Below are 56621 nucleotides of genomic sequence, written 5' to 3' on the forward strand. Positions count from 1 at the left end.
AGTAGGTGTCGTTGACGAAGCCCTCGGCCACGGTGACCCGCGCGGCCCTGGGCGCGCACAGCCAGGCCGCCGCCCCCACGACGGCGAACGAGGAGCGGTCGGGGAAGACCAGGTCGCGGGCGTGCGGGGCGAGCGGGTGCCGCCGCATCTCCTGCACGGTGCGGTCGCCGCCCCACACCACCCGCAGGTCGCAGGCCGCCGAGAGCGCGGCGGTGACGCTGTCGCTGCGGCCGTAGGAGACGATGCGCTGGGTCGCCGCTATGACGGGGTCGGCGTCGGTCAGCGCGTCGTGCAGCGTCTCCAGGATGACCTCGGCGACCGCGCCGGAGCGCGGCGAGAGACGCACGATGTTGCGGTTTCCCATCAGCGCCGACAGGGCCCAGGAGTAGACGAAGACGGTGTCGACGTTGGCCGGCGGGATGTGGAAGACCATGCCGCGCGGGACGCGTACGTGCTCGTTGGCCAGGCCGTCGACGGTGCGGGCCAGCTCGCTGGGGCGCAGGAAGAAGCCGAGCGAGCCCAGCTCGGGGTGGCGCCGCGCCAGCGCGGGCCGCAGCAGCAGCTTGCCGAAGGCCGACAGGAACTCGCGCACCCGCTCGTCGCCCACGTCGAGCCCGCCGCGCAGCTCACCGAGCAGGTCCTCGGCGGGCGCCGGCGGGGCGGCGGGGAAGCGCACGTCGAGCTTCGGGTCGTCCAGCATCAGGACCGCCCCATCGTGTCGCTGCAGCCGCGCGCCTCGGCCCTGGGCAGCCTGCCCAGCACCTCGAACCGCTTGCCCGGCCAGCACCCGTCGTCGACGCCGCGCACCACGCCCAGGTCCTCGGTCAGCAGGACGTGGCCCGGGTAGGACGTGGGCAGCGTGCTGACGACCTCGATCAGCCCCGGCTCGCCGACGGGGACCTCCTGCCAGGTCTCCGGATCGCGGACCACGACATCGGCGAAGTCGGGGCAGTAGAGCCCGTCGCCGTCGGGCCCCTCCAGGAAGACGGTCCCGATCTGCTCGACCATCCCGTAGAAGTTGTGCACCCGGGTCAGCCCGCACTCGGCCGCCAGCCGCCGCCGGAACTCGGCGTTGTCGACCGCCTGCTCGGCCAGCCGTTTCCAGCCGCCGGAGTGGACCAGCGTCCCCTGCGACAGGTCAGCGCCGAGGTCGCGCAGGTAGAGCCAGACCATGAAGGTGAACCCGAAGATCAGGAACCGCTCGCCGCCGTGGCGGGCCAGGAACCCCTTGACCGCCTCGGCGTCCACCCGGCCCCGCTCGTCGAGCACGAACGTGTGGTCCCTGCCGAAGTTCATCATCCCGAGCACCCCGGCCCCGCGGGCGCTCAGCGTGGGGTCGCGGACGACCGAGCGGCTGTCCACGACCAGCATCGGCAGCCGCCGCCCGCCCAGCACCTCCCTGAGCGTGGCCGCCAGCATCCGCGGCTGCGCCGCGGCGGCCTCGCGGTCGAGGTAGACCCGGCTGGGCCGCTGCCCGGTGGTCCCGCTGGAGGTCAGCACCCTGAACACCTGGTCCTCGGGCACGCTGCGCAGCTCGTGCGTCTTGAACAGCCGCACCGGCAGCCAGGGCAGGTCCGCGAGCCGCTCGTACGGGGGGCCGGCCTGAATGGCGTCGAGCACCCGCCGGTAGGGGGCGCACGCCCGCCGATGCCGCTCGGTCAGCGCCGCCAGCTCGCTCACCAGCGCCACCTCCCGCTGGGGCTCCGCCAGAGTGAAAACCCGCATCCGCTCGGGCTCGGCCGGACTGAAGACGCTCATCCGCCACCCTCCGCCGGACTGAGAACGCTCATGTGCGTGACTCCAGGGCGCGGTAGTCGATCTTGCCGGTGGCCAGGAGCGGGAGGCTGTCGACGGCCCGCACGTCGAACCCGCTCCAATGGACCCGCAGCTCGGCGCCGAGCCTGCGGGCCAGGCCCGCGCGGCCGGCCGCGTCGAGGCCCTCGGCCCACACGGTCACGCGGTCGTCGCCGCTGGTCGCCGCCACCGGGACGGAGCCGCGCAGCAGGCGCTCGACGTCGTCGAGGTTGACCCGCACGCCGAAGATCTTGGCGATGCGCTTGAGCCGCCCGGTGAGGTAGAGGAAGCCCTCGGAGTCGAGCCGGCCCAGGTCGCCGGTGCGCAGCACCCCGCCCAGGTCGTCGCCCCTGGCCAGGTCGGCGGCCGTCTCGGCGTAGCCCATCATGACGTTGGGCCCGTGGTAGACGACCTCGCCCTCGTCGATGCTCAGCCGCCCGCCGGGGATGGCCGGCCCGGCGGATCCCGGTTTGTCGGCCAGCCGGTCGGGCGGCAGGACGGCGATCCGGGCCGTGGCCTCGGTCTGCCCGTACATCACGAAGAACCGGTCGGCCTGGCCCGCGAACTCCTGGACCAGGTCCTGGCCGAGCCGCCCGCCGGCCTGCGTCAGGGTGGCGAGCGCGGGGTGCTCGGAGCGGTCGTAACGCAGCCGCCGCAGCATCTCGTACTGGTAGGGGACGGCGGCCAGCGACGTGCACCGGTGGGCGTCCAGATGGGTCCAGAACGAGCGCTCCAGCAGCCCCGCCTCCGTCAGTATCACCGTCGCCCCGGCGACCAGATGGCTGTTGAGCACGGACAGCCCGTAGCTGTAGTGGAGCGGCAGGCTGGTGGGCGCGATCTCGTCGGGGACGATGGCCAGGGCCGTGGCGATGGCGGTGGCGTTGGCCAGCACGGCCTGGCGCGACAGGCGTACGAGCTTGGGGTTGCCGGTCGAGCCCGAGGTGGCGAGGAGCACGGCGAGGTCGGGGTGCGGCTCGGGCGCGTCGCGGCGCGGCGGCGGCGAGCCGTCGGCCGCGTGCGTGAACCCGAGCAGCGCCGCCGGCCGGAACCGGGCCACCAGCTCGGCCAGCGCCCCGGGAGTCAGGTCGGGGTCGAGCAGCGCGATCGGCCGGCCCGACCGCCAGGCGGCGAGGTAGCGCAGGACGGACGTGAGGTTGTTGCGCATGCCGCAGAACAGCGGGCCGGGCCGCAGCCGGGTCAGGGCCTCCGCGGTGCGCGCGACATGGCCGGCCAGCTCGTCGCCGCCGAGGCCCGCCGCCTCTCCCGCGACGACGAGCCGGGCCTGTGGGTGGGGGAACATCACAGCACCAGCCCGCCGTCGACGCCGATGATCTGGCCGGTGACGAAACCCGCCTCGGGCGAGAGCAGGAACGCGGTCACGCGGGCGACGTCGGCGGGCGTGCCGAGCCGCCCGAGCGGGGTCGCGGCGACCGTGGCCGCCCGGCTCTCCTTGTCGAGCGTGGCGAGCATGTCGGTCTGGATGTAGCCGGGGGCCACGGCGTTGATCCGGATCCCGGCGGGCCCCAGCTCCTTGGCGGCGGCCTTGGTGAGGCCGATCACGGACGCCTTGGTGGCGGAGTAGACCGCCTGACCCGCGCCGCCCATGCGGCCCATCATCGAGGAGACCAGGACCACCGCGGGGGAGCCGCCCCGCCGCAGCAGCCTGAGCGCTGACTGCAGCGTGTACGTCGCGCCGACCGCGTTGACCTGGAAGAGCCGCTCGACCGTGTCGTGGTGGGCCATGCCGAGCGGGCCGGCCGCGTGGATGCCGGCATTGATCACGAGGGCGTCGAGGCGGCCGTGGCGCTGGTAGATCTGCCGCATCACGGCCGAGACGGCGGCGGGGTCGCCGACGTCGCAGGCGACCGAGGCGGTCACCCCGCCGGTCTCCTCCGCGACCTCGGCGGCGGCCTTCGCGGCGCGCTCCTCGTCGCGGCCGTGGAGCACCACGTCGTGGCCCGCCCCGGCCAGCGTGAGCGCGACGGCCCGGCCGATGCCCGCCGTCGAGCCCGTGACGAGGACGACCCTGGCCTCAGAGGGCGGCGGCGCCGATGCCATGCTTCTCCAGCAGCCCGGCCGCCTCGGCGAACGAGCTCATGTCGATCATCTCGTCGGTGTCGATCATGACGGAGAACTCGTCCTCCATCGCGGCGATCAACGCCATGTGGGCCAGTGAGTCCCACTGGGGGATGGCGCGGTATTCGAGCCCGTCGACGTCGGCGTCGGCCGGAAGGTTGAGCGCACTGCGGAAGACGGCCCGCAGGCGGTCGAGATGACTCATGATCACTCACTCTCTGTCCTCAAGCCACGACGTAGTGTAGCGGGAATTGCGAGCCAGGAGAAAACCAAGGCCCCCTCTCGGGTAATGGAACCGTATAACGAGGCGTGGCACCCGTTGAGGGCTGGGAATGTCGGACGGGACACGGTCCACCGTACGGGGGAAATGATGGACGAATCCAATCACTGGTACGGGCACTCTCGCATAATCGGCCGATACTGTGGCCTGCCGGATGAGACGCCTAAACGCATCCAGGGCTTCCTCCAGCACGGATGGAACTATCTCCACGGATTTCCGCCCAACGACCACTGGTGCAGCCCCGGATATCCCCGTTTCATCTGGTCTGACGTGCTACGTCGCCGAGGCTGGTCGATGGGCCGCAGGGGGCACTACCTCATCGGCGCGCCGTGGATCTACCTTCTTCATCTGGAGCCTGAGCTGGGCGTGGTCCCTGAACGCAAGGGTACGATCTGGTATCCCTTTCATGGCTGGGAAAAGCATTCCGTCAGTGGTGACCATGCCCGGTTGGCCGACGAAATCCGAAATGTCGAGACCGGTCCGGTCACGGTCTGCCTTTATTGGCTGGAATTCGCGAATCCGGACATTCGGCGAGCGTACGAATCGAGGGGATTCCGGGTCATCTGCCATGGCGAGCGCGGCTCCCGGTGGGAGGGAAAGGGACGCGACTTCCTGCGCAAGCAGCTGGTCCAGTTGCGACGCCACCGCAGGGTGGCCTCCAACCGGCTCGGCAGCGCGCTGTTCTACGGCGCCTCGGTGGGATGCGAGGTGGCGGTGTACGGGGATCCGATGCAGTTCGAGGACGAGCGTCCCGAGTACGGGGGGACGGCGCGCCGCATGCGGCTCTGGCCGGAGCTGCACGGCACGCGCGTCGACCCCGAGCTGGCGTCGGAGGTGGCGCGGCGCGAGCTGGGATTCGACTATCAGGCGACACCGGAGGAGCTACGGCGAATGTTCGGATGGAAACGGGGGGCGCGCACGTGATCACCGGGGAGGCGCCCGAGAACGTTCGGTTGATCGGCGGGGAGATGCTGCTGTGGTCCGACATGTCCAACATGGGCGGCATAACGGACTGGCGGGGCGCGGCGCTGGAGCTGGTCGGCCGGCTCGTCCCCGACAGCGGCCGGGTGCTGCTGGTCGGCCCGCATCCGCAGGTGCTGGTGGACGACGTGGTCGCGCGGGCCCCGTCGGCGGCCGTGCTGCTGCGCTCCTACCCTGACGCCTGCGCCCTGGGCGAACGGCACCCGGGGCTGGCGGTGTTCTGCGGGCGGCTGGAGGTGTTCGCCGCGGAGCGGCCGTACGACCTGGTGCTCGCGCTCGACGGGCTGCTGCGCACGCACTCCGCCGAGGCCCCGGCGGCGGCGTGGAGCGAGTCGCTGGCGGCGCTGGCCGGGCTGGTCGCGCCCGGGGGGCGGCTGGTGCTCGGCGTACGCAACGACCTGGGCGTCGATCGGTTCCTGGAGGCCAGGCCCGCGGACCGGGAGGGCGGCGACGACCAGTGGGCGCCGCACGGCTTCGACCCGAGCTACCCCAGCGGCCCGGAGGCGCTCGACCGCGGGCTGGAGTCGGCGGGGCTGCGCGTGCGGCGGTGCTACGCGGCGTATCCGGGCAGGCAGGCGCCCCGGGCGCTGCTGTCCCGCGAGGCGCTGGCCGCCGACCTGCCGGACGCCCTCACGTTCCCGCTGAGCGCGCGTGGCGGCGACCGCATGCTGGTGGCCGACCCGCTCCGGCTGACCCGCCTGGTGTTCCGGCACGGCCTGGGTGAGGAGCTCGCGCCGCTCTGGCTGGCCGTGGCCACCGCCGCTTCGGACGATGATGATCCCGTGGAGCTGCCGCTGGGGCTGGTCGAGGAGGGCTCCGCCCTGTACGAGCTCACCGGCGGCGGCGCCAGGCGGCTGCCGGACGGCGAGGAGCTGCCGATCCCGGCCGGCCGGGTCGTCGAGGAGATCCTCGTCGAGGCGTGCGCCCGCGAGGACGTCAGGACCGTGCGCGAGCTGCTGGCCCGGCTGGCCGAATGGCTGGAGGCGGGCGGCGACGTGACGGCCGCGACCGACAGCCTGGTGTACGACGGCGAGCGGTTCGCGGCCATCAGCCCTGCCGCCGGCCCGTCCACCCCGCCCGGCCCGAAAGTCGTCCTGTGCCGGATCCTGTGGCGGTTCGCGGTCAGGCTGCTGGCGGCCGGTCACCACCATCCGTGGCCGTGGCCGCTGGAGGCCGACCAGCTCGCGCTGACCCTGTGCGGCATGGCCGAGCGCCCCTGCGACCAGGGCGACCTCGACCGCGCCCGCAAGCTGGACGCCGAGCTGGGCTGCCCCGCCGAGGTGGCGGAGCACGCGCCCACCTACCGGGACCTGCTGGGCGCCCGTGACCGCCTGGCCGACCAGCTCACCGCGGCGCTGGCCAGGATCTCGCGCCTGGAGACCAAGCTCTCCTACCGCGAACGCGAGCTGGTCAGGGCGAAGGCCAAGCTGCGCAGGACCCAGCGCAAGGCCAGCGCCTTCCGCAGGACGCTCGGATATCGCCTCTCCCGCCGCCTGGCGCGCCCCCGCAGGGTCGCCCGCAAGGTCATCCGCCTCCTGTCCGGCTGACACGTGCAGCAAGAAGGACGTAGGACGAAAGGAAGAGGAATAGGTGTGCCGGTTCTTTCGGTGATCGTTCCGTTCTACAACGTCGAGAAGTACATCGGACCCTGCCTGGACTCCATCGCCGCCCAGACGCTGGGCGACCTGGAGGTGATCTGCGTCGACGACGGCAGCCTCGACGACGGCCCTGCGGTCGTCGAGGCCAGGCAGGCGGACGACGGCCGGGTCAGCCTCATCAGACAGCGCAACATGGGCGTGGGCCGCGCCCGCAACGTGGGCGTACGCCGGGCGACCGGCCGCTACCTGGCCTTCGTGGACGGTGACGACACCGTGCCGCGCGACGCGTTCAAACGCCTGGTGACCTCGCTCGAGTCCACCGGCTCCGACCTGGCCTGCGGCAACGTCATGCGGCTCTACCGCAACCAGCTCATCCCGTCATGGGCCCACCGGGAGGCGTTCGCCAAGCCCCTGAAGAGCACCCACATCACCCGACACCCGCTGCTGATCCGCGACCGCATGTTGTGGAACAAGGTCTACCGCCGCTCCTTCTGGGAGCGGCTCGGCCTGAGCTTCCCTGAGCGCATGTACGAGGACCAGCCCGTCGCGATGGCGGCCCACGTGGGAGCGCGGTCGGTGGACGTGCTGGCCTCGATCGTCTACCACTGGCGGCAGCGCGACGAGCCGGGCAGCTCGATCACCCAGCGCTGCCTGGAGCCCGACAACCTGCGCGACCGGCTCCTGTCGGTGCTGCAGACCGCCTCCCTGCTGGGCCGCGGGGCGCCGGCGCTCAAGCCGGACTTCGACCGCGACACGCTGGACATCGACATGGCCGTGGCCGTGGAGGCCATGGCCGCCATGGGCACGACGGCGGACCCGGCCCTGCTCGACATGATCGTCCGCTATCTCGACGGCGTGTCGCGCGAGGCCTGGCACAGCATCCCGTTCGCCCAGCGCCTCCAGGTCCACCTGCTGCACCAGCGGCGCCTGGGCGAGCTGGCGTACGTGTTCACCCAGGACCGCTGCGGGCAGCTGCAGCCGCGCGTCGGCGCGGCCGGGCTGCTGCGCAGGCGCTGGTACGCCAGGCACCCGTCGATGCCGCCGCACCTGTCGGAGGTCTCCGGCGAGCTGGCCCTGGTAGCCCGGCTGGTCGACCTCGACTGGCGCGACAGCGTGCTCTGCGGCGCGGGCCGGGTGGCGGTGGGCCGGTTCGACGTGGGGGAGCTGCGCCGCATGCGGGTGCGGGTCTGGCTGGAGGAGCGCAGGACCGGCGCGACCATCCCGCTGTCCGACGAGGAGAGCGCGCCCACCTGGGAGAACGTGGTGCAGGAAGACGGCGGCGCGCTGCCGGAGCACGCGTTCCCGTTCCGCTTCGCGTTCGACCCGGCCGTGCTGACGCCCGCGCACCTCGCCCGGCGCGGCCGATGGGACCTGCGCGTGCAGCTCAGGGGGCATGGGCTGCGGCTCGACGGCCGGGTGGCCGGGCCGCGCTGGTCGCCGCCCCTGATTCCGGCGCCGAGGCGCAGGTCGGGGGTGTGGCTGGTGCCGATCCGCAGCGCCAAGGGCGCCTGGGGCCTGCGCCTGCGCAAGGCGCGGGCGACCATCGGGGAGTGCCGGGTGGACGGCGGCGACCTGGTGTTCTCGGGGGAGATCAGCGACATCGGCGACGGCGAGCCGGTGCTGCGGCTGCGGCGCAGGAGCGACGGCGAGGAGATGTACTTCCCGGTGGCGCTGGCGGGGCGCGACTTCCACGCGCGGGTGCCGCTGGCCGACATCGACGAGAGCATCGGCCACGAGTCGTGGTGGGAGGTCGTCATCGACCAGGGCACACCCATCCGCCCGCTGGTGCGCACCGGGCAGCGGCCGATCGCGACCGTCGCGGCCAGGCGCTTCCTCGTCGACCGGGGCGAGGACGGCTGCCTGCTGCTGGCGGAGCGCTAGCGCAGGACGGCCGCCAGGGTCTCCGCGACCCGGTCCTGCTGGTCGTCGGTCAGGTCGGGGAACAGCGGCAGCGACAGCTCCTCGGCGTAGTACGCCTCCGCCCGCGGGCAGAGCCCACGCCGGTAGCCGAGGTCCTCGAACACCGGGTGCCAGTACGCCGGCAGGTAGTTGACCTGCACGCCGATGCCGGCAGCGCGCATGCGTTCGTAGACCTCGCGCCGCCGGCCGTCGCGGACCCGGACCGGGTAGAGGTGCCAGCTCGGCCGCACGTACGCGCGCTGCGCCGGCAGGGTCAGCCCCGGCACGTCGCGCAGCAGCGCGTTGTAGCGCGCGACGAGCTCGCGGCGCCGCTCGCGGAAGCGCTCCAGCCGCCGGAGCTGGCTGACGCCCAGCGCGCACAGCACGTCGGGCAGCCGGTAGTTCAGCCCGAACTCGTGCACCTCCTGGTGCCACCCGCCCACGTCCGGCTCACGCTGGTCGGCGGGCTCCCTGACCAGGCCGTGGTTCCTGAAGCGGGCGGCCCGCCGGAACCGCTCGGGGTCGGCCGCCGCCACCGCCCCGCCCTCCGCCGTGGTCACGGTCTTGGTCGGGAAGAACGAGAAGGTCGTCAGGTCGGCCGCCGCCCCCACGGGCCGGTCCTTGTACGCGCCCCCGATCGAGTGCGCCGAGTCGGCCATCAGCACCGCCCCGGCCCGGTCGGCGACCGCCCGCAGCTCGTCGTAGTCGGCGGGATGGCCCGCGTAGTCCACGGCCGTGACGACCCGCGTCCTCGGGGTGACCAGGGCGGCGACGGCGTCGGGGTCGAGGTTGCCCGTGTCGGGCTGCACGTCGGCGAAGACCACCCGCGCGCCCAGCAGCGCGGCCGTGGCGGCCGTCGCCACGAACGTCAGGGGCGAGGTGACCACCTCGTCACCTGCCCGCACCTCGGCCGCCACGTAGGCGACGTGCAGCGCGGCGGTCCCCGACGTGACCGCGACGCACGGCACGCCGCCGGTCCAGCGGGCCAGCTCCGCCTCGAACCTGCCGACCGCGGGCCCGGTGGTCAGCCAGTCGCCGCGCAGCACCTCGGCGACCGCCTCGATGTCGGACTCGATGATCGACTGCCGTCCGTAGGGGAGCATCAGCGGGCCACCATGGCGCGCAGGTCGTCCACCGAGAGCCATTCGTCGTTGGTGTCGGAGCGGTAGGAGAAGCCCTCGGGCAGCGGCTCGCCGGTCTGCGGCGGCGTGTAGCCCCAGGTCGCGATCGTCGGCTGGACGATGTAGCGGTCGGCCAGGCGCAGCGTCCTGCGGCCGTCGTCCGGCCCGATCATCTCCTCGTGCAGCTTCTCGCCGGGCCTGATGCCGATCTCGTAGATCGGGCTGCTCGGCGCCAGCGCCTCGGCCAGGTCGGTGATGCGCATGCTCGGCAGGCGCGGCACGTAGAGCTCGCCGCCCCGCATCAGGTCGAACGAGTCCACCACGAACTGGACGGCCCGCTCGAGTGTGATCCAGAACCTGGTCATGCGCTTGTCGGTGATCGGCAGGCTGGCGCCCTGCTCGGCCAGGCGCAGGAAGAGCGGCACCACCGAGCCCCGGCTGCCGACGACGTTGCCGTAGCGGACGACGGAGAAGCGGGTCTCGTGGGCGGCGGCGTAGTGGTTGGCGGAGACGAAGAGCTTGTCGGCGACCAGCTTCGTGGCCCCGTACAGGTTGATCGGGCTGGAGGCCTTGTCGGTGGAGAGCGCGACCACCTTGCGCACGCCGCTGTCGATCGCGGCCTCCACCACGTTCTGTGACCCCGCGACGTTGGTGCGGACGTACTCGAACGGGTTGTACTCGGCCGTGTCCACCTGCTTGAGCGCGGCCGCGTGGACCACGTAGTCGACGCCGTGCATGGCGCGGGACAGCCGGTCGCGGTCCCTGACGTCGCCGATGAACCAGCGCAGGCGCTCGTCGTCGCCGAAGAGCTGCCTGGTCTCGTACTGCTTGAGCTCGTCGCGGGAGAAGACCACCAGGCGCCGCACCCCCAGCGAGTCGAGTGCGTTGCGGATGAACGCCTTGCCGAAGGACCCCGTGCCTCCGGTGATCAGAATCGACGATCCACTGAGAATGCTCACGTGGCCCCCTGGGTTCGCGCTTACGCGCAGTAGTCGTTCGAGCAGGGCGGTAGCATAGCGCGATCGATCAGCGACACACTGTCACACGGGGGATTGGGGCATCGGTGCGCATTGTCGGGATTGTTCAGGCACGGATGGGCTCGACACGCCTGCCGGGCAAGGTGCTCCGGGAGCTGGGCGGCCGGTCGGTGCTGGAATGGGTGGTCCGCGCCGCCCGCGAGGCGGGCGCGCTCGACGAGCTCGTGGTGGCCACCACGACGGAGCAGGCCGACGACGCGGTCGTGGCCGAGTGCCGCCGGCTCGGCGTGGCCTGGCACCGGGGCCCGGTGGACGACGTGCTGACGAGGTTCGTGGAGGCGCTGGCGGGGCGGCGGTGGGACGCGATGATGAGGTTCACGGCGGACTGCCCGCTGCTGGACCCGGCCGTGATCAGGGAGGCGGCGCTGGTGTTCCGCGCGGTGCGCGGGCTCGACTACCTGAGCACCGCTCTGACGCGGACGCTGCCGCGCGGGCTCGACGTGGAGATCGTGGGCAGGGGCGCGCTGGAGCGGGCCGACGCCGAGGCCGCCGATTTCCACCGCACCCACGTGACCTCCTACGTCTACTCGCATCCGGACGACGCGCGGCTGCTCGGGCTGGCCTACCAGCCGGTCGCCGGCGACCTGCGGGTGACGCTCGACACCGAGGACGACTGGCGGCTAATCTCCCGGGTGGTGGACGGTCTCGGCGACCGGTGCGTGCCGTTCGGGACGCTGGTGAGCTGGCTGCGGGAGCGCCCCGAGGTCTGCGGGCTCAACGCCCATGTCCAGCAGAAGGAGCTCCAGGACGCGTGATCCGGGTCGGCTTCCGGTGTGACGCCGGGGTGCGTAGCGGGGTCGGCCACCTGGTGCGGTGCGTGGCGCTGGCCGAGGAGCTGCGCGCGCGGGGCGTCGAGGTGACCTTCCTGGGCGAGGTGCGCGGGTCCGCCTGGGCGCGGGCCCAGCTGCGCGAGCGCGGGCTACCGCTGGTGCCCGCCCCCGAGGAGCCGGCCCGGCTGGCGGCGCTGGCCCGGGAGCTCCGGCTGAACGCCGCGGTCCTCGACTCGTACGAGCTGCCGGAGGGGACGGGGGCGGCGCTGCGGAAAGCGGGCCTGGCGGTGCTCGCGATCGTGGACGGCGACCCGCTGGGCCAGGAGGCCGATCTCTACCTGGACCAGAACCTCGGCGCGGAGCGCCGCCCCTTCCCCGTGCCCGACCGGCGCCTGGCCGGGGCGCGTTACGTGCTCCTGCGCGACAGCGTCCGCGGGCGCGGGCGGGCGCGGCCGTCGGGGCCGGTGCCGCGCGTGCTGTGCTTCTTCGGCGGCACCGACAGCGCCGGCGTCGCCCCCGCCTGGGCCGGGGCGCTCCTGGCGACCGGGGTGCCGTTCGAGGCGACGGTGATCAGCCCCACGCTGTTCGGGAGCCCCATGCCCTTCGAGGCGGGCGGGCCGATCACCGTGGTCCCGCCGACGGATCGGCTGCCCGAGCTCATGGCCGGGGCCGACCTGGTGGTCACCGCCGCCGGCTCGGCCGTCTGGGAGCTGCTCCACCTCGGCGTCCCCACCGCCCTGACCTGGGTGGCGGACAACCAGCTCATCGGCTACGAGGAGCTCGTCGGCCGGGGCGTCGCGGCCGGGCTCGGGCGCGCGGCCGACGCCGCGGCGGTCGGCGTGCTCGCCCGCCTGCTCGCCGACCCCGCCGCCCGCGAGGAGCACGGGCGGCGGGGCCGCGGCCTCGTGGACGGCAAGGGCAGGGAACGCGTCGCCGACGCGCTCCTTAGATCAGATCCCAGGTGAGCGGCGTGCCGTAGGCTGCGTCCTTGGTGAACTGGCGCCCCATGACCACCGTGGCCGCGTCTGGGGGCAGGCCGCCCGCCGGCCGGATCGACCGTACGTTCTCCGGGGTCACCACGTCGCCCTTGCGCACGTCCCGCACCACGTAGAGCGACCGGCGGAAGCGCAGCCCTTCGAGCTCGGACGGCCGGGGCCCGATCATCACCTCTCCCAGCGCCAGCCATGCCCGCCGGCTCTCCACCACCAGCGCCGCCAGCTCGTCCGGCTCCAGCGAGAAGGCCGAGTCCACCCCGCCGTCGGCGCGCGACAGGGTGACGTGCTTCTCGATCAGGCACGCCCCCAGCGCCACCGCGGCCAGCGGCACCCCGATCCCGGGCGTGTGGTCGGAGAGCCCGACCTCCACGCCGGTGAGCGCGGCCAGCGCCATCAGCGACCGCAGGTTGCTCTCGTCGGGGGGAGCGGGATAGCTGGCCGTGCAGGACAGCAGGGCCAGCTGCGTGCAGCCCGACTCCCGGGCGGCGGCCAGCGCGGCGTCGATCTCGCCGAGCGACGCCATCCCGGTGGAGATGATCACCGGCTTGCCGGTGGCGGCCACGAGCCTGATCAGCGGCAGGTCCACGATCTCCGACGAGGCGATCTTGTACGCCGGCACCTCCAGCTTCTCCAGGAACTCGACCGCCGTGGGATCGAAGGGTGTGGAGAACGCGGTGAGCCCGTGCTCGCGCGCCCGCTCGAAGATCGGCTGGTGCCACTCCCACGGCGTGTGGGCGCGCTGGAAGAGCCGGTAGAGGCTCTCGCCGCCCCACAGGCCGTGCCCGTCGCCCACGCGGAAGGAGGGCCCGTCGCAGTCGATGGTCAGCGTGTCGGGCCGGTAGGTCTGCAGCTTCACCGCGTGCGCCCCGGCCGCCGCCGCCGCGTCCACGATGGCCAGGGCCCGCTCCAGGCTCCCGTTGTGGTTGCCGGACAGCTCGGCGACGACGAACGGCGGGTCGTTCCGCCCGATCGGCCGCCCCTCGATGGAGATCATGACCGCTCCTTCACGAGCCGGATGGCCACGACGTCGCGGGACTCGCCGTCGACGTCCCGCAGGTAGGCCCCCACCTCCAGGAAGCCGAACCGCCGGTGCAGCCGCCTGACCGCCTCGTTGCAGGCCAGCACCTCCCCGCGCAACGTCGTCAGGCCGAGCGTCCCGAAGGCGTGGTCGATCGCCGCCCGCTCCAGGCCGATCCAGGCCCGCAGCAGCTCCCCCGACTGCTCCAGCCCCTCCAGGTCCAGGTAGAAGCCCCACGAGGCGCTCTCGGACGACAGGCCGAAGAAGGTCACCACGCCCGCGGGGTTTCCTTCGTGCTCGTAGATCAGCACGCGCTTGCGCGCGTCGGCCCGGGTGGCCTCCCACCACTGGGCGTGCTCGTCCTCCGCGATCTCGTGCGTGGCGAAGCTGGCCGCTCGTACGCGTGGGTGGTTGCGCCATCGCCGCATGGACGGCAGATCTTTGTCCTCGACGCTTCTCAGCACCGCTCCCCCTACTTTTGGTGTCCAATCAATTGCTCAACGTAGCCGATTATGCGTCCGGTAAAGAGCTGATCAGGGACACGGAATCCACGGAGTGGTCAAGGCATGCTGCCCTCGAACCCACATCCCGAGAGCCAAGGAGCAAATCGGATGATCCCCCTGCTCAGCGTGGTCGTCCCGATCTACAACGTCGAGCCGTACATCACGGAATGCCTGAAGTCGCTGGCCGCCCAGACCCTGGACGACATCGAGGTCATCCTGGTCAACGACGGCTCCGGCGACGGCAGCCGGCGCGTCGCCGCCGACTTCGTCGCGCGCGACGGCCGCTTCGCCCTCATCGACCAGCGCGACAACCTGGGCCCGGGTCCCGCGCGCAACGTGGGGATCCGCCAGGCCCGCGGCACCTATCTCGCCTTCGCCGACAGCGACGACGTCGTGCCGCCGGAGGCGTACGAGCGGCTCGTCGGCACGCTCGCGGAGACCGGCTCCGACCTGGCGTGCGGCGCGGTGGCCCGGCTCGTGGACGGCGTGCTGGAGGAGTCGATCCTGCACGAGAGGGCGTTCAGGCGGCCGGAGCTGTGCACGCACATCACCGACAAGCAGGTGCTGGTCAGGGATCGCACGGTGTGGAACAAGGTCTACCGGCGCGACTTCTGGGAGCGCAACGCGCTGGCCTTCCCCGCCGGAATCTACGAGGATGTGCCCGTCGCCATGCAGGCGCACGTCCTGGCGGGCAGCGTCGACATGGTCGGCGACGTGGTCTACCACTGGCGCAAGCGGGACGCGGGGGAGACCTCGATCACGCAGCGCCGGGCCGAGCTGCCCAACCTGTGGGACCGGCTGGCCGCCATCCGCTCGGTCCGCTCCTTCCTCGACGAGCGGGCGCCCGAGCTGCTCGCCGGCTTCGACGCGCTGGTGCTGGAGAAGGACATCGTGTTCCTGTTCCAGGCGCTGGAGGGCAGCGACGAGGCGGGGGCGCTGCTGGAGCTGGCCGACGCGTGGCTGGCCACGCTGAGCCCGAAGGCGCTGGCCACCGCGCCCTCGCTGCGCCGCCTGGAGCTGCACCTGCTCAGGCGCGGCCTGGTGGCCGAGCTGCGCAAGGTGCGCGAGTTCCGGCGCACCTGCGAGGACGGCACCCGCATCGTGCCGCGGGGGCTGCGCGTCACCAACTGGTACGGCGACTATCCCTTCTTCCGCAAGCGCCGCCGGCTCCGGATCCCCGACGAGGTGTTCGACGCCCGCGACGAGCTCAAGCTGGTCGCCAGGGTCGAGGAGTGCGCGTGGACCGGGTCCGAATACCGCCTTCGCGGGCAGGTGGCGATCCACCGGGTGGACCGCAAGGTCGGCAAGGTCAACCTGTGGCTCAGCGACGGCCGCCGCCGGGTGCCGCTGGAGGTGCGGCGCGCCGGCCGCCACGGCGTCTCTGTGGCCTTCGACCCCAAGCGGCTCGAAGGCGGGGGGCCGACCTGGCGGCTCATGGTGCGCGCCGAGACCCGCGGCCTCGTGCTCAAGAGCTGGTTCAGGGATGGGGACGCGAACTCCGCGTGGCGGTTTTCCGTGCCGGGTTGGTCAAGAAGCGGCATGGACATCACCCAGTAGTTCCAGAGAGTAATCGATCGGGCGCGTCGCGTGGTCATGCTGGAGTCCATGAGGACCTATTCGCTCGATGACGTCTTCGAGACACGCAAGCGGAGAGATTCCTGGTGGACCGTCTATTTCGTGGATCCGGTCGCCTGCCGGGTCGCCCTTCCCATCGCCAACCACACCCACCTGACACCCAACGCCCTCACCGTGATCTCGCTGGTCCTCGGTGCGGTGTCGGCCACCTGTTTCGCCCTGAACCACCACGTAGCGGGCGCCGTGGTCTTCTATCTCAGCTTCATGATCGACTGCGTGGACGGCAAAATCGCCCGCCTGAAGGGCACGGGCACGCCGTTCGGCCTCTGGCTCGACTACGTGGGGGACCGGGTCAGGGTGGTCCTGTGTGCCGGGGGGCTGGCATACGGGCAGTACGCCCTCACCTCGGATGTGCGCTACGTCGTGCTCGGGGCGGCGGTGGCCGTACTGGACCTCTTCCGGTACGTCAACGCGCCGCAGATGAAGCGCGTCCGCGAGGCCGTCAGGGAGGAGCGGGGGGAGCGCGAGCCGGAGCCCGAGTCCGATGAGGATATCGACTCGCTCGAGCGGGTGGCGCTCGTCCCGAGGGCACGCCGGCCGCGCAGCTTCCCCAGGCGGTTCAACAGGTTCCTGGCCCGGCACCGGGTCCGCTCGCACCTGATCAGCGGCATCGAGTTTCACGCCGCGGTGTTCGTGGTCGCGCCCCTTGCGGGGGCATGGGCGCTGATCCCGCTCGCCGCGGTGGCCGGGGTGCTGCTGCTGGTCAACGAGGTCTTCCTTGTCTACCGGTTGTGGCGCTTCACGCGCAGGCACGGCGTGCCCTCCTCTCAGGAGAGCCGAGAGCACGTTCTCGTCTAGTTTTCGGGGGTTACTACGAAATGTCCGACCGGCCAGTCTTCGTCATTGGATGTCCGCGGTCCGGCACCACGATGCTCCAGCTCATGCTCCACTCGCACCCCCGCATGGCGGTGCCGCCGGAGACGCGGTTCCTCATTCCCGCCTACTTCCGCCGCAGGACGTGGGGCGACCTTCGGATCGTCTCCCGCCGCCGCGCGCTGGCGCAGTGGATCGCGACCGACCGCAGCACGAAGTTCCGCGAGCTCAAGATCGACAAGGACGACTTCGTCAGGCAGGCCGTGGAGGGCCCCGGCTCGCTGGGATCGGTGATCGGGACGGCCTTCCGCATGTACGCCGACCGGTTCGACAAGGTCCGCTGGGGCGACAAGCGGCCCAGCTACGTCAAGCAGGTCGACCTGCTGCTCAGGCTCTTCCCCGACGCCCAGTTCATCCACCTCATCAGGGACGGCCGCGACTGCGTGGCCTCGCTGAAGGAGATGCCCTGGTACACGCTGGACTCCTTCCACGCGGTCGCCACCTGGGCCGAGGCCATCGACGCGGGCGGCCGGCTCAAGCGCACGCTGGGCGAGGACACGTACTACGAGCTGCGGTACGAGGACCTCACCGACGACCCGATGACCGAGCTGAAGAAGCTCTGCCACTTCCTCGACGAGGAGTTCTCGGTCTCGATGGTCTCCCCGCGCGAGGCGGCCAGCGTGGCGGTGCCGCAGCACAAGGTCTGGCACAGCAACACGCACGGCGAGGTCATCCGCACCCGCGTCGGGAGCTGGGCGAACCGGCTGGACGACTGGGAGATCGCGCTGTGCGAGCACATGCTCGGCGACCGCCTGGAGTCCATGGGGTACGAGCTGACCGGCGCGCCCAAGCCGGCCAAGGAGCACGTGACCGCCTGCCAGAAGACCATGCAGAAGCGCAAGGCCAGCCGCATGCGCAAGCAGATGCGCGACCGGTTCAACCGGCTGCGCGAGCCGAGCCCGGTGGCCGCGATGCTGACCGCGCGCCAGCGGTCCCTGGCAGGCATCCCACAGCAGCGCGCGGAGCTGGCCGAGCCGGTCTGAAAACGCCGTCCGGCGCCGTCTAGCGCCGGATGTGGGCGAACAGCCGCTCCCAGCCGTCGAGCACGTGGTCGAGGCGGAACGCCTCGGCCCGTGCGCGGGCGTCGGCCCCCAGCCGCCGCCGCTCCTCCCGGGAGGCGACCAGCCCGCCCAGCGCGGCCGCGAACGCGTCCACGTCCCCCGGCGGCACCAGCAGGGACCCGGCGGTGCGCACGCCGCCCGACACGTCGAACGCCACCGACGGCACCCCGTGCGCGGCCGACTCCAGCAGCACGACGGGCAGCCCCTCGTGCCCGCTGGTCAGGCCCAGGACGGAGGCGTTCAGGTATTCGGCGGGCATCCGGTCGCCCGGCACCAGCCCCTTGAAGACCACGCGGTCGCCGACGCCCTCCCCGCGCGCGTGCTCGCGCAGCCGGTCCAGCTCGCTGCCGTCGCCGATCAGGTGCAGCTCCCACGGGCGCGGCGCGCCCGAGCGGGCGAACGCGCTGATCAGCCGGTCGAACCGCTTGACCCCTTCCAGCCGGCCCACGCCGAGGACGCGGGGCGCGTCGAGCGTGGCGAGCTCCTCCGGCCAGTGGGCCAGGGGGTTCGGCAGGGCCCAGGCGTTGGGCAGCAGCGCGTGCTCGGAGAAGAGGCGGGCGTCGTCCTCGCTGAGGAAGACCGCCTGGTCGAGCCCGGGGTAGTGCCGCTTGATGGAGCCGAGGTGCCAGCAGCCGCGGGCGTGGTCGTACGAGCCGTGATACTGCCCGATCGGCCGGAACGCCGCGGGCAGCAGCCCCGACACCCGGGTCACCGCGGCCGGCGAGGTCATGACGGCGTAGCCGGGCCTGATCTGCCTGAGCAGCTCCTTCAGCCGCCGGCCGGCTCTCCTGCGGGCCAGGAGGCCCTGCGACCGCATCGGCCGCCGGCTGATCACGTGGTGGTGGTAGAGCGGGCGCTCCACGTACCGGAACGGTGCCGCCGCCCGGTGCAGCCCGATGACGTGCACCTCGTGGCCGCGCCCGGCCAGCCCCTGGGCGAGGGTGTGCGTCACCCGCTGGACGCCGCCGAGCGTGTCGGCGTCCACGCAGGCGAAGACGACGCTCATCGCGCACCTTTCCGGAAGAAGTCGTCCACGATCCGGGCGGCCGCGTCGCCGCGCTCGTCGGCGCACCATAGGTCGCGGAAGGCCGCGTACCGGCCGGCGTAGGCGGCGTGCAGGTCGGGCAGCCGCCTGATCGCCTCCACCAGCTCGGCGGTGGTCGACACGCACGGGCCCGGCGCGATGGCGGGCAGGTCGTGGTACACGCCGCGCTCGGCCAGCCGGTAGTCGTCCCAGTCGTCGATGTAGAACAGCATCGGCTTGCCGGTGAGCGCGTAGTCGCACATCACCGAGGAGTAGTCCGTCAGCAGCGCGTCCGAGGCCAGCATCAGGTCGTTGATCTCGGGGTACGACCCGGCGTCACGGACGAAGTGCCTGAGGTGCTCGGGCGGGGTGTAGCGCTCGACCGGGTGCGTACGCAGGATCACCACCCACTCCCGGGCCAGCTCGTCGGCCAGCAGCTCCAGATCCACCCGTACGGACTGGCCGCTGCCTTTGGCGCTGTCCCTGTACGTAGGCGCATAAAGCAGGATTTTTCGGCCGGGTGGGATCTCCAGCCGCTCCAGCACGTCACCGGCCGGCTCGGCCCGCACCAGCGCGTCGCACCGCGGCGTCCCGCACCGGTAGACCTTGCCCGCGTAGCCGTTGGACGGCAGGAACACCCGCGAGAACTCGGCGCTCGGCGAGATCAGCGCGTCCCACCGCGCGACCGCGGCCCGCCACTGCGCCCGCGGACCGTCGAAGTCGGTACGCAGGTCGGGCGCGTCGAACCCGATCGACTTGATCCCCTGCCCGTGCCAGGTCTGCAGGTAACGGGTGCCGTGCGGCTTGGGGTAGTCCAGCGGGAAGCCGTGGCTGTCCACCCAGATCCCGGCCCTGGCCATCGTCCAGACGTAGGCCCAGCTTCCGCGCCGGACGAGCCGCGCGTCGGGCGGGAAGTTCCGGCGGCCCCTGGCCACCGACCAGACCACGTCGATCGGCAGGTTGCGGCGGCGCAGCTCCTCGTAGATGGCCCGGGGGCTGCCGCTGTAGCCCTTGCCGACGTCGGACTCGAACAGGGCGAGGTTCTGCCGGGGCGGCACCACCTTGATGAGCAGCTTGTAGGCCCGCAGCTTGTTCGCCGGCGTGCTGAGCCGGCTCATCAGCGCCTGCTTGACCCGCCGCGCCACCGAGCGGGTGACGGAGTCGGGGCGCACGCACAGGTACGCGGCGCACCCCTCGGCCTTCACCGTGCACCCCGGCAGCTCGACGGGCCGCAGCCCCGGGTCGGCGAGGATGCGGTCGGCCGTGGTGTGCCCGTCGGAGGTCCTGGTGAAGACGATGCGCGGCTCGCACCTGCCCGTGGGCTTGCAGACGACGTCGGTGACGTACCCTCCGCCGCCGGACGGCTGCGGCTTTATCGTGATTTTTTGGGATCCGAGCTCCAGGGCCGCCGTCCAGTCCAGCGGCAGCGCCCCGAACGGGTCGTACGTGCGCACGGTCATCCGCACCCGCTCGCCGTCCGAGATGATCTCCGTCAGCTCGTGCCGCAGCCTGGACTCGGAGAAGGGCAGCTCGGCCAGCCGCAGCTTCGTGATGTCCAGGCCGGGCGAGACCGTCGTCCCCCAGTACGTGCGCCCGTTCAACCGCACCGCCGACCTCGGGGCGGCCCTCGGCCCGGTCAGCGAGGCCGCGGCCACCCGCAGGTCCTCGGCCCGGTCGTCGAGGATGAGCTGGCAGCAGACCCGCTCCAGCGGCTCCAGCTCCTCCAGCACCCAGCGGGGCATCTCCTCCATGTACGGCCGGACCATCGCGGCGAACTCCTTGACCCACACCAGGTCCCGCGCCGGCAGCGGGTTGAGGTAGACCCGCAGGTCCTGGCGCACGAACCGGCGCTGCCGCTGGGGCACCAGGTCCCCGGCCCCGTGGGCGCGCAGGACGTCGTCGCTCAGCCGGGCCGCGATGACCCGCTGCCGCACGTTCTCCAGATCGTCGACGCTCAGCGAGATCGAGTCGTTCGTCGCCGCCCGGTGCCAGAGGTAGACCGTCCACGGCACGATCGCGAACCTGCGCGAGAGCGCGTACAGCCCGGTCGAGAAGACGTGGTCCTCGTAGTGGATGTCCTCGGGGAAGCGCAGCGCGTGGTCCCGCAGCCGGCCCACGTCGTAGAGCTTGTTCGTGCTGAAGCAGTCGAGGAACAGGTCGGGCTCCTGGCGGATGCCCTCCACCACCCTCCGCCTGGCGAACAGCTCGGGATAGTAGGGTCTCAGCCGCCCGGTCGACTCGAACAGCCGCGAGATCTGCCCCGACACGAAGTCGGCCCCGGTCCGCTCGATCTCGGTGAGCAGGCTCTTGCAGGCGTGCCTGGGCAGCTCGTCGTCGCTGTCGAGGAACATGACGTACGGCGCGGCCGCGGCGTCGAGCCCGTCGTTCCTGGGCGCGCCGCAGCCCCCGCTGTTGACCTGCCTGCGCAGGTAGAGCACCCGCGGATCGCTGTCCATGAGCCGGGCGGCCACCTCCGGCGTGCCGTCCGTGCTCGCGTCGTCCACGATGATCACTTCGAGGTCGCGCAGGGACTGCCCGAGCACCGAACGCACGGCCCTGGGCAGGCGGGCCGCGTCGTTGTAGGAGATCACGACCACGGTGCAGTCCGGCATCCCACGTCCCCCCGCTGGTACGACCACCTGCGGAAATGGGACTTCCCCCAGCTAGGGCGAAGTGTCCGGACTTGATGGAGTATTTGCTGAAAATCAGCCCTTCAGGCGATCAGCGCCGCAGCCGGCGGATCACCCACACGATGGCCAGCAGCGCCACGAGCGCGCCCGCGACGGGCGCCAGGCGCTTCAGCAGCGGCTGCCCGGCGATCTCCAGCAGGTCCAGCGCCTCCTCGTCGGCCGTGCGCGACGTGCGGGTGGTGCCCGCGGGCCGCGCCTCCGGCTCTGGCGGCGCCGGCACCGCGGTCAGGTGCCGCTCCTCCTCGTGCCGTTTCTCCTCTGGGCCCGGCGCGGCGGCGACCTGCTCCACCGTGGGCTCGGACAGCAGCTCGGCCAGGTTGGCCGCGAACTTCTCGACGAGCCTGCCGCCGACCTCGGCCATCACGCCGCGCCCGAACTGGGCGGGCCGGCCGGTCACGTTGAACGACGTCTCGACGCTCACCTTCGTGGCCTCCTCGGCCGGCGCCAACCGCGCCTTGACCGTGGCCGAGGCCGTGCCGGAGCCCCGGGCCTCCTTGCCGGACGCCTGGATGGTGAGCGTGTAGGTGTCCTTGTCGACGTCCTCGAACCTGGCCGAGCCCTTGTAGGTCACCACGATCGGGCCGACCTTGACCTTCATCCTGCCGGTGAACTCGTCACCCTCGAAGATGTCCAGCGTCGCCCCCGGCAGGCACGGCGCGACCCGCTCGACGTCGAGCAGCACCGCCCACGCCTGCTCGATCGGAACTGGAACAGTGAATTCGTGCTCGAACCGCATCGCCATCGATCCGCTCCTTTTCCCGCTGGTTGCGACACTACGTCGGGGCGGGGGCGCCCCGGAAGAGGCGCCCCCTCCCACCTCCGTGGTCAGGGAGCTCCGGCCGCCGTGCGTACCGCGCGGTGGGTCAGGACCCTGGCCAGATGCCGCCGATAGTCCGGCTGCGCGTGCAGGTCGGACGGCGGCGAGGTGCCGGCCGCCGCCTCCTCGCACGCCTGGCGCAGCTGGTCGCCCAGCTCCACGCCCTCCAGGGCGGACTCGGCGGCGCGGGCGCGCAGCGGCGTCGAGCCCATGTTCGTCAGCCCGATCCTGGCCTCGGCGATCGAGCCGTTGGAGCGCCTGACGGCGGCGGCCACGCCGACGATCGCCCACGCCTGGGCGGTCCGGTGGAACTTCTCGTAGTGGAAGCCCCAGCCGGCGCCCAGCTTCGGGAGCCGCACCCCGACCAGGATCTCGCCCGGCCCCAGCGACGACTCCCAGTAGTCGACGAAGAACTCGGCGGCCGGGATCTCCCGCTCGCCCTCCTGTGACCTGGCCACGAACACGCCCTCCAGCGCCAGCACCACGGCGGGCAGGTCGCCCGCCGGGTCCGCGTGGGCCAGCGAGCCGCCGAACGTGCCGCGGTGCCTGATCGCCGGATCCGCCACCTGCGCCGTGGCCAGCGCGAGCAGCGGGCAGTCGGCCCGGACGACGCCGGAGTGCAGGACCTCGTCGTGCGTGGTCATCGCGCCGATGAAGACGTGGTCGCCGCGGTCGTGCACGCCCTTCAGGTCGGGCAGCCGGCCGATGTCGACCAGCTTCGACGGGTACGCCATCCGCAGCCGCATCAGCGGCAGCAGCGACTGCCCGCCCGCCAGGACCTTGGCGTCCTCGTCGGAGGCGAGCTCCTGGCAGGCCTCCGCCAGCGAACCCGGCCGCACGTAGTCGAACTGCGCGGGGATCATCGCCGAACTCCTTCCAGCGCCCCATCCTGCAGGGCTCTCCAGACGCGCTCGGGCGTGCACGGCATCCGCACGTCGTGGATGCCGCGCGGGCGCAGGGCGTCCACGATGGCGTTCACGACGGCCGGGGTCGAGGCGATCGTGCCCGCCTCGCCCACGCCCTTGACGCCCAGCGGGTTGCTGGTCGCCGGGGACTCGGTCCGGTCGAGCTGGAACGCCGGCAGGTCCGCCGCCGACGGCAGCAGGTAGTCGGCCATCGTCGTGGTCAGCAGGTTGCCCTCGGCGTCGTAGACGGCCTCCTCGAACAGCGCCTGCGCGATCCCCTGGGCGATGCCGCCGTGTACCTGGCCCTCGACGATCAGCGGGTTGACGACCTTGCCGACGTCGTCGACCGCCACGTACGAGCGGATCTTCACCATGCCCGTCTCGGTGTCCACCTCCACCGCGCACAGGTGGGTGCCGTGCGGGAAGGAGTAGTTCTCCGGGTCGAACGTGGCGTCGGAGTCGAGCCGCGCCTCCACGCCCTCCGGCAGGTCGTGCGCCGTGAACGCGGCGTAGGCCAGCTCCTGGATGGTCTTCTGCGTGTCCGTGCCCCGCACCTTGAACGCCCCGGCCGCGTACTCCAGGTCCTCGGGCGAGCATTCGAGCACGTGCGCGGCGAGCTTGCGGGCCTTGTCCTTGACCTTCTCGCACGCCTTCAGCACGGCGATGCCGCCGACGACGAGCGAGCGCGAGCCGTAGGTGTCCATGCCCTTGTGCGCGATGGCCGTGTCGCCGTGCAGCACCGTGACGTCGTCGAACGGCACGCCGAGCGCGTCCGCCGCGATCTGGCTCCACGACGTCACGTGGCCCTGCCCGTGCGGCGAGGTGCCGGTGATGACCTCGACCTTGCCCGTGGGCAGCATGCGCACCGAGCCGTGCTCCCAGCCGCCGGCGCCGTAGTTGGCCTCGCCGAGCATCCTGGACGGGGCCAGGCCGCACATCTCCGTGTACGTGCTGACGCCGATGCCGAGCTGCACCGGGTCGCCCCGGTCGCGCCGGTCGGCCTGCTCCGCGCGCAGCTTGTCGTAGCCGAACAGGGCCAGCGCCCTGTCCGTGGCCGCCTCGTAGTTGCCCGAGTCGTACGTCAGGCCGGAAATGGTGGTGTACGGGAACTCGTCGTGCTTGATCCAGTTGCGCCGGCGCACCTCCACCGGGTCCATCTTGAGCTCGGCGGCCAGCTCGTCCATCACCCGCTCGATGCCGAACGTGGCCTCCGGCCGCCCCGCGCCCCGGTAGGCGTCCGTGGGCATCTTGGTGGTGAACACGCCCGTGCAGCCGAACTCGTACGCGTCCATCTTGTAGATCGCGTTGAACATCGACGCGCCGAGCAGCGGGATGCCCGGCGTGACCAGCATCAGGTACGCGCCCATGTCGGCCAGCAGGTCGACCTGCAGCCCGCGGATGCGCCCGTCGGCCTCGGCGGCCAGCCGGATGTGCTGGATCTGGTCGCGGCCGTGGTGCACGGTCAGGTTGCCCTCGGAGCGGGACTCGGTCCACTTGACCGGCCTGCCGAGCTTGCGGGCCAGCAGCAGGCAGAGCACCTCTTCCGCGGTGACCTGCAGCTTCGAGCCGAACCCGCCGCCCACGTCGGGGGCGATCACGCGGAGCTTGTGCTCGGGGATGCCGGTCACCACGGCCAGCATGACCCGCAGGACGTGCGGGATCTGCGTGGACGACGAGATCGTGAACGCGTCGCCGTCGGTGTCGGCCAGGACCGCCCGCGGCTCCATCGCGCTCGGGATGAGCCGCTGCTGGATGTAGGTCCGGTCGATGACGACGGGGGCGTCCCTGAACGCGGCGTCGATGTCACCGGAGTTGATCTTGACGCTGAACGCCTTGTTGCCCGCCTCGTGGACCTTCGGGCTGCCGTCCGCCAGCGCCTCGTTCATGTCGAGGACCGCGGGCAGCGGCTCGTACTCGATGTCGATGGCCTCGAGCGCGTCGGCGGCGCGGTAGCGGTCGGTCGCGATCACGCAGGCCACGGCCTCGCCGACGTACCTGACCTCGGACACCGCCATCGGCGGGTGGTCGGGGATGACGATGTCCTCGCTTACCGGCCACGCGCACGGCAGGCTGCCCTGCTCGGCGGCGAAGTCCTGGCCGCTGAAGGCCGCCACGACCCCGGGCAGCTCACGCGCCCCCGAGACGTCGACCCTGGTGATCCGCGCGTGTGCCATCGGGCTGCGCAGGAACATCACCTGCAGCATCCCCGGGCGGGAGAGGTTGTCCGTCCACTGCGTGCGCCCCGTCAGGAGCCGTGCGTCCTCCTTGCGCCGACGCGGCCTGCCGACCTCTGACGTGCCCGCGGGCTCGTTGATCTGATCGCTCTGCTCTATCTGCTCGGCGACCATGCCGGTGTCGATCTCGCTCATGGCGTCGTCACCGCCCGCCCCATCTCCTGCGCGCCCCGGCGCACGGCCTTGACGATGTTGCAGTAGCCGGTGCAGCGGCAGAGATTGCCCTCCAGGCCCTGCCTGATCGCCTCCTCCGACGGCTCGGGATCCTCCCTGAGGAGGTCTATCGCGGCCATGACCATGCCGGGCGTGCAGTAACCGCACTGCAGCGCGTGTTCTTCGTGGAAGGCCCGCTGCATCGGGTGCATCGACCCGTTGACGCCCAGGCCCTCGATCGTGACGACCTCGCAGCCGTCGGCCTGCACGGCGAGCACGGAACAGCTCTTCACGCTCGTGCCGTCGAGCATGACCGTGCAGGCGCCGCAGTTGCTGGTGTCGCACCCGACGGGGGTGCCGGTCTTGCCCAGCCGCTCTCGTAGCAGATGTACGAGCAGGAGTCGCGGCTCCACGTCCTCCTCGTACTTGATCCCGTCGACGGTGACGGTGATTCGGGGCATACGTCCTCCCTCAGGAGCAGGGGATTGGCGGACACACCCGAACCTACGCCGGTGTTTTTCCCGGTCAAGGGTTACTTACCGCGAACCACCCTGGCGATGATCGCCACCAGCCCCGCGAACGCCAATCCCAGCACCAATACCCCGATCAGGACCAGCGGATCCGTGATCGCGCGTGTCACTATGAGAATGCCCAGAACCACGAAGAGCACACCGCTGAGCAGGGCCATCCAGTCGGTCCGGTGCCTGCTCATTGCCTCACTCCGTTCGGCGGCTCGGTCGCTTCAAGCCGTCGCCTTCCCTCGTCGCTCTGGTCGCTACGCTCCCGCCGCTCCTCAGTCCAGGCGACGGCGCTCCCTCGCAGGCGTCGCGGCCGTTCGACCTCACGCGGCACGCCGCACCTCCATGTCCCCGAGCCCGCCCCGCAGGTTGAGGACGATGGTCGAGACCTTGCCGTCGGGCTTCACCTCGGGCTCCAGCACCTTGTCGTACCGCACGTCCACGCCGCCCCTGACCGAATGATCGAGCTTGATGTCGCCGACCTTGTTGGCGGCGTGCACCTCGATCCTGGCCGTCGGCGGCACGATCACCATCAGCTCGCCCATCGTCACCGCCGCGTTGAACGTCACCTCGGCGCCCGGCTCCAGCTTCAGCTCCGACAGGTCCAGCCGCCCGTCGCCGACTCCGACGTCGTACAGCATGCTCGACTGACTCACGCTGGTCGGCACCCAGTTCGACTCGCCGATGTTCCTGGGGATGCCCCCGAGCACGAAGCCCAGGGCCACGATGACCGCCACCAGCGTCCCCGTGGCCACCAGCCCGGCCCCGCGGCCCCACCAGGCGGCGACCAGCAGCCCGGCGCCGATCGTGATGAGCACGGCGCCGCCGACGATGGTCGGGCTCACTCCTGCGGCCGACCTGGCTTGGACCGCCACGACGATCCCTCCAATGATGATTGCCAGCAGGATGGTGATGGCGCCGATGAACGACTTGGGGCGCGGCTTCCGCTCCTTCTTGGGGACCGGTTGGCCGTACAGGACGGGGTCGTACGGGGAGTAGCCCGCTGCCCGCTTGGCGGGGTCGAGCGGCTGGTAGGGGCCCTTCGGCGCGAACGGCTCGCCGTAGGGGGTGTAGTCGAGGCGGGTTCTGGGCTGCGGCTGGTACGACGGGACCCGGTGCTCGGCGGTGACCTTGGTGTCCTCGCCGGCGGACGCGGGCTCACGGGCGGACGGGGGCTCATCGGCGGGCACGGGTCGACCGGCGGGGGCGGGCGGCGCGGCCTCGTTCGCCCGCGTCGGCGGCTCCGGCCCCCGTTCCTCGGCGACGTCCCTGGCCGTCTCCTGAACAGCTTCCTGGATCGGCTCCGGGACGACCGTCTCCCGCACCGGCTCGGAGGCGGCGGGCTCCTGGACCGGCGGTGGCGCCGCTGAGGGCGTGGCGACCGGCGGCGGGGCCGCTGCGGGTGTGGCGACCGGCGACGGTCCCGCTGCGGGCGTGGGCCTGACCGGCGGCGGTCCCGTGGGGGGCGTGGGCCTGACCGGCGGGGCCTCGGGAGCCGCGGTCGTCTGCCTCCTGCTCAGCCGTTCGGGCATCGAGCGGGCCAGCCCCAGCAGGTCCACCCCGCTGGAGTGGGCCGCGAGCAGCGAGACGGCGAGCAGGACGCACACCACCAGGGTGCCGGTGTCGAGCCACACCGTCGCCAGGTTGAGCGCCAGCCCGAACGCCATCACCGCCGTCAGCAACGCCATCACGGTCTCGGCGTCGAAGTCGCGGCGCGTCCACTGCTCGATGATCCCCGGCCTGCCGTTCGGCTCCTTCATCAGCAGGAACGCCGCGAGATAGAGGAACAGGCCGATGCCGGAGCCGAGCAGAAGCATGGCGAAACCCACGCGGAACACCACGGGGTCGACGCCGGTGTGCCGCCCGAGACCGGAACAGACGCCCATGAGGAAGCGCCCCTCGCTGCTGCGTCGCAGCGACCGGGGCGGGGCGGCCGGTTCCTTGGGCGGAGCTTCTGTCATGTCACCATCGTGGACCTACATGTGATGTGCTCGCATCCGGGAGACCCCTGACCCGACCCGGGGGTTGTTCCCTGATGCCCGAAGTGCCCCCGACATGTGACTATGGCGATGTTATGGCTGACCAGAAGACTCTCGCCGAGCCGACCGGCGACGCGCCCTATCGGCGCCTGATGCGCCCCATGGAGGGCCGCCTGCTGGGCGGCGTCGCCCAGGGGCTCGCGGCACAGCTCTCGCTCGATCCCGTGGTGATCAGGCTGATGTTCGTGCTGCTCAGCGTGGTGGACGGGGTCGGCATGGTGGCGTACGCCGTGTTGTGGATGGTCACACCACGGCAACCGTACGAGGGCCAGCCGCCGCAGCGGGACTGGAGCCAGCTGGCCGCGTTCAGCGCGATCGGGGTGGCGCTGTTCGCGTTCGGCTGGCTCACGGGGGCGTCCCAGGGCGGGATCGGCATGCTTCCGTTCGCCGTGGGCGGGATCGGAGCGCTGATCCTCTGGCAGCAGGCCGATCCGGAGCGCCGCAAGAGCTGGGTCCAGGGCGCCACCACGAGCATCAGGAAGAACCGGGTTCGCACGCTGCTCGGCGTGACGCTCGTGGTGATCGGCGCGGCGGGCTTCCTGTACGCCGAGGGCGAGCTGAACCAGGCCAAACCCGGTCTGATGTTCACCGTCGTGGTGGTCGGCGGCCTGGCCGTCATCTGCGCGCCCTGGCTCGCCGGCCTGTGGAAAGAGCTGCAGTTGGAGCGGCGCGAGCGCATCAGGCAGGAGGAACGCGCCGAGGTGGCCGCCATGGTGCACGACTCGGTGCTGCACACGCTCACCCTCATCCAGCGCGTCGCGCACGATCCGCGCGAGGTCACCCGGCTGGCCCGCTCCCAGGAGCGCGACCTGCGCAACTGGCTCTACCAGCCCGCCCAGGACGCCGACGCCACCGTGGCGGCCGCCGTACGCAGGATCGCGGCCGAGGAGGAGGACGCCCACGGGGTGCCCATCGAGGTCGTCTGCGTGGGGGACATCGCCCTGGACCCGGTGGGTAAGCTGGCCGCCCAGCTCAAGGCGGCCCGGCAGGCGATGGTCAACGCGGCCAAATACTCTGAGAGCCCGGCCATTTCCGTCTATGCCGAAGTAGAGGGTGAAGAGGTCACGATTTTCGTGAAGGATCGTGGCAAGGGGTTCGACCTCGATGCCGTGCCACTCGACAGGATGGGCATCAGGGAGTCCATCATCGGGAGAATGGAACGCCACGGAGGCACGGCCCGGGTACGCACCTCCGTCGGTGAGGGCACGGAAGTGATGTTGACCATGAAGGTGGAGAAGGCATGACGCGCGTGTTGATCGTCGACGATCACCGGCTGTTCCGCTCCGGCGTACGCGCCGAGCTGGGCGACTCGATCGAGGTGGTGGGCGAGGCCGAGGACGTGGAGACGGCCGTCAAGGCGATCGCGGAGCACCAGCCCGACGTGGTCCTGCTGGACGTGCACATGCCGGGCGGCGGGGGCCAGGAGGTGCTGCGCCGGGTCCTGGGCGCGGGCTCCCAGGTGCGTTTCCTCGCCCTGTCGGTCTCGGACGCCGCCGAGGACGTCATCGGCGTGATCCGGGGCGGGGCGCGGGGCTACGTGACCAAGAACATCAGCGGCAAGGAGCTGACGGACGCCATCCGCCGGGTGGCCGAAGGGGACGCGGTCTTCTCGCCACGGCTGGCCGGGTTCGTCCTGGACGCCTTCGCCTCGTCGGAAGCGCCGTCCATCGATCCGGAGCTGGATTCTCTGACGCAGCGCGAGCGCGAGGTGCTGCGCTTGATCGCGCGGGGGTACGCGTACAAGGAGATCGCCAAGGAGCTCTTCATCTCCGTCAAGACCGTGGAAACCCACGTCTCGTCGGTCCTGCGCAAGCTCCAGCTCTCCAATCGCCACGAACTATCCCGCTGGGCCACCGCCCGCCGCCTCGTCTGACGCCCCGCGCTCGCTAAGTCGTCCGGCACGGCACGAGCCCGCACCCGGCCGGCACTTCCTCGACTCCTCACCAGGGCCGCCCTTCACCTTCTCCACCCCTCACCCCCTCCACCCAGCGCGGCCCGCCTCCTCCCGCCACGGCCCCCCACCACGGCCTCCCACCACGGTCGGTCTCACGCGGCCAGCCTCATCCGGCGACCTTCTCACCGCAGCGCCCCTCACCGCAGCGCCCCTCACCGTGGCGCCCCTCACCTGGCACCCTGACGGCGGCCCCTCATCACGGCGGTTCCTCATCACGGCGGTTCCTCAACGGCGCTCCCACAGCCATCCCCAGCACCTCAACGTCCCGCCAGCCATCCCCATCCGCCAGCCCCGCGCACTCCGCCGCCCGTGCCCCCCGGCGGCCCGTGCCTCCCGTGCACCCCGCTGTGCCTGACGCCGCCCCGGGCACCCTCCCCATACTCCTAAATCCGGCAGCGCTGGCGGAAGCGGGGGCGTGGTTTCCCCCTGGGATGGGGGTTCATCCGTGCCGGTTTGGAACGTTACGGGATAGTTATCACTGGTACGCCCACAAAACTCCCGCCTCAGTTGTCACACATAAAGGAGAAAAAGCACATAGCCCAGGAGTAGCCCCCTTGAATCGCGTCCCCCGGATGCTGCCGGCCCTGGTCGCATTGGCCGCCATGACGGCCTGTGCGGCGGAGAGCGTCCACGTTCCCCAAACGCAGCAAGCCTCGGTGGTCCGGGCCGCCGGCGCGGCGAGCGTCACGGCCCCGGTGCAGGTCACCGACCCGGCTAAGCCGGAAAAGAAGGTCAAGCTCGATATAGCCGACATAACCCCGATGGGGGAGAAGACGGAGAAGGTAGGCGTCGGCTTCCCGATCATCGTCACGTTCGACCGCGACGTGAAGGACCGGGCGGCCGTGGAGGCGCTGCTGGAGGTGGAGGCGGAGAAGCCGGTCGACGGCGCCTGGCGCTGGGTGTCGGCGCGCAAGGTCATCTACCGGACGAAGACGTACTGGAAGCCTCACCAGAAGGTCCTCTTCACCGCCCGCCTGTCGCAGCTCCCCGGCAACACCGGTGCCAAGGACGTCTCCCGCCGCTTCGCCGTCGGCACGTCGCAGATCTCCGTGGTCAACACCCGGAACCACCAGATGAAGGTCTACCGCGACGGCAAGCTGGCCAAGAAGATCCCGATCAGCGCAGGCAGGGGCGGGCTGATCAGGAACGGCGTGGACGTCTACCTCACCACCAGCGGCGTTCACCTCACCATGGGCAAGAAGGCCGTGGAGACCATGACCTCCTCCTGGATGGGCGTGACGGATCCCAAGGACCCGCGCTACTACAAGGAGGAGATCCCGTGGGCGGTCCGCATCTCCGACAGCGGTGAGTACGTCCACCAGAGCGCCGGCTACTACCAGTTCCTCGGCCGCTCCAACCAGAGCCACGGCTGCGTGCGGGCCACCCCCGCCGGGGCCAAGTGGTTCTACGGCATCGCCCAGCGCGGCGACGTCGTCAAGATCACCGGTACGAAGCGCAAGCTGCAGTGGAACAACGGCTGGAGCTACTGGCAGCTGAACTGGACCCAGTGGAAGAAGGGCAGCGCCCTGAAGGGCTGACCCCGTAATAACGCCATCAGGGCCGCTCTCCCCAGACCAGGGAGAGCGGCCCTCAGTCCGTCAGGGGCCGGTCAGAGCTTGTCGATGGGCGCGTACGCCAGCAGCAGCGTCTTCTCCCCGCCGCTGCCGAAGTCGATCTTGACCTTGGTCTTCTCCGCCACCCCGTCCACGGACACCACCGTGCCCAGCCCGAACGCGTCATGCGTCACCCGGTCGCCGGGCGCCAGCGAAGGCACCTTCCGCCCGCCGCTCTTGGCGGGCGCGGGGCGGGCGGCGGGCTCCTTGCGGGTGGCCGCGCTCCAGGCGGACTTCTCCGGATCCGTACGCCAGTCGATGAGCTGCCCCGGCACCTCGTTCACGAACCGCGAGGCCGGGTTGAACGACGGCGCCCCCCAGGAGCTGCGCACGGCCGCCCGCGTGATGTAGAGCCGCTGCTGCGCCCTGGTGATCCCCACGTACGCCAGCCGCCGCTCCTCCTCCAGCTCCTTGGGCTCCCCGAGCGAGCGGATGTGCGGGAACACCCCGTCCTCCATGGCCGTCAGGAAGACGACGGGGAACTCCAGCCCCTTGGCCGTGTGCAGGGTCATCAGCGTGACGACCCCCTGCCCGCCGTCGGCCTCGGGGATCTGGTCGGCGTCGGCCACGAGCGACACCTGCTCCAGGAACTCCACCAGCGTCCCCTCCGGATTTGCCTCCTCGAACTCGGAGGCGACGGAGATGAGCTCGTTGAGGTTTTCCAGGCGCGACTCGTCCTGCGGGTCCTCCGACGCCTCCAGCTCGGCGCGGTAGCCGGTGGCCACCAGCACCTCCTCGGCCAGCGCCGACGGCGGCATGCCCTCGGCCTTGGCGATCAGCTCCTCGACCAGCGCGACGAACTCGCGTACGGCGTTGAGCGAGCGCGTGGCCATCCCGTACGCCTCGTCGGCCCTGCGCAGCGCGTCCCAGAACGAGATGCGCTCGCGCGACGACAGCGCCTCGACCATCGCCTCGGCGCGGTCGCCGATGCCGCGCTTGGGCACGTTGAGGATGCGGCGCAGCGAGACCACGTCGGCCGGGTTGGCCAGCACCCGCAGGTAGGCCAGCAGGTCCTTGACCTCCTTGCGCTCGTAGAAGCGCACGCCCCCGACCACCTTGTACGGCAGCCCGGTGCGGATGAAGATCTCCTCGAACACGCGGGAGGCCGCGTTGGTGCGGTAGAAGACGGCCACCTCGCCCGGCTTGACGCCTTCCTCGTCGCTGAGCCGGTCGACCTCCTGGGCCACGAACATGGCCTCGTCGTGCTCGTTGTCGGCGACATATCCCACGATCTTGGGCCCGTCGCCCTGGTCGGACCAGAGGTTCTTGGGCTTGCGCGACTCGTTGCGCGCGATGACCGCGTTGGCGGCGGCCAAAATGTTCTGGGTGGAGCGGTAGTTCTGCTCCAGCAGGATGGTGCGCGCGTCGGGGTAGTCGCGCTCGAACTCCAGGATGTTGCGGATCGTCGCGCCGCGGAAGGCGTAGATGGACTGGTCGGCGTCGCCCACCACGCACAGCTCGGACATGTCGGCGCCCGTCCGGACCAGCTCGCCGTCGGTCGTGCGCAGCTCGGGATGCCCGACCAGCTCCCTGATCAGGATGTATTGGGCGTGGTTGGTGTCCTGGTATTCGTCGACCAGCACGTGCCTGAACCGCATCCGGTAGTGCTCGGCCACGTCGGGGAAGAGCTGGAACAACGTCACCGTGTTCATGATGATGTCGTCGAAGTCCATCGCGCCGGCCTCGGTCAGCTTGAGCTGATAGGCCTTGTACGCCTCCGCCAGCGTCTTCTCCAGATGCGAGCCCGCCTTGTCGAGCGCGGTCTCGTAGTCGATCAGCTCGTTCTTGAAGTTGCTGACCTGGGCCGAGAAGGAGCGCGGCGGGTAACGCTTGGGATCGAGCTCCATCTCCCTGCAGACCATGGCCATGAGCCGCTGCGAGTCGGCCTGGTCATAGATCGAGAAGCTCGACGGGAACCCCAGCCGCTTGGCCTCCCGCCGCAGGATGCGCATGCAGGCGCTGTGGAACGTCATCACCCACATCGCCCTGGACCGCGGGCCGACCAGCTTGTCGATGCGCTCCTTCATCTCGCGGGCGGCCTTGTTGGTGAAGGTGATCGCCAGGATCTCGCCCGGGTGCACCTCCCGCTCGGCCAGCAGGTACGCGATGCGATGCGTGAGCACCCGCGTCTTGCCGGAGCCCGCCCCCGCCACGATGAGCAGCGGACTGCCATGATGGATCACGGCCTCGCGCTGCTGAGGGTTGAGGCCGTCGAGCAGAGGGTGGTCAACAGAGACTTGGGTCGGCACCTACCTAGGTTAAGACGCCCCACCGACAATCGGCGCCCGGAATGCCTTCGGCGGGGGGCCGGTTGTCTTTTCGTAGAACATCAGAAAGGGGAGCCATGCTGCCGGAAGCCGAGATCAACCGGGTCCTCGTGGTGACCGCCCATCCGGACGACGTCGACTTCGGCGCGGCGGGGAGCGTGGCGCTGTTCGTCGACAAGGGCGTCGAGGTCACGTACCTGCTGGTGACGGATGGCGACGCGGGCGGCAACGAACGTACGCTGGACAACTCCGGCATGGCCGAGCTCCGCAGGACCGAGCAGCGGGCCGCCGCCAAGGCGGTCGGCGTCACCGACGTGCGGTTCCTCGGCTACAAAGACGGGCTCGTGGTGCCCTCGATCGAGCTGAGGCGCGACATCTCCCGCGTGATCCGCCAGGTCCGGCCGGACCTGGTCATCACCCACCACCCCGATCGCAACTACCTCAACGTCGCCCCCAGCCACCCCGACCACCGCGCGGTGGGCGGTTCCGCCCTGGACGCCGTCTACCCGGACGCCCGCAACCCCTACGCCTTCCCCGAGCTGGTGCTGGAGGAGGGCCTGGAGGCGTGGACCGTGCGCGAGGTCTGGCTGACGGGTGGCTCGACCCCCAACCACTGGGTGGACGTCACCGAGGCCATGGACCGCAAGCTCGCGGCCTTGCAGTCACATGTGAGCCAGGTCGCCCACGTGGAAGGCTTCGTCGACTTCATCAAGACCCGCTTCGCCGCCTGGGCCGACCAGGCCGGCTTCCCCTCGGGCCACTACGCGGAGGCCTTCCAGGTCGTCCCCACGGGCTGACCCTTCCTAGGACACGGACCCAGGGGACACGACCCAGAGCGAGGGCTGGCCGGTGACCTCGGAGATGACGTCGAAGTCCCGGTCGTAATGCAGGATCGTGGCTCCGTGCACCTCAGCACAGGCGGCGATCAGCAGATCGCTCGGTCCGACGGCCCGGTGGTGCGATTTGCGCGCGAGGATCGCCTGGACGTCCAGCGCCCGGGCGGCCACCTCCTTCTCGTGGATCGACAGGAGGCGGAAGCCCTCGCGCAGGTAGTGGGCGTCGCGCTCGTAGCCCGCCGGGTCACGCGCGCTGAAGAGGACCTCGAGCTGCGTGACCTCACAGATGGCCAGCATCTTGTCGAGCATGAGCGGCTCGAGTGCGCGGTGGACCGCCGGGTGCGGCATGCGTGCCAGCGCGCTCTTGTCGATGAGGTAGACCACGCCGGTGGCTACCACGCATGCTTCATGATCTCCGGGTCCAGAAGATCGGAATTGTCCCGGGTGCGCCAGTATTCGAACGCTTCGCGACGCTTTGCCCTTTCGGCGATCTCCTCCAGGGCTGCGTTGACCGTCTCCTTCATGGTCGAAGTCCCCAACTCGTGCTGGGCTACTTCCAGTAGCTCCTTGTCGATGTCGATTACCGTACGCATGCAACACCACCTCCGTGCCTCCATCGTATATCAGAACTCCTGATCTTGATATACGCATTTCCCGCCCTAGGGAAGCGCGCCTTGGAGACGTTAAAGCACCGAGGTGGGGTGTGTGTGGAACGATCCATCCGAAGGTGAAGGATCTTACCCTCCGGGTCAGGAATCCTCATCCCCGGCTGATCAGAGATCCACCAGCACGCCGGGAATTCTCACGTTCAGTCACTTTCGCTTGGCGGCGAGGCGGGCGAAGAGGTAGCCGAAGGAATTGGTGGCCAGGTGCAGCATGGCCGGGGTCAGGAGGCCGCCGCGGCGCCGTAGCTCGCAGAACAGCACCCCGGCCGCCGCCGTGGACACCACGCTCCCCGCCACCACCCGCGCCGTGTCCAGGCGGCCCGGGGAATCGGCCGACGTCAGGGCGCCGAGGGCCGGGTTGGCGTGGGCCATGTCGATGGCCGGGAGGATGTGCCAGAGGCCGAACAGGGACGACGAGATCGCCGTGGCGGCCACCGTGCCGTGATCCTTGCGCAGCATCGCGTACAGGGCGCCCCGGAAACCCACCTCCTCCAGCAGGACCGTGCCCAGCGGGACCTGGAGCAGGGCCTCCTCCAGGACGCGGGCGCGCGACAGCGACAGGGCGCGCTCGTCGCGGAAGAGCTGCCTGGTGCGGGGGTTGGCGATGCCGACGGCGTAAACGGCCGCCACCGCGGCCGCCAGCGCGCCTCCCGCCACGGCGCCGCGCCGGCCGTGCTCGAACCCGAGCTCCTTCCACGACAGGCCGGACCCGCGGGCCGTCGCCACCAGGGCGGCGGTCGCGGCGGCCGAGGTCAGGGGGGCTAGGCGGGGGGCCACCTTGTTGTTCAGGAGGTTGGCTGCGGCGAGGATCGCGATCGAGCGGAGCAACACCTTGCCAGGCTACGTCGCTCACCCCATCTTCGCCCCCCGCCGCCGACTTCCCCATGCGCCGCCAGCGCCGCCTGCTTCGCCCGTGCCGCCGGCTTCGGCTGCACCGCCTGCTTCGGCTGCGCCTGCCGCTCCGCTTGCGCCGCCAGCGCCGCCTGCTCCGTTTGCCCCCTCCGCTCCGCTAGCGCCGCTGGTTTCGTCCGCTCCGCTTGCGCCGCCCGCGCCGCCCGCCCGCTTCGCCCCGCACCGCTTGCGCCGCCCGCGCCGCCTGCTTCGGCTGCGCCTGCCGCTCCGCTTGCGCCGCCCGCGCCGCCTGCTTTCCCGGCGCCGCCTGCACCGCTTGCGCCGCCAGTACCGCCCGCTTCGCCCCGCTCCGCTTGCGCCGCCAGTACCGCCCGCTTCGCCCCGCTCCGCTCGTGCTGGCCGCTCCGCTTGCGTCGCCAGTGCTGCGCTTCGCTCGGGCTGCTTGCGCCGTCCGTGTCGCCTACTTCGCCCGCTCCGCTTGCGCCGTCCGCTTGGCCCGTGCCGCTTGCTTGGCCCGTGCCGCTTGCTTCGCCCGTGCCGCTTGCTTGGCCCGTGCCGCTTGCGCTGTCCGCTTCGTCGGCTTCGCGTGCGCCGCTGGGTTCGCCCGTGCGGTCGGTCGGTTGGTGTCAGGAGGCGGCTGGGCGGCGCCAGCCTGTGGGGAAGCGACTGCGGCGGCGCTCCTCCGGGGTGAGGCCGCCCCAGATGCCCTCCGACTCGCCCGAACGTAACGCGTACGCGCGGCACTCCTCGATGACCTGGCAGCGCGCGCAGACCGCTTTGGCGCGGGCCTCCTGCAAGGGCGTGGGGGCGAGGGGGAAGAAGAGGTCAGGGTCGCTGGATCTGCACGCACCCCTTCGCAGCCAGCCGATCTCCTCCAATGGCATGGGTCAACGGTAGAACGAGACCATGATCGGTTACATCATCCTCTCGGTTGACCCGCGTATACATCCTGGAGTCCTACTCCGCGTCCTCGCGTACACCCACGGTCAGCACGCGTTCACGCCGTCCCTGTAGCCGGTCGCGAACGACGTCTGGCGCTGCTCGGCCGTCCCGTGAGCCGACGGGTTCAGCCAGTCGTCCGTCGGGTCGCCCGCCGCCTCCAGGCTCATGAGCAGCTCGTCCTCGTCGCCCGGCTCCGCGTCGAGCGCGCCCGAGCGTACGAGCGCCGAGAGGGTCCCGCCCGCGTAACAGTCGGCCTGGAGCTCCATTTGTACGTTGAGCTGGAAGTCCGTCTGGAGCTGGGCCTGGATCGCGTGCCCGAACTCGTGGGGGATGATCACATAGACCGACCCGTCGCCCATCTCGTTCCAGAGCGATTCCATCCAGGTCTGGTCAAAGGCGATGAAGTGGCCGATGGGGCAGTAGAAGGCGTTGTTCGGTACGGCGGGCTCGTTGCCGCAGCTGGGTCCGGAGTTCCCGGAGTAGGGGACGAAGCCGGCGATAGGCCGATAAGTCCGCCCGCTCTGCTGGAACTGCTGCGTCCAGAACGCCTCCGTCAGCGTACGGGCGGCCCGCACATCGTCCTCGAACGAGTCGGCCCCCTGGGTGTCCATGGACGGCCGCCCGCCGAGGCCGCAGGCGCCGAGCAGGAGGATGAGGGCGAGGACCAGGATGCGCTTCACGGGCTTCATACGTCCCAAGTGTGCACGGGCTCATTGGAGTGCATCCGCTCGATGTAGTCGAGCGTCATGGACCGCAGCGCCTCGTGCCGGTCCCCGGAGCTCCTTTCATGCGCGCGTACGCGTTCCACCTGCCAGCTCGCCCCCGTACGGCCGGTCAGGCAGCGCCCCTCGATGATGCCGAGCAGCCGGTCGGCCACGGGACCGTCCACGCCCCACCTGGCCAGCCCCTCGCGCGCCATGGGCAGCAGGCGGCGCAGGATCAGCTCCGCCGCCGGCACCTCACCCATGCCCGGCCAGTACAGCCGCGCCTCCAGCCCGTGCCGGGCCGCCGCGCCGAGGTTGTCCTCCGCCGCCTGGAACGACATCTGACTCCAGATCGGCCGCTCGGCGTACGGCAGCATGCGCATCAACCCGTAGTAGAACGCCGCGTTCGCCGCGATGTCGGCCACGGTGGGCCCGGCGGGCAGCACGCGGTTCTCCACGCGCAGGTGCGGCACCCCGTCCACCACCGCGTACACCGGCCGGTTCCACCGGTAGATCGTGCCGTTGTGCAGGGTCAGCTCGTGCAGGTGGGGGATGCGGCCCTGTTCGAGCTCGGTACGGGGGTCCTCGTCCTCGCACAGGGGCAGCAGGGCCGGGTAATAGCTGACGTTCTCCTCGAACAGGTCGAAGACACTCGTGATCCACCGCTCTCCGAACCACACCCTCGGCCGCACGCCCTGCGCCTTCAACTCGGCCGGCCGCGTGTCCGTGGCCTGCTCGAACAGGGTGATCCTGGTCTCGCGGTGCAGTTCCTTGCCGAACAGGTACGGGGAGTTGGCCGCCACCGCGACCTGAGGGCCGGCGATGGCCTGGGCCGCGTTCCAGTGCGAGGCGAACGCGTCGGGGCTGACCTGCAGATGCAACTGCACGCTCGTGCACGCGGCCTCGGGGGCGACGCTGTCCGCGTGGGTGTCCAGGCGCTCGACGCCCTCGATGGCCAGGTGCAGGTCCTCGCCCCTGGCCGCGAAGATCTGCTCGTTGAGCAGGCGGTAGCGGGGGTTCGCGGAGAGAGTGCCCTCGCCGATGTCCTGCTCGCGCAGGGTGGGCAGGATGCCGATGAGTACGAGGTGGCCGTCCTGGGAGCGGGCGCGTTCCTCGGCGTGGTTGAGCCGTGCCCTGACGTCGTCCTCCAGGCGGAGCGCGCCGTCGCCGCCCAGTTCCTGCGGCTCGATGTTGATCTCGATGTTGAACTGCCCGAGCTCCGTCGCCCAGTCCGGCTGCTCGATCGCGGCGAGGACCTGGGCGTTGCGCATGGCCGCCTCGCCGTACGCGTCCACGATGTTGAGCTCGATCTCCAGGCCGGCAAGGGGACGTTCGAACTCAAAGCGGGACTCGCGCAACATCTGGGCGAAGACGTCGAGGCATCGATACACCTTTTCCCGATATTTGCGTCGGTCGTCCCGGCTGAAGATGACGCTTGGCACGTCTCTGCCCATATCAGGAAATGTCGCACGCCAACGCCAAACCCAACAAGCCCAGAAGATGTGGCCGGGGTGCGGTGGCGGATGTGGCGCGGTGGCGAGTTCGGCTGTGGCACCGGGGCGTGCCTGTGCTGATGACTGTGGGACTCCTGCGCCGCGCTGTGGACGTTCGTTATAGGAGCGGTCTGAGGGCTCGGGGCGCAGTTTTGGCATGGGTGTGAGCGGCAGGGCCGTGGAGATGCGCTGCGCATCTGCCGGCCCGTATCGCGCACATGTTCCATCCGGCAATGTCAACGATTGGTATCGTTGTGGCCACGCAACGTGAAAATCTGGAGGGGGCGAGTGCCAGTCATGCCGGCGTGCCCGTTCGACTGCGATCCACAGGCGTCGGCCGTGTGGTGCCCTCGGCGGCCGGCCGTGGATCACGTCGGCATCATGGCGGAGGTCGGCGAGCATGGCTGAGCTGTGTCCGATCGCTCCCGCATTCGTGGTGCCCGGCCCGTCCGGTGTCGCCGTCCGCGATCGGCTCAAGCACCTCACCCCCGCAGGCGAGCAGGTGCTGCGCCTGGTCGGCGCGCATCTGGGTGCACTGGCATCCGCCGACCTGAAAAGCCGATGCGCCGACGGGTTGGCCCACTGCGTCGTCACCTGGGCGGCCCGCAAACGCGAGTTGACCGCCCACTCGTCGGCGCGCTGGGCCGGGGCCATCACCAAAGCGTCGCACGATCAGTGGGCGCTGGCGCGCCGCTGCCAGGCCGGCCACATCCGCGACCTCCATGCCGCCATCGCTGTGATAACCCGCCGGCTGTCCCTGCCCGTCGGAAAGAAGGGCACTCGCAAGGAGCCGGCCGGCTACCGTTCGGCGCAGGAGTGGTTCGTCAAGTCCCGCCGTCTGGGCGTGCTGACCGACCGGCTCGCCCGTCGGAAGGCTGATCAACAGGCCGGGCGGGTGCGCGTGGTGCGGGGCGGCAAACGCCTCGCACGTGCCCGGCACCATCTGGAGGCCGCCGGGCTCACCGAGGCCGAGTGGCGGCAGTGGTGGCAGGCCGAGCGCTGGTTCCTGGCCGCCGATGGCGAGTCCGGCAAACGCTACGGAAACGAGACCATCCGCATCACCCCCGACGGCCGGGTGTCGATCAGACTGCCCACACCGCTGACACCACGCAAACGCGCCGCACGGCCGCTACGTGCTCGCCTGCCGGGTGGCCTTCACCCACCGCGGCACCGAGTGGGCCGATCGCATCGAGGCCAACCGGGCCGTGGCCTACCGCATCCACCTGGACACACAACGAGGACGCTGGTACATCACCGCCTCTTGGCAGATCCCTGCGCCGCCGGCCGTGCCCCTCTCGGCTGCGCTCGCCGCAGGGGTGATCGGGGTGGACACCAATGCCGACCACCTGGCCGCCTGGCGCCTGGATGTCCACGGCAACCCGATCGGCAACCCCCGACGCTTCTGCTACGACCTGTCCAGCAACGCCATGCATCGTGACGCGCAGGTCCGCCACGCGCTGACCCGGCTGCTGCACTGGGCACGCACGTGCGGCGTGAAAGCCATCGCCATCGAAGACCTCGACTTCGCCGCGGAGAAGACCCGGGAGAAGCACGGCCGCCGCAAACGCTTCCGCCGGCTCATCTCCGGCCTGCCCACGAGCAAGCTTCGGGCCCGGCTGACCTCGATGGCCGACGCCACCGGGATCGCGGTGGCGATCGGCAGACGCGCCCAAGGGCACCCGATCCGGCGTCGGACGGCACCGCCCCCTGTTCACCGGAGCGATGAGCAGGGGCATCGGACCATCCAGGCCGAACCGGAAACCCGTGGGCGTGAGGGACCCCCCCGCATCCCCGGACCACGGACACGATCCGTGCCGCCCGGACACGGCGCGTACGCGGGCGACCAGAACGCTCAACACCGTTCGGAGCGTTCGGCTGAGCACGTGCCACTTGTGCTCAGTCCATAGGTACGGTGCTGGGATGCGAGTATTGATTACTGGCGGGGCGGGATATATCGGGAGCACGGTCGCGTCGGCGTGCCTCGATGCCGGGATCGAGCCCGTCATTCTCGACAACCTCATCACGGGCAGGCGCGAGTTCGCGAAGGGGCGGGCGTTCTATGAAGGGGATATCAGCGACGGCCCACTGATTGACAAGATATTTGCCGAATATCCGGATATTGAGGCCGTAGTCCACTGTGCCGCGTTCATCGTGGTCCCCGACTCCGTCGCCGACCCCATTGGCTACTACCGTGCGAACGTCACCAAGAGCCTCGAGTTCGTCGATCATCTGATCCGCAACGGCTGCACCCGGATGATCTTCAGCTCCTCCGCGTCCATCTACCGCACGGGCGACGACCACACGGTGACCGAGGACTCCCCCCTCGACCCCCAGAGCCCGTACGCGCGGACCAAGGCGGTCTGCGAGGCCATGTTCGCCGACATCGCCGCAGGCCGCCCGATCAAGATCCTCTCCCTGCGCTACTTCAACCCGATCGGCGCCGACCCCGAGATGCGCACCGGTCTGCAGTTGCGGCGGCCCAGCCACGCCCTCGGCAAGATGATCGAGGCGTACGAGGAAGGCGTCCCCTTCCGGATCACCGGCACCGGCTACCCGACCAGGGACGGCACGGGCATCCGCGACTACGTTCACGTCTGGGACCTGGCGACGGCGCACGTGGCGGCGCTGCGGCGGTTCGACGGGCTGGACGTCGACGTGATCAACCTGGGCACCGGCGCCGGCACCACCGTCCGGGAGTTGGCCGAGGCGTTCAACCGGGTCGTCGACCGCCCGATCGAGGTCGTCGAGACCGACCCGCGCCCCGGCGACGTGGCCGGCGCCTACACCCGCAGCGACCGCGCCCGCAGCCTGCTGGACTGGCAGGCCCGCTACTCCGTCGAGGAGGGCATCAGGCATTCGCTCGAATGGGCGGGCCTGCGGGAGTCCCGGCTCGGGTAGACCTGCGTCCTGGTGGTCCCGGGTCGCGCGGTTCTAGACGTCCACGAGCCCGATCGCGGCCGGGCTGACCACCAGGACGCACGCCGCGCTCGGGCCGAGGACCGCCTACCGGGAGGCGAGCGCCTCGTTCGGAATGAGCTGGAATTCCTGCAGTTCCTGCAGCATCTCGTCGAGGGCCTGCCGATTGAGCTCTTCGGAGCTGATCACCAGCTCCTCGGGCGGAGCCTTGATCGTCACCTTGTGACCCCAGTCGCTGTAGCGGGTGTCAACCGTTTCCGAACTTGAAGAGCTTTTCACGCCGGTGAAGAAGCGGCTGGGCAGGCCGGTGGAGTCGACGCTCAGCCGATAGTCCACCGAAGGGCCGAAATAGAGCCCTCTGAGCTTGGCCGTCTGTTTGGTGGTGAGTGTGCCTCTGTAGAGGCGACCCGTGCTGGACTTCGCGTGAGAGAGCAGGCCCTTCAACTGGGCAGGCTGGAAGATGTCGAGGGGGTGAAAGGTGCCGCTCGCCCTACTCGCATCGCCCATAAGCAGCCAGGTCTTGCCCTCGGGCAGAGTCTTCGTCAAAGCCTCGCTCTGGACGTAAGCCTGGTTCCCGACGGTCACCGCGCGGAAGTCGATCTTCTCTGAGGGCTTCAGGAAGCTCCCGCGCAGGATCACATCGGAGGCGACGACCCCTGACGCGCCGAACTCGAAGGTGCCGGTCACACGGAGGGCGGTCGGCTTCTTCCCCTTGCCCATCGATCGGGACAATTCGGAGACCTTCACGCCGTGCCCGGGCACGAGCTGCTTCTTCAGCGCCTTCACCGGATCAGGGGTTGCCGCCTGTGCCGGTGCGGCGGTGAGCAGGGCCGCGGCGGCCACCGCCGCCGCCAGAACTCGCTTCATGCGCATCCTTGAAGAGGAGAAAGCCTCCTCCCGCCCCGCGGGCGGAAGGAGGCAGAGAAAGAACTAGTGCTAGTTGGCGAGCGAGTTCAGGGAGTTGTTCGGGATCTCCTGCGGAACGTCGCTGTCCTCACCGAGGTCGTCCACGTCGACCCACAGGTCCTCGGCCGGAGCCTTGATCTTGACCTTGGATCCCCACCCAAGGTACCGGGTCTCGGTCTCGGAGCGGGTCTTGCCCAGGACGCCGAAGTCCAGGCTCCAGCCCGAGTTGAGCGTGGTGACCAGACCCTTGGAGTTGACCTTCAGCGCGTAGTCGATCTTGATCTTGCCGATCGTGCCGGACAGCTTCTGCCCGTAGACCTTGGCCAGTTCGCTGTAGGTGAGGGCGCCCTTGTAGGTGCCGCCCTTGAAGCTCTTGGCACGCGACACCAGCGTCTTGAGCACCTTCGGCTCGAAGACGTCGAGGATCTGGTTGAAGGTGCCGCCGGTCGCCTCGCCACCGCCGTAACGAATCCACTTCTTGCCCTCGGGCAGGTCCTCGGTGAACAGCCCGCCCTGGACGTAGCTGTAGCCACCGACGGTGATGATGCGCGGCGGGGCGAACGCGGCCGCGAGGCTCTTGTCGCTGCCGGACCTGCGGGTCCGGACATCGCTGGCGACGATTCCCGACTTGCCGAACTCGAAAGAGCCGAGCGTCGTGCTGACGCCCATGCTCTTGCCGTCCACGGACATCCGGGTCTTCTCCGAGATCCGTACCCCGTGCCCCGCGACGAACTGCTTCTTGAGCGCCTTCACCGGGTCCACCGGCGCGGCCTGCGCGGCAGGTGTGGCGGTAACGAGCGCGGCAGCGGTGGTTAACGCCAAGCCCGCGAGAATTCGCTTCATACGATTTCCCCGTTCGATTCAAAAGGAGAGGGAGCAGAATCCTGCCAATAGAAGATCACGACCATATATCGACAACCCGGTCACGCGATGCCGAAACGGTGCATTTTCGTGCAGGGTCCGTCCTGGAGAAGTGAGATGACCGTCACAGAGCGGAAGAACCATGCCCCCATGACCTGGGCAGGTCAAGCTTCGGGCTAGGCTTTACCGGCGGAAACGCCCGGCACGCACCCCTGAGCGTAGGAGCTCGCCGTGAGAGAGCGAGGCACGATGCCAACGAGCGGTGAGCGGACGCGACCGTCAGCGCAGTTGCCCGGGCCGTCGAACATCAGTCGGAAAAGCAGGGCGCGAACCCGACAGAGGGCGAGCGACCAAACGGAAGAGGACGGACCCTCGTGGACCTGTTCGAACATCAGGCGAAGGAGCTCTTCGCCGACTACGGCATCCCGGTGCCACGCGGCATCGTCGCACACAACGTGGAGGAGGTGCGGTCGGCCGCCGAGGAGCTGACCGGCCGCGTTGTCGTCAAGGCCCAGGTCAAGACCGGTGGCCGAGGCAAAGCCGGAGGCGTCAAGGTGGCCGACGACGCGGCCGACGCCGTGACCAAGGCCGAAGCCATCCTCGGCATGGACATCAAGGGCCACACGGTCCACAAGGTCCTCGTCGAGGAGGCCAGTGCGATCGCGGAGGAGTATTACTTCTCCTTCCTGCTCGACCGCGCCAACCGTACCTTCCTCGCCATCTGCTCCGCCGCGGGCGGCATGGACATCGAAGAGGTCGCCCACACCGCGCCCGAGAAGGTCGCCAAGGTGCCGGTCTCGGCGCTGACCGGCATCGACCGCGCGAAGGCCCGCGAGATCGCGGTGGCCGGTGGCCTGCCGGAGAAGGCGCTCGACGGCGCCGCCGACCTCATCGAGAAGCTCTGGTGCTGCTTCGTCGACGAGGACGCCACGCTCGTCGAGGTCAACCCGATGATCCTGTCGGCCGACGGCCAGGTCAAGGCCCTCGACGGCAAGGTCACGCTCGACGACAACGCCGGCTTCCGCCAGGCCGACCACGAGGCGCTCGCCGACAAGGCGGCCGAGGACCCCCTCGAGGCCAAGGCCAAGGAGAAGGACCTCAACTACGTCAAGCTCGACGGCGACGTCGGCATCATCGGCAACGGCGCGGGCCTGGTCATGTCCACGCTCGACGTGGTGGCCTACGCGGGCGAGCAGTTCCCCGGCAAGCCGTCCCCCGCGAACTTCCTCGACATCGGCGGCGGCGCCTCGGCCGAGGTCATGGCCGCGGGCCTGGAGATCATCCTCTCCGACCCGAGCGTCAAGTCCATCTTCGTGAACGTCTTCGGCGGCATCACCGCCTGCGACGCCGTCGCCAACGGCATCGTCTCGGCGTTCAAGCTGCTGGAGAGCCGCGGCGAGACCGTGACCCACCCGCTCGTGGTCCGCCTCGACGGCAACAACGCCCAGCTCGGGCGGCAGATCCTGGCCGACGCCGCGCTCCCGCGGGTCGAGCTGGTAGACACGATGGACGACGCGGCCAAGCGTGCCGCCGAGCTCGCTGCGGTAGGTGCGTGACCCATGGCCATCTGGTTGACTGAGAACAGCAAGATCATCGTTCAGGGCATGACCGGTGGCGAGGGCACCAAGCACACTCGCCGCATGCTCGCCTCCGGCGCCCGCGTCGTCGGCGGCGTGAACGCCCGCAAGGCCGGCATCACGCACGAGGGCCTGCCGGTGTTCGGGACGGTCAAGGACGCCATGGAGAAGACCGGCGCCGACGTGTCGGTCGTGTTCGTGCCGCCGGCGTTCACCAAGGACGCGGTCATCGAGGCCATCGACGCCGAGATCCCGCTGTGCGTGGTGATCACCGAGGGCGTCCCGGTCCACGACAGCACCGCCTTCTGGGCGTACGCCGTCTCCAAGGGCAACAAGACCCGCATCATCGGCCCCAACTGCCCCGGCATCGCCTCTCCCGGTGCCTCCAACGCGGGCATCATCCCGGCCGACATCACCACCGCGGGCCGCATCGGCCTGGTCTCGAAGTCGGGCACGCTGACGTACCAGCTGATGTACGAGCTGCGTGACTTCGGCTTCTCGACCGCTGTGGGCATCGGTGGCGACCCTGTCATCGGCACGACCCACATCGACGCGCTCCAGGCGTTCCAGGACGACCCGGGCACCGACGCGATCGTCATGATCGGCGAGATCGGCGGCGACGCCGAGGAGCGGGCCGCCGCCTACATCGAGCAGCACGTCACCAAGCCGGTCGTGGCCTACGTCGCGGGCTTCACCGCGCCCGAGGGCAAGACCATGGGCCACGCCGGCGCCATCGTGTCGGGCTCCGCGGGCACCGCCCAGGCCAAGAAGGAGGCCCTGGAGAAGGTCGGCGTCCGCGTCGGCAAGACCCCCTCCGAGACCGCCCGCCTCATGCGCGAGATCATGCAGGCGCGCTGACCAGCGGGTTTCCGTTTTCCGAAAGCCCCGTGCGGTTCTCCCCGCACGGGGCTTTCCCTTCCCCACCCTTTACGCTTACGGCGGGCGACCCACCCGCCGCACGTGGCCGGCCCCCGTCCAGGGAGACGGTCACGAGGTGCGCGGGGCCGGCCGCCGTTACGCCGCCCCGTGGGCCGTCTCCGTGGCCGACCCGGGGCCAGGAGGACAAATCAGGTGTAATTCGACGTCACAAAGTGGATGGGCGGCGGCGCGTCAACCAAGCGCCGGTCGGGAAACCTTGAGAAAATCGCCTACTGTGACGGCGATTCTCGACCAGTTGCGTGCTGCCCCCCGGTCGATGCTGGGCAAGCTCCCCGGGAGCTCAGGCGACGACGACGAGACGAGGCGGCCGCTCCCCGTGTCCGGGATGCTGGCCGCCGCCGCCACGCTGGGCGTCGGCCTGGCCGCGCTCACCACCCTCACCCTCGTCGGCTGGATCGCCGCGCCGCGCGGCACGCTGGGCACGGGGCTGCCGGGCGTGTTCCGCACGGCGGCGCAGCTCTGGCTGGCCGCGCACCACGCCGGGTTCGCGATCCAGGGCGGGCGGGTCGGGCTGCTGCCGCTGGGGCTGATCGTGCTGCCCGCCGTGCTCCTCTACCGCGCCGGGCGGTGGATGGCCCGCGACGCCGACCTGCGGCTGCGGCTGCCCGCCCGGCTGCCGAAGAACAGCCCCAAGGAGCAGGCCGGGGCCCGTCGCCGCGCCCAGCTCGCCGTGGTCGTCCAGGCCGGGGTGTCGCTGGCGGCGCCGTACGCGCTGCTCGCGGGGTTGATCGCGCTCGCGGCGAGCAACGAGATCACGCAGCCGTTCATCGGCGAGGCGCTGCTCAGCCACTTCGTGCTGGCGTTCCTGGCGGGGTCGCTGGCCACGGCGCGGATGATCGGGCCCTGGCGGGTGATGCTGCGGCTGCTGCCCGAGCGGGTGCGCGCGCTCACCGTCGCCACGGCGGTCGCCACGGCGGTGCTGCTCGTGGCCGGGCTCGCGCTGGTGCTGGTCGCCGTCGTGGTGAACTTCGGGCAGGTCAAGGAGCTGTCCGACGTGCTCTCGCCGGGGCTCGTCGGCGGCGTGCTGCTGTTGCTGCTGCAGCTCCTCTACCTGCTCAACGCCGTCGTCTGGGCCTCCTCCTACATCGCCGGGCCCGGGTTCGCGATCGGCGCCGACACCCTGGTCGCGCCCACGGGGGTGCAGCTCGGCACGGTGCCGAGCCTGCCGCTGCTGGGGGCGTTGCCGGAGAGCGGGCCCGTGCCGGGGTGGATGATGGCGGTGGTCGCGGTGCCGTTCGCGGCGGGGGCCGTCGCGGGGGTCATGGTGGCCCGGATCTCGCCGTCGCCCTCCTATGAGGCGGCGCCGCTGTGGGGGTTCCTCAGCGGGGTCGTCACCGGGCTCGTGGCGGGGCTGCTGGCGGCGCTGTCCGGCGGGCCCATCGGCGGCGGGCGGCTGGCCACGATCGGGCCCTCGCCCTGGGAGGTGGCGCTCTCCGTCGCGGTGGAGGTCGGCGTGGCCGCGGGCATCTCCGCCGGCGTGGCCAACCTGCTGCTGCTCAACAAGCGCGCCCGTACGCCGCTCGACAAGGCGGCCGCCCCCGTACGCAAGGCGGGGGCCGCCATCGCCAAGGCGGCGAGCAAGGTCGGGCTGGCCGAGTCGGACCCGCGCCCGCTGCCCGGCCACTGGATGGACGCCACCGAGGCCGACACCCAGGAGATCCCGGTCATCAGGGACGACTGGCAGGACGAGCACGCCTCAGCCGAGGCCGAGACGCTGGCCCAGGCCCGCCCGCGCCTGCCGGAGCCGGACCGCCCGCCCCGCAAGGACATCGTGGACGAGTCGGACGACCGCGGCGGCCACGTCATCTACCTCGACCCGTACGCCTGGGACCGCGACTGATCCGCGTCCGGCGTCGGCTCAGGGCTGCACGGTGCCGAGCAACTGCAGCACGTCGGCGGGCAGCTTGCGCTGGGCCGCGTCCCTGAACTGCGTGAAGCACTCGCCCTGCGCCGAAACGGTGCCCGCGCCCTTCATGCACTCCTGGTAGGCCGAGTATTCGTCCATCAGGTACAGCTGCATTCCCGTGGCCATGGCCGACAGCGCCAGCGCGATCGAGGAGATCGTGATGCCGCCGACGGCGATGCCTGTGGACCGGCCCGCGGCCTTCAGCTGCGGCAGCGCCCGGATCCCCGCCACGAGCGCGAACAGCGCCATGACCAGGCCCGCGAGCGGCAACATGAACGTCATGGCCAGCGCTGCGATGGACAACCAGATCGCTCGGCGACCCGCCGAATCGGCGGGCTGCTGGCCTGCCGGTGCCTGCACCGGTGTCGACACCTGACCTCCTCTGCGTCGCCGGGCGAGGAACAGATACTCTGGCACCCCCACCCTGTTTCCTCATTGGAGTGTGCGTGTCTAAGGCTGGGCGGCTCGTCGTCCTCGTCTCCGGCTCTGGAACCAACCTACAGGCCCTGCTGGACGCTTCTGCCGACCCGTCGTACGGGGCCCGGGTGGTCGCGGTCGGTGCGGACAGGGATGGGATCGAAGGGCTGGCCAGGGCGACGAGGGCACAAGTCCCAACTTTTGTTGAAAAATTGGGCGATTATGCGACGCGGGCGGAATGGGATGCCGCCATCGCGGCCAGAATCGCAGCGTACGAGCCTGACCTGGTGGTGTCGGCGGGTTTCATGAAAATTCTGGGTCCGCCGACCCTCGACGCCTTTCCCGTGCTGAACACGCACCCGGCGCTGCTGCCGTCGTTCCCCGGCGCGCACGGCGTGCGGGACGCGCTCGCCCACGGGGTCAAGGTGAGCGGCTGCACGGTGATGCTGGCCGACTCCGGCGTCGACACCGGGCCGATCGTCGCCCAGGAGGCGGTGCCCGTACTCCCGGATGACGACGAGGCGGTCCTGCACGAGCGCATCAAGACCGTGGAGCGGCGCCTGCTCGTCGAGATCGTCGGCCGGATGGCTCGCGAGGGCTGGACGGTCAGCGGACGTCAGGTCCGCATCGGCAACCTAACAGGAGGGGAATCCACGTGACACGCATCGCCATCCGGCGCGCGCTGATCGCTGTTTACGACAAGTCCGGGCTCGAGGAGCTGGCCAGAGCCCTCGACGGCGCCGGGGTGGAGATCGTCTCGACCGGTGGCACGGCCGCCGCGATCTCGTCGTTCGGGATCCCGGTGACCAAGGTCGAGCAGCTCACCGGGTTCCCGGAGTGCCTGGACGGGCGGGTCAAGACCCTGCACCCGCGCGTGCACGCCGGCCTGCTGGCCGACGTCACCAAGCCGCACCACGTGGCCCAGCTGGAGGAGCTGGAGATCGACCCGTTCCAGCTCGTCGTGGTCAACCTCTACCCGTTCCAGGAGACGGTGGCCTCCGGCGCGTCCGACGAGGAGTGCGTCGAGCAGATCGACATCGGCGGGCCCGCCATGATCCGCGGCGCCGCCAAGAACCACAACACCTGCGCCGTCGTGGTCGACCCGGGTTTCTACGGCGACGTGCTCAACGCGCTGGCCGAGGGCGGCTTCACGCTGGAGGAGCGCAGGCGGCTGGCGGGCATCGCGTACGCGCACACGGCCTCGTACGACGTGGCGGTGGCCAACTGGTTCGCGGGGACGTACGGGGAGGACCGGTTCCCGGCGTTCACGGGGGCGACGTACGAGCGCAAGGCCACGCTCCGCTACGGCGAGAACCCGCACCAGAGCGCCGCCCTCTACACGGCCGGCACGAGCGGGCTGGCCAACGCCGAGCAGCTGCACGGCAAGGAGATGTCGTACAACAACTACCTCGACTCCGACGCCGCCTGGCGGGCCGCCTGGGACTTCAGCGAGCCGTGCGTGGCCATCATCAAGCACCAGAACCCGTGCGGCATCGCCATCGGCGCCGACGTGGCCGAGGCCCACCGCAAGGCGCACGCGTGCGACCCCGTCTCGGCGTACGGCGGCGTGATCGCCGTCAACCGCGAGGTCACGGCCGAGCTGGCCCGGCAGATCGCCGACATCTTCACCGAGGTCGTCATCGCGCCGTCCTACGCGGCGGAGGCGCTGGAGGTCCTGCGGGCCAAGAAGAGCCTGCGCCTGCTGCAGTGCCCGGAGGGGCCGTCGCGGCAGGTGGAGCTGCGCGAGATCGACGGCGGCGTCCTGGCGCAGTCCGTGGACAAGGTGGACGCGTCCGGCGACTCGGCCGCGCAGTGGGAGCTCAAGACCGGCACCCCGGCCTCGCCCGAGCAACTGGCGGACCTGGAGTTCGCCTGGCGCGCCTGCCGCTCGGTCAAGTCCAACGCCATCCTGCTGGCCAGCGACGGGGCGACGGTGGGCGTGGGCATGGGCCAGGTCAACCGGGTCGACTCGTGCCGCCTGGCGGTCTCCAGGGCGGGCGAGCGCGCGAAGGGGGCGGTCGCGGCCTCGGACGCGTACTTCCCGTTCCCGGACGGGGCGCAGGTGCTGATCGACGCGGGCGTCCGGTTCATCGTGGAGCCCGGCGGCTCGATCCGGGACGAACTCGTCATCGAGGCCGCCGAAAAGGCCGGCATCACGCTCTACTTCACCGGCACCCGCCACTTCTTCCACTAACCACCCTCGGCGACCCGCCCCTTCACCCACCTCAGGGCCAGAACCCCCTCTGGCCCTCCTCCAACCCTGCCCCCACCGCCCGGGGCCGCACACGAACACCGCGCCTCCTGCGCTCGGGCGCCGCGCTTCCTGTGCCTGGCCAACACGCACGCCGCCTTCGGCAACGCGCACACCGCCTTCGGCAACGCGGACCGCTACGCCCCCAAGGTGCCTTGCCCCGCACGGCGGGCCGTTGCACCACTCAGGCCCCGAACACCTCATCCGGCGCAGGCCGTCGCAATCGTCCGCTAAAGAGCGGCATAGACGATCATGTTGCCGTTTGGCCGTTTCAGGGGCGAGCACACGCCGGCTCCGGTTACCCTGAGTGCCACTCCTACCTCACCCATTCCCCCGGAGCCCCTCTTGCTCGAGTTGATCCTGCAGGTCTTCGTCACCATGAACGGCGTTGCCGCCAGCCCCTTCGTCCTCCTGGTGCTCGCCGTGATCGGGGCTTACCTCGGCAGCCGCGTGGTGGAGATCATCCCGATCACCCGCCGGATCATCGAACGCCGCGAAGCCCAGGCCGCCGAACGCGAGTAACCCACCGTTCCACCCCCAGGGTTGAGGGCGGTCGGCGCTTCCCTTCGGTGCACGTTTCTCGCCCGAGCGCCCAGTGACGGCGCCGCCCCCCGCCGTTCAGAACTGAGCACCCCATCCCTGACTGCGGCAGCACAGGATCCAGCCGCGAAGGGCCACGGACGCTTCAGCCGACAGGGGCCGGAGCCCAGCCCGATGCCGCATCCAGCGCGGTCGACGCCATCGCCAGGATCGCCCCCAGCATGGTCGCCGCCGCCTCCAGCAGCCTTGCCGGGACGGTTCCCGGCCGGCTCGCGACCGCCGACGGGCCCGCCTTCGCCTTCTCCGGTGCTCCCGGCACCGGGGTGACGCCGCCCACGCTCGCCGAAGCGCTCGGCGGGAAATCGGATTCCAAGTCGCCAACACACCTTGACCGCTCTCCTGGGGTGGTCCCGTCCTACCGCCCGGCTCAGCTCTTGGTGAAGGTCCACCGTCCGTCCGCGTGCACCGTCACCAGGACCGTTCCATCCGGTAGCAGCACTTCGCCGCGGTATGAGCCGATCTCGTTCACCAGATTCTCCCGTGACTGCTCCGCGTAGGAGGTCACGATGAAGTTGCTGCTCCCGGAGTGGTCGGCCTTCACGGTGGTCAGGCCGGAGGCGGCCGGAGACAGCAGGAGCACTTCATCGCCGCGCCCGGAGATGCGGTCACCGCCCCACTCCCGGGCCATCGTCAGCGGCTTCAACGTGAGCGTCCAGGCCCCGTCCGCCTTGATCTTGAAGCCGCGCAGCACCTTGCCGTGGTCTTCGTTGACGATGACCGTGCCGTTGTAGGCGCCGATCTCGTTCACGATCGACGCCTGCTCGGCGCCGCCCGGGTCGATCGGGTTGACGATGAAGTTCGCCCCTCCCTGGTGTGTGAGCGTCGCCAGCAGGATGTTCTCGGTCTCTTCGACCTTGAGCACCTTGTCCCCGGCACCCCGATAGGTGCGCGGCTTCGCCACGGTCGGCGACGGGGTCGGCGTCGGCGCGGGCTCCTCCTGGGCGGCCGGTGCCGACGTCTCCTCCTGGCCGGTGGAACTGGTCGGCGTCTGCTCAGCGACCACGAGCCGGTCGCGCCCGTTCGCGGATCGCCCGCCCGGCCCGATGAGCATTCCGACCACGGCGAACACCAGGAAGAGCACGAAGACACCGCCGACGATGCCGCCGACCACCTTCAGCCCCGTGTGCGTCTTCCGCGGCCGGGGAGGTGGGTGCGGATACCCGTAGCCATGCCCGGGTGGTGGACCCTGTGGCGGGTAGCCGCCGTAGGGCGGTCCTTGCGGGGGGCCGTACTGGTGAGACATGGCAACTCCAACGAGGGTGGCCCGACGTAAACGCACATCGCTGCCCGCTGCGACCTGCGTTACAAGATTCCAACCGTGCGCATGCGGATCGCCCTCTTTGCGGAGTTGTTCGAAATGCGGATCGGTCCGCCGTAATCACGGCGGACCGGACCCTTTTCTGCTTTTTTGGCGCTTACTCGATGTGCAGCACCGTCCAGCGGGGTGGGGTTCCTTGGTACAGCACGTCAGCGCAGTCGCAGTTCCCGCAACCGGGAGTCATGTCTATGCACCCTCCTCGCGTAGAGCCTTGGGCCTTGTACCCACAGTGACATGCTCATACGCTGCCGTACATGGTGGAGTTCCGTATCCCCGCGGCAGACTTGCGTCTCGGCGATGAAGTCGAAATGTAGGAAAAGTACCCGATAAATCCGCACTTCCGAAATCCTGGCAGCCCGGGAATTGCTGTCAGGTAGCGGAGCTGCTCGACAAGGGCCTGCGGGAATATCTGGATGAGAAAGACCAGTCGATCCAGCCCGAGACGATCGGCGCTGCCCTCGTGCGGAAACCCATCCAGGAGGGCCTAGGGACTGCATGACACCGCCATGGGGCTCTCCCTCGACGCCAAGCACATCACGATGACAATACGGGCGAGCTTCGTCACGCACGACGTTGTCACGGTCCCACGCGCGGACTCGACTCCTGAGGCCAGGGCGCTCCGCCTGCAGTCGGCCGACCGGCCAGCCGGCGATGACGCCGTGACGCCTGTGCGCGTACACGTGTGGCACCTGCGCAGGCCGCGGATCGGGCGCACGATTCCATGCGCGGCTCCGACCACCATCAACACAGGTCGTACGGCTCGGCTGACACCTCGCGGAGGTGTCCCGACAGGGGAGAGGGTGCCACGCGCGGGCTCCTACGGTCGGCACGCTGCGCCAGGTATTGCGACACCCCCGCGACACTTCGTCCGACGCCGCTCCTTCCCTGCGCCGTGGACTTTTCTCCGGATGACCCAGCCCGGGGAGCGAGCTTCGCTGGAGCCGAAGTCGATGTCCCCAGGACATCCTTCGTCCAGCGCCTCCTACCGGTACGCCATCGATAGATGGATCGCGTACCGGTAGGAGACGCTCAAGGGCCGCCTAACGGGCCATGGACGCCAAACGGGCTGCTCCCGCCAGGGCCGCATCCACGCCAAGCGTGCTCTGCTGGACCTGCACCGCCCGGACGAACGCCAGCCCGGCCACGTCATCGAGGATGCGCTCCAACGGATCGAACAGCACCTTCCCGGCCGCCGACACGCCACCCCCGATGACCACGGTGGTGATCTCGACCGCGGCCGCCGTGGAGGCGATCATTCCGGCCAGCGCCCGCGCACCGCGTTCGAACGCCGCCACCGCGGCCGGATCACCCGCCGCCGCGTCCCTGGCGAGCGCTCGGGCGTCCGCCTTCTCCTCCGATCCATTGAGCGCGGGGGACCACCCGTTGTCCAAGGCCCAGCGGGCGAGGTTGGGTCCGCTGGCGTAGCGCTCGACACAGCCCCGGCCGCCGCACTCGCACCGCTCGCCGTTGGGGTCGATGGACATGTGACCGACATGTCCGGCATTCCCGGTCGGTCCCAGGAGCGGCATGCCGTCGATCACCAATCCACCGCCGATCCCGGTGGACACGACGATTCCGAGCAGGGACGTACTGTCGCGTCCTGCTCCCAACCAGTGCTCGCCGAGCGCGAAGCACTGTGCGTCGCCGGCGAGCACGGTGGGCAGCCCTGTCAGCTTCCGCACCTCCTCGCGCAAGGGGAATCCGCGCCAGCTGGGCATGTTCACCGGGCTCACCGTTCCGGCGGCCAGGTCCAGCGGTCCGGCGCATCCGATCCCGACGGCTTCCGGCGGTGGGCCGCCTTCGGTCACTTCCGTGATGAGGGCCGTCAGGGCGGACATGACGTCCGTGCGCGGCGTAGGCCGGGTGCCGGAACGCAACACGGAACCTTCCTCGTCCACCAGTGCGGCGGCGAGCTTGGTTCCTCCGATGTCGATGGCAAGTACGTAGTTCATCAATGTTTGTGGTGTTTGTCGGGCTGGCGGGGATCGCCAGGGTGTTCCAGTCCGGGCACGAGTTCTACCTTCTTGGCGCGCATGTCATCCAGCCACCGCGCGAAGGCTCTCCGGCGCGCGGCATCCAGCAGCGTCACTCCACCTCGGCTCAGTGGAGGGGCATGGGGGTGATTCGAGGTGCTGTGGTGAGTAGGCGGTCGGGGGCTTCTTGGTTCTGATGGGACTGCGGGAGGTTGGCTTGGGTCAGGGAGTGCAGGGGGAGGTGGGGGGAGCTGAGGCCGGTGGATTTCATCAGGCGGAACGGCAAGGGGACCTCCGACCTCCGTGAGCATGTTGCTGGCGCCCGCAACACTAAGCCCTTCCAAGATCAATGACAACGATGTCAACGATTGCCTGTGGATAACTGGGGCCGACTGCCTGGTGTCTGTGGATAACTTGTGGGTGTTCGTGCCTCGGACGCAGAGAGCGGTCTGCCGGCAGGGGGCGGCCGGGGACGAGCTCTCCAAAGCATCGGTAAAGGGCGGGTGACTGCTGTCGGGAGTGGCGTGTCGAGGGGCCGGAGGGACATGGAAGGATTGCCGCATGAGCGCAGTGAAACTCGACGGCAAGGCGACCGCCGCCAAGATAAAGGCAGACCTCACGACCCGAGTGGCCGCGCTCAAGGAACGCGGCATCACGCCCGGCCTGGGCACCGTCCTCGTGGGTGACGACCCCGGCAGCCAGATCTACGTCGCGGGCAAGCACCGTGACTGCGCGGAGGTGGGCATCGCCTCCATCCGCGTCGACCTCCCGGCCAGCGCCACCCAGGCCGAGGTCGAGGCGGCCATCGACGAGCTCAACGCCTCACCCGAGTGCACCGGCTACATCGTCCAGCTCCCCCTCCCCAGGCACCTCGACGCGATGGCCCTGCTCGAGCGCATGGACCCGGCCAAGGACGCCGACGGCCTCCACCCGATCAACCTGGGCCGCCTCGTCCACATGGTCGACGCCCCGCTCCCGTGCACCCCGCACGGCATCGTGCTGCTCCTGCAGGAGTACGGCGTGCCGATCAAGGGCGCCGAGGTGGCCGTGGTCGGGCGCGGCATCACGGTGGGCCGTTCGCTGGGCCTCCTGCTCACCCGCCGCAGCGAGAACGCGACCGTGACCCTCTGCCACACCGGCACCCAGGACCTGGCCGGGCACGTTCGCCGGGCGGACATCGTGGTGGCGGCGGCGGGCGTACCCGACCTGATCACCCGTGACATGGTCAAGCCCGGCGCGGCCGTCCTCGACGTGGGGGTCTCCCGGGTCAACGGCAAGATCGCCGGTGACGTGGCGCTGGACGTGGCGGAGGTAGCGGGGTTCCTGACGCCCAACCCGGGTGGCGTCGGGCCCATGACCCGCGCCCTGCTGCTGTCCAACGTGGTCGAGGCGGCCGAACGCGCCCAATGAGCCGCTGAGCCCAATGAGGCGCGGAGCCAATGAGCCGCTGAGCCCAATGAGGCGCGGAGCCAATGAGCCGCTGAGCCCAATGAGCTGCTGAGCTCAATGAGGCGCGGAGCCCAATGAGTCGCTGACTGAGCGCGCCGCGCCTGAAGGGCCGTCTCAAGCGCAGGCCGTGTCTCAAGCGCAGGCCGCCGGAAGCGCGGAGC

General features: G+C 70.4%; 52 protein-coding genes (1 of these 52 only partly in view). 21 read left to right on the forward strand and 31 right to left on the reverse strand.

Annotated elements, in window-relative coordinates:
- The 5 genes in view from H4W80_RS41050 to H4W80_RS41070 are tightly spaced (at most 28 nt apart) and all read right to left on the reverse strand, a layout consistent with a single transcriptional unit that may run on beyond the window.
- Nucleotides 1-700, reverse strand: partial view of an acyl-CoA reductase gene (locus H4W80_RS41050; RefSeq protein WP_192789976.1) — the 5' portion only. 521 nt of this gene lie to the left of the window's left edge; only the first 700 of its 1221 coding nucleotides appear in the window; the start codon lies at nt 698-700; its stop codon lies beyond the left edge, outside the window.
- Nucleotides 700-1758 (reverse strand): LuxE/PaaK family acyltransferase, encoded by a 1059-nt coding sequence (locus H4W80_RS41055; protein ID WP_225963926.1) that lies wholly within the window; start codon nt 1756-1758, stop codon nt 700-702. The genes H4W80_RS41050 and H4W80_RS41055 overlap by 1 nt, the downstream gene beginning before the upstream one ends.
- A gap of 28 nt (nt 1759-1786) precedes the next feature.
- A complete protein-coding gene (locus H4W80_RS41060; RefSeq protein ID WP_192789977.1) occupies nt 1787-3094 on the reverse strand; it encodes an AMP-binding protein in 1308 nt (435 codons plus the stop codon).
- Nucleotides 3094-3852 carry an SDR family NAD(P)-dependent oxidoreductase gene (locus tag H4W80_RS41065; protein WP_192789978.1) on the reverse strand — a complete coding sequence of 253 codons (759 nt, stop codon included), beginning with the start codon at nt 3850-3852 and terminating at the stop codon, nt 3094-3096. The genes H4W80_RS41060 and H4W80_RS41065 overlap by 1 nt, the downstream gene beginning before the upstream one ends.
- On the reverse strand, nt 3827-4075 hold the full coding sequence (locus H4W80_RS41070) for an acyl carrier protein (RefSeq protein ID WP_192789979.1): 249 nt from the start codon (nt 4073-4075) through the stop codon (nt 3827-3829). The genes H4W80_RS41065 and H4W80_RS41070 overlap by 26 nt, the downstream gene beginning before the upstream one ends.
- A gap of 162 nt (nt 4076-4237) precedes the next feature.
- On the opposite strand from H4W80_RS41070, the gene H4W80_RS41075 reads away from it, so the two are divergent.
- From H4W80_RS41075 to H4W80_RS41085, 3 genes are read left to right on the forward strand one after another with little or no spacing between them, the layout of a single operon-like run.
- Nucleotides 4238-5074 carry a hypothetical protein gene (locus tag H4W80_RS41075; RefSeq protein ID WP_225963927.1) on the forward strand — a complete coding sequence of 279 codons (837 nt, stop codon included), beginning with the start codon at nt 4238-4240 and terminating at the stop codon, nt 5072-5074.
- Nucleotides 5050-6678 (forward strand): hypothetical protein, encoded by a 1629-nt coding sequence (locus tag H4W80_RS41080; protein ID WP_192789980.1) that lies wholly within the window; start codon nt 5050-5052, stop codon nt 6676-6678. The genes H4W80_RS41075 and H4W80_RS41080 overlap by 25 nt, the downstream gene beginning before the upstream one ends.
- Nucleotides 6679-6723: 45 nt before the next feature.
- The gene (locus H4W80_RS41085; protein WP_192789981.1) at nt 6724-8610 is read left to right on the forward strand and encodes a glycosyltransferase family 2 protein; all 1887 of its coding nucleotides are present in this window, start codon (nt 6724-6726) and stop codon (nt 8608-8610) included.
- Here H4W80_RS41085 and H4W80_RS41090 read toward each other — a convergent pair.
- Complete coding sequence (locus tag H4W80_RS41090) at nt 8607-9731, reverse strand: DegT/DnrJ/EryC1/StrS family aminotransferase (protein ID WP_192789982.1); 1125 nt, start codon at nt 9729-9731, stop codon at nt 8607-8609. The genes H4W80_RS41085 and H4W80_RS41090 overlap by 4 nt on opposite strands.
- Nucleotides 9731-10708 carry a UDP-N-acetylglucosamine 4,6-dehydratase (inverting) gene (pseB, locus tag H4W80_RS41095; protein ID WP_192789983.1) on the reverse strand — a complete coding sequence of 326 codons (978 nt, stop codon included), beginning with the start codon at nt 10706-10708 and terminating at the stop codon, nt 9731-9733. The genes H4W80_RS41090 and pseB overlap by 1 nt, the downstream gene beginning before the upstream one ends.
- Before the next feature lie 104 nt (nt 10709-10812).
- Between pseB and H4W80_RS41100 the strand changes: the two genes are divergently transcribed.
- Together H4W80_RS41100 and H4W80_RS41105 are read left to right on the forward strand one after the other, a co-directional pair.
- Entirely contained in the window at nt 10813-11541 is a 729-nt protein-coding gene (locus tag H4W80_RS41100; RefSeq protein ID WP_192789984.1) for a cytidylyltransferase domain-containing protein, read from the forward strand.
- Nucleotides 11538-12521 carry a PseG/SpsG family protein gene (locus tag H4W80_RS41105; RefSeq protein ID WP_192789985.1) on the forward strand — a complete coding sequence of 328 codons (984 nt, stop codon included), beginning with the start codon at nt 11538-11540 and terminating at the stop codon, nt 12519-12521. Before H4W80_RS41100 ends, H4W80_RS41105 begins: the two co-directional genes overlap by 4 nt.
- Here the strand turns inward: H4W80_RS41105 and pseI are convergent.
- Nucleotides 12502-13545, reverse strand: coding sequence for a pseudaminic acid synthase (gene pseI, locus H4W80_RS41110; protein WP_192789986.1), 1044 nt, complete (start codon nt 13543-13545; stop codon nt 12502-12504). The genes H4W80_RS41105 and pseI overlap by 20 nt on opposite strands.
- Nucleotides 13542-14033, reverse strand: coding sequence for a UDP-4-amino-4,6-dideoxy-N-acetyl-beta-L-altrosamine N-acetyltransferase (gene pseH / locus H4W80_RS41115; RefSeq protein ID WP_192789987.1), 492 nt, complete (start codon nt 14031-14033; stop codon nt 13542-13544). Before pseH ends, pseI begins: the two co-directional genes overlap by 4 nt.
- Before the next feature lie 147 nt (nt 14034-14180).
- On the opposite strand from pseH, the gene H4W80_RS41120 reads away from it, so the two are divergent.
- From H4W80_RS41120 to H4W80_RS41130, 3 genes are read left to right on the forward strand one after another with little or no spacing between them, the layout of a single operon-like run.
- Complete coding sequence (locus H4W80_RS41120; protein WP_192789988.1) at nt 14181-15629, forward strand: glycosyltransferase family 2 protein; 1449 nt, start codon at nt 14181-14183, stop codon at nt 15627-15629.
- Nucleotides 15630-15677: 48 nt separating this feature from the next.
- A complete protein-coding gene (locus tag H4W80_RS41125; protein ID WP_225963929.1) occupies nt 15678-16505 on the forward strand; it encodes a CDP-alcohol phosphatidyltransferase family protein in 828 nt (275 codons plus the stop codon).
- A gap of 20 nt (nt 16506-16525) precedes the next feature.
- Complete coding sequence (locus tag H4W80_RS41130) at nt 16526-17563, forward strand: sulfotransferase family protein (protein WP_192789990.1); 1038 nt, start codon at nt 16526-16528, stop codon at nt 17561-17563.
- Between the two features lie 19 nt (nt 17564-17582).
- On the opposite strand, the gene H4W80_RS41135 is transcribed toward H4W80_RS41130, so the two are convergent.
- The 8 genes from H4W80_RS41135 to H4W80_RS41170 all read right to left on the reverse strand — a co-directional run bounded on the left by H4W80_RS41135 (nt 17583) and on the right by H4W80_RS41170 (nt 27943).
- Nucleotides 17583-18647 (reverse strand): glycosyltransferase, encoded by a 1065-nt coding sequence (locus tag H4W80_RS41135; RefSeq protein ID WP_192789991.1) that lies wholly within the window; start codon nt 18645-18647, stop codon nt 17583-17585.
- Entirely contained in the window at nt 18644-21277 is a 2634-nt protein-coding gene (locus tag H4W80_RS41140) for a bifunctional glycosyltransferase/CDP-glycerol:glycerophosphate glycerophosphotransferase (protein WP_192789992.1), read from the reverse strand. The genes H4W80_RS41135 and H4W80_RS41140 overlap by 4 nt, the downstream gene beginning before the upstream one ends.
- Before the next feature lie 109 nt (nt 21278-21386).
- On the reverse strand, nt 21387-22097 hold the full coding sequence (locus tag H4W80_RS41145; RefSeq protein ID WP_192789993.1) for an SRPBCC family protein: 711 nt from the start codon (nt 22095-22097) through the stop codon (nt 21387-21389).
- An 83-nt stretch (nt 22098-22180) separates the two neighbouring features.
- The gene (locus H4W80_RS41150) at nt 22181-23035 is read right to left on the reverse strand and encodes an FAD binding domain-containing protein (protein ID WP_192789994.1); all 855 of its coding nucleotides are present in this window, start codon (nt 23033-23035) and stop codon (nt 22181-22183) included.
- Nucleotides 23032-25446 (reverse strand): xanthine dehydrogenase family protein molybdopterin-binding subunit, encoded by a 2415-nt coding sequence (locus tag H4W80_RS41155; protein WP_192789995.1) that lies wholly within the window; start codon nt 25444-25446, stop codon nt 23032-23034. The genes H4W80_RS41150 and H4W80_RS41155 overlap by 4 nt, the downstream gene beginning before the upstream one ends.
- Nucleotides 25443-25925, reverse strand: coding sequence for a (2Fe-2S)-binding protein (locus tag H4W80_RS41160; RefSeq protein WP_192789996.1), 483 nt, complete (start codon nt 25923-25925; stop codon nt 25443-25445). Before H4W80_RS41160 ends, H4W80_RS41155 begins: the two co-directional genes overlap by 4 nt.
- Before the next feature lie 71 nt (nt 25926-25996).
- Nucleotides 25997-26176 carry a hypothetical protein gene (locus H4W80_RS41165; RefSeq protein ID WP_192789997.1) on the reverse strand — a complete coding sequence of 60 codons (180 nt, stop codon included), beginning with the start codon at nt 26174-26176 and terminating at the stop codon, nt 25997-25999.
- A gap of 129 nt (nt 26177-26305) precedes the next feature.
- A complete protein-coding gene (locus H4W80_RS41170) occupies nt 26306-27943 on the reverse strand; it encodes a PspC domain-containing protein (protein WP_192789998.1) in 1638 nt (545 codons plus the stop codon).
- A 113-nt stretch (nt 27944-28056) separates the two neighbouring features.
- Between H4W80_RS41170 and H4W80_RS41175 the strand changes: the two genes are divergently transcribed.
- The 3 genes from H4W80_RS41175 (at nt 28057) to H4W80_RS41185 (ending at nt 31513) form a co-directional block, all read left to right on the forward strand.
- Entirely contained in the window at nt 28057-29265 is a 1209-nt protein-coding gene (locus tag H4W80_RS41175) for an ATP-binding protein (RefSeq protein ID WP_192789999.1), read from the forward strand.
- On the forward strand, nt 29262-29894 hold the full coding sequence (locus H4W80_RS41180; RefSeq protein ID WP_185070757.1) for a response regulator: 633 nt from the start codon (nt 29262-29264) through the stop codon (nt 29892-29894). The genes H4W80_RS41175 and H4W80_RS41180 overlap by 4 nt, the downstream gene beginning before the upstream one ends.
- Nucleotides 29895-30529: 635 nt before the next feature.
- Nucleotides 30530-31513 (forward strand): L,D-transpeptidase, encoded by a 984-nt coding sequence (locus tag H4W80_RS41185; protein ID WP_192790000.1) that lies wholly within the window; start codon nt 30530-30532, stop codon nt 31511-31513.
- A 71-nt stretch (nt 31514-31584) separates the two neighbouring features.
- Here H4W80_RS41185 and pcrA read toward each other — a convergent pair whose 3' ends face one another.
- Nucleotides 31585-33837 (reverse strand): DNA helicase PcrA, encoded by a 2253-nt coding sequence (gene pcrA, locus H4W80_RS41190; protein ID WP_452491474.1) that lies wholly within the window; start codon nt 33835-33837, stop codon nt 31585-31587.
- A gap of 95 nt (nt 33838-33932) precedes the next feature.
- Between pcrA and H4W80_RS41195 the strand changes: the two genes are divergently transcribed.
- Nucleotides 33933-34652 (forward strand): PIG-L deacetylase family protein, encoded by a 720-nt coding sequence (locus tag H4W80_RS41195; protein ID WP_192790001.1) that lies wholly within the window; start codon nt 33933-33935, stop codon nt 34650-34652.
- A gap of 6 nt (nt 34653-34658) precedes the next feature.
- Here the strand turns inward: H4W80_RS41195 and H4W80_RS41200 are convergent, their stop codons facing one another.
- The 6 genes from H4W80_RS41200 to H4W80_RS41225 form a co-directional block, all read right to left on the reverse strand.
- Nucleotides 34659-35090, reverse strand: a complete 432-nt coding sequence (locus H4W80_RS41200; RefSeq protein WP_192790002.1) for a PIN domain nuclease — start codon at nt 35088-35090, stop codon at nt 34659-34661.
- Complete coding sequence (locus H4W80_RS41205) at nt 35084-35284, reverse strand: type II toxin-antitoxin system VapB family antitoxin (protein WP_185070761.1); 201 nt, start codon at nt 35282-35284, stop codon at nt 35084-35086. The genes H4W80_RS41200 and H4W80_RS41205 overlap by 7 nt, the downstream gene beginning before the upstream one ends.
- A 219-nt stretch (nt 35285-35503) precedes the next feature.
- Nucleotides 35504-36187 (reverse strand): CPBP family intramembrane glutamic endopeptidase, encoded by a 684-nt coding sequence (locus tag H4W80_RS41210; RefSeq protein ID WP_192790003.1) that lies wholly within the window; start codon nt 36185-36187, stop codon nt 35504-35506.
- A gap of 647 nt (nt 36188-36834) precedes the next feature.
- Nucleotides 36835-37092 carry a WhiB family transcriptional regulator gene (locus H4W80_RS41215; protein WP_192790004.1) on the reverse strand — a complete coding sequence of 86 codons (258 nt, stop codon included), beginning with the start codon at nt 37090-37092 and terminating at the stop codon, nt 36835-36837.
- 102 nt (nt 37093-37194) lie between these two features.
- Nucleotides 37195-37839, reverse strand: coding sequence for a neutral zinc metallopeptidase (locus H4W80_RS41220; RefSeq protein WP_192790005.1), 645 nt, complete (start codon nt 37837-37839; stop codon nt 37195-37197).
- Complete coding sequence (locus H4W80_RS41225; RefSeq protein ID WP_318787289.1) at nt 37836-39296, reverse strand: glutamate-cysteine ligase family protein; 1461 nt, start codon at nt 39294-39296, stop codon at nt 37836-37838. Before H4W80_RS41225 ends, H4W80_RS41220 begins: the two co-directional genes overlap by 4 nt.
- A 1184-nt stretch (nt 39297-40480) precedes the next feature.
- Here H4W80_RS41225 and H4W80_RS61650 point away from each other — a divergent pair.
- Together H4W80_RS61650 and galE are read left to right on the forward strand one after the other, a co-directional pair.
- Nucleotides 40481-41254 (forward strand): hypothetical protein, encoded by a 774-nt coding sequence (locus H4W80_RS61650; RefSeq protein ID WP_225963930.1) that lies wholly within the window; start codon nt 40481-40483, stop codon nt 41252-41254.
- A gap of 13 nt (nt 41255-41267) precedes the next feature.
- Complete coding sequence (gene galE, locus H4W80_RS41235; protein WP_192794031.1) at nt 41268-42245, forward strand: UDP-glucose 4-epimerase GalE; 978 nt, start codon at nt 41268-41270, stop codon at nt 42243-42245.
- A gap of 105 nt (nt 42246-42350) precedes the next feature.
- On the opposite strand, the gene H4W80_RS41240 is transcribed toward galE, so the two are convergent.
- Entirely contained in the window at nt 42351-43130 is a 780-nt protein-coding gene (locus H4W80_RS41240; RefSeq protein WP_192790007.1) for a hypothetical protein, read from the reverse strand.
- Between the two features lie 69 nt (nt 43131-43199).
- On the reverse strand, nt 43200-43991 hold the full coding sequence (locus tag H4W80_RS41245; RefSeq protein WP_192790008.1) for a hypothetical protein: 792 nt from the start codon (nt 43989-43991) through the stop codon (nt 43200-43202).
- A gap of 413 nt (nt 43992-44404) precedes the next feature.
- On the opposite strand from H4W80_RS41245, the gene sucC reads away from it, so the two are divergent.
- The 3 genes from sucC to H4W80_RS41260 all read left to right on the forward strand — a co-directional run bounded on the left by sucC (nt 44405) and on the right by H4W80_RS41260 (nt 48386).
- Nucleotides 44405-45586 carry an ADP-forming succinate--CoA ligase subunit beta gene (gene sucC, locus H4W80_RS41250; protein ID WP_192790009.1) on the forward strand — a complete coding sequence of 394 codons (1182 nt, stop codon included), beginning with the start codon at nt 44405-44407 and terminating at the stop codon, nt 45584-45586.
- 3 nt (nt 45587-45589) lie between these two features.
- On the forward strand, nt 45590-46465 hold the full coding sequence (gene sucD, locus H4W80_RS41255) for a succinate--CoA ligase subunit alpha (protein ID WP_192790010.1): 876 nt from the start codon (nt 45590-45592) through the stop codon (nt 46463-46465).
- 295 nt (nt 46466-46760) lie between these two features.
- Complete coding sequence (locus H4W80_RS41260; protein WP_192790011.1) at nt 46761-48386, forward strand: cell division protein PerM; 1626 nt, start codon at nt 46761-46763, stop codon at nt 48384-48386.
- An 18-nt stretch (nt 48387-48404) separates the two neighbouring features.
- Here the strand turns inward: H4W80_RS41260 and H4W80_RS41265 are convergent, their stop codons facing one another.
- Nucleotides 48405-48824: a hypothetical protein gene (locus H4W80_RS41265; protein ID WP_318787290.1), complete on the reverse strand. Its 420-nt coding sequence runs from the start codon at nt 48822-48824 to the stop codon at nt 48405-48407.
- A 74-nt stretch (nt 48825-48898) separates the two neighbouring features.
- Between H4W80_RS41265 and purN the strand changes: the two genes are divergently transcribed.
- The 3 genes from purN to H4W80_RS41280 all read left to right on the forward strand — a co-directional run bounded on the left by purN (nt 48899) and on the right by H4W80_RS41280 (nt 51642).
- Nucleotides 48899-49528 carry a phosphoribosylglycinamide formyltransferase gene (gene purN / locus H4W80_RS41270; RefSeq protein ID WP_318787291.1) on the forward strand — a complete coding sequence of 210 codons (630 nt, stop codon included), beginning with the start codon at nt 48899-48901 and terminating at the stop codon, nt 49526-49528.
- Nucleotides 49525-51063, forward strand: coding sequence for a bifunctional phosphoribosylaminoimidazolecarboxamide formyltransferase/IMP cyclohydrolase (purH, locus tag H4W80_RS41275; protein ID WP_192790012.1), 1539 nt, complete (start codon nt 49525-49527; stop codon nt 51061-51063). The genes purN and purH overlap by 4 nt, the downstream gene beginning before the upstream one ends.
- Nucleotides 51064-51465: 402 nt before the next feature.
- On the forward strand, nt 51466-51642 hold the full coding sequence (locus tag H4W80_RS41280; RefSeq protein ID WP_192790013.1) for a hypothetical protein: 177 nt from the start codon (nt 51466-51468) through the stop codon (nt 51640-51642).
- Nucleotides 51643-51805: 163 nt separating this feature from the next.
- Here H4W80_RS41280 and H4W80_RS41285 read toward each other — a convergent pair whose 3' ends face one another.
- The 4 genes from H4W80_RS41285 to H4W80_RS41300 all read right to left on the reverse strand — a co-directional run bounded on the left by H4W80_RS41285 (nt 51806) and on the right by H4W80_RS41300 (nt 55127).
- The gene (locus tag H4W80_RS41285; protein WP_192790014.1) at nt 51806-52033 is read right to left on the reverse strand and encodes a hypothetical protein; all 228 of its coding nucleotides are present in this window, start codon (nt 52031-52033) and stop codon (nt 51806-51808) included.
- Between the two features lie 54 nt (nt 52034-52087).
- Nucleotides 52088-52831, reverse strand: coding sequence for a hypothetical protein (locus H4W80_RS41290; protein ID WP_192790015.1), 744 nt, complete (start codon nt 52829-52831; stop codon nt 52088-52090).
- 1247 nt (nt 52832-54078) lie between these two features.
- Complete coding sequence (locus H4W80_RS41295) at nt 54079-54990, reverse strand: ROK family protein (RefSeq protein ID WP_192790016.1); 912 nt, start codon at nt 54988-54990, stop codon at nt 54079-54081.
- Entirely contained in the window at nt 54990-55127 is a 138-nt protein-coding gene (locus tag H4W80_RS41300; RefSeq protein ID WP_192794453.1) for a hypothetical protein, read from the reverse strand. Before H4W80_RS41300 ends, H4W80_RS41295 begins: the two co-directional genes overlap by 1 nt.
- A gap of 445 nt (nt 55128-55572) precedes the next feature.
- On the opposite strand from H4W80_RS41300, the gene H4W80_RS41305 reads away from it, so the two are divergent.
- On the forward strand, nt 55573-56421 hold the full coding sequence (locus tag H4W80_RS41305) for a bifunctional methylenetetrahydrofolate dehydrogenase/methenyltetrahydrofolate cyclohydrolase (protein WP_192790017.1): 849 nt from the start codon (nt 55573-55575) through the stop codon (nt 56419-56421).
- Nucleotides 56422-56621: the final 200 nt, after the last annotated feature.

It is taken from the genome of Nonomuraea angiospora (assembly GCF_014873145.1).
Classification (GTDB): Bacteria; Actinomycetota; Actinomycetes; order Streptosporangiales; family Streptosporangiaceae; genus Nonomuraea; species Nonomuraea angiospora.

Bases quoted from the DNA above. Each gene is read 5' to 3' on its own strand.
- H4W80_RS41220 (WP_192790005.1), bottom strand. From the start codon at position 37,839: ATGAAGCCCGTGAAGCGCATCCTGGTCCTCGCCCTCATCCTCCTGCTC.
- pseI (WP_192789986.1), bottom strand. From the start codon at position 13,545: ATGATCTCCATCGAGGGGCGGCCGATCGGGCGGAACGACCCGCCGTTC.
- galE (WP_192794031.1), top strand. From the start codon at position 41,268: ATGCGAGTATTGATTACTGGCGGGGCGGGATATATCGGGAGCACGGTC.
- H4W80_RS41175 (WP_192789999.1), top strand. From the start codon at position 28,057: ATGGCTGACCAGAAGACTCTCGCCGAGCCGACCGGCGACGCGCCCTAT.
- H4W80_RS41135 (WP_192789991.1), bottom strand. From the start codon at position 18,647: ATGAGCGTCGTCTTCGCCTGCGTGGACGCCGACACGCTCGGCGGCGTC.
- H4W80_RS41065 (WP_192789978.1), bottom strand. From the start codon at position 3,852: ATGGCATCGGCGCCGCCGCCCTCTGAGGCCAGGGTCGTCCTCGTCACG.
- H4W80_RS41140 (WP_192789992.1), bottom strand. From the start codon at position 21,277: ATGCCGGACTGCACCGTGGTCGTGATCTCCTACAACGACGCGGCCCGC.
- H4W80_RS41180 (WP_185070757.1), top strand. From the start codon at position 29,262: ATGACGCGCGTGTTGATCGTCGACGATCACCGGCTGTTCCGCTCCGGC.
- H4W80_RS41205 (WP_185070761.1), bottom strand. From the start codon at position 35,284: ATGCGTACGGTAATCGACATCGACAAGGAGCTACTGGAAGTAGCCCAG.
- H4W80_RS41145 (WP_192789993.1), bottom strand. From the start codon at position 22,097: ATGGCGATGCGGTTCGAGCACGAATTCACTGTTCCAGTTCCGATCGAG.
- H4W80_RS41155 (WP_192789995.1), bottom strand. From the start codon at position 25,446: ATGAGCGAGATCGACACCGGCATGGTCGCCGAGCAGATAGAGCAGAGC.
- H4W80_RS41055 (WP_225963926.1), bottom strand. From the start codon at position 1,758: ATGAGCGTCTTCAGTCCGGCCGAGCCCGAGCGGATGCGGGTTTTCACT.
- H4W80_RS41125 (WP_225963929.1), top strand. From the start codon at position 15,678: ATGAGGACCTATTCGCTCGATGACGTCTTCGAGACACGCAAGCGGAGA.
- H4W80_RS41170 (WP_192789998.1), bottom strand. From the start codon at position 27,943: ATGACAGAAGCTCCGCCCAAGGAACCGGCCGCCCCGCCCCGGTCGCTG.
- H4W80_RS41195 (WP_192790001.1), top strand. From the start codon at position 33,933: ATGCTGCCGGAAGCCGAGATCAACCGGGTCCTCGTGGTGACCGCCCAT.
- H4W80_RS41090 (WP_192789982.1), bottom strand. From the start codon at position 9,731: ATGCTCCCCTACGGACGGCAGTCGATCATCGAGTCCGACATCGAGGCG.
- H4W80_RS41120 (WP_192789988.1), top strand. From the start codon at position 14,181: ATGATCCCCCTGCTCAGCGTGGTCGTCCCGATCTACAACGTCGAGCCG.
- H4W80_RS41215 (WP_192790004.1), bottom strand. From the start codon at position 37,092: ATGCCATTGGAGGAGATCGGCTGGCTGCGAAGGGGTGCGTGCAGATCC.
- H4W80_RS41080 (WP_192789980.1), top strand. From the start codon at position 5,050: ATGGAAACGGGGGGCGCGCACGTGATCACCGGGGAGGCGCCCGAGAAC.
- H4W80_RS41305 (WP_192790017.1), top strand. From the start codon at position 55,573: ATGAGCGCAGTGAAACTCGACGGCAAGGCGACCGCCGCCAAGATAAAG.
- H4W80_RS41240 (WP_192790007.1), bottom strand. From the start codon at position 43,130: ATGAAGCGAGTTCTGGCGGCGGCGGTGGCCGCCGCGGCCCTGCTCACC.
- H4W80_RS41150 (WP_192789994.1), bottom strand. From the start codon at position 23,035: ATGATCCCCGCGCAGTTCGACTACGTGCGGCCGGGTTCGCTGGCGGAG.
- H4W80_RS41070 (WP_192789979.1), bottom strand. From the start codon at position 4,075: ATGAGTCATCTCGACCGCCTGCGGGCCGTCTTCCGCAGTGCGCTCAAC.
- H4W80_RS41060 (WP_192789977.1), bottom strand. From the start codon at position 3,094: ATGTTCCCCCACCCACAGGCCCGGCTCGTCGTCGCGGGAGAGGCGGCG.
- sucD (WP_192790010.1), top strand. From the start codon at position 45,590: ATGGCCATCTGGTTGACTGAGAACAGCAAGATCATCGTTCAGGGCATG.
- H4W80_RS41160 (WP_192789996.1), bottom strand. From the start codon at position 25,925: ATGCCCCGAATCACCGTCACCGTCGACGGGATCAAGTACGAGGAGGAC.
- H4W80_RS41075 (WP_225963927.1), top strand. From the start codon at position 4,238: ATGATGGACGAATCCAATCACTGGTACGGGCACTCTCGCATAATCGGC.
- H4W80_RS41130 (WP_192789990.1), top strand. From the start codon at position 16,526: ATGTCCGACCGGCCAGTCTTCGTCATTGGATGTCCGCGGTCCGGCACC.
- H4W80_RS41165 (WP_192789997.1), bottom strand. From the start codon at position 26,176: ATGAGCAGGCACCGGACCGACTGGATGGCCCTGCTCAGCGGTGTGCTC.
- H4W80_RS41295 (WP_192790016.1), bottom strand. From the start codon at position 54,990: ATGAACTACGTACTTGCCATCGACATCGGAGGAACCAAGCTCGCCGCC.